Genomic DNA, 43252 nt, shown 5'->3' with positions numbered 1-43252 from the left:
AAGGTTGGCACTATCAAATGAAACAATACCGTCATTCTCTTAAGAATTGTGGCATAACTCAAAGTATGTCTCGCAAAGGAAACTGTTATGACAATGCCGTTATTGAAAATTTCTTCGGTATCATGAAATCGGAATTTCTGTATCGAAAAGAATTTGAAAGTATAACACATTTCAAACAAGAATTAGCAAAGTATATAGAATACTATAATCATAAAAGAATTAAGGCAAAATTAAAGGGTATGAGCCCAGTACAATACCGGGCTCATACCCTAGAGCCTGCCTAATGAAACGACCTGTCTAACTTTCGGGGTTCACTTCACCCTGAACGGCTTTTCTAATTAAGTTAAATCGCGTTTTAAAAACACAGTATATGAAATACATAAAAATACGAACAAATAAAGTAGTAACATACATGATGCAAATGGGAATGTTACTCCATCAATAAAACTTCCATTCTTTGAAATACTATATAAATCTGTGTTTGCTGGCAATAAATATTTCGCCCAGTTATATCTAGTGGCTGCTAATAAAGCAATATTGCCTGATAAAGCAAGGAATAGCGAAATACCAATTGCACCTCCACTAGATCTCGTTAACACAGAAATCATAAATGCAAACGATGCGTACACAACCGTTGGTAACCACGATAAAACATAATATTTACTTGCTTCTACAAAAATATTTTGTTTTATAATATTTCCATCTTGGAAAATAAACTCACTCCATGCAGGCTGTTGGAATTTATAAATAACAAGTCCACATAAAGCGGAGAAAATCATATTAAATATAAATAATAAAGCTGCAAATATAACGATTGCTAAAAACTTTGCTGTTAAAATTTTAAATCGACTCGCCGGACGGATTGTTAAAAATTTATATGTTCCCCAGCTATATTCATTCGCAAAAATTGTACTTGCATACACGAGGATAAATGGGAGCAAAATTGGAAATACGATAAAACCTGTATCTCTCATGAAAGAAAATGGAGAACTGCTTGCCGGTGCTGTATCCGTATCTAAATGCTTCATTTTAAGCTGGTATTCTTTTACAAGCTCATCCCCTGATTTTTCTGCTAAAATAGCTTCTTTTTTCATGCCAAGCTTTTTCTCAATTTCTACAGTACGTTCTGTATAATCTACTTTCCATCCTTTTGTTTCCGGTTCAAAATACTTTACCGTAACCCATCCTAATCCGATTATTAATACTGCAATAACTGCAAATGGAATAATCGTTCGCTTCCGCTTAAATATTTTATACAGTTCGTTATATACTAAATTAAACAATATCTTTTCCCCCTGTTAATTCTAAAAATTGCTCTTCTAACGTTTTTCTTTCTTCATATACACGATACACTTGAATGTTTTTCTCAAGCAATGTACGAATAACATTTGGGATTTCTTCATCTTTTACGTGAATAATTAATTCATTATCTTTTACTAAAACATCATGCCCTAACATTTCCGCTGCTTTATTCGCATCATCTACACGTATACGGATTGTCTCCATCTCTTCACTTTGACTATGCTGAATGTTTTGCGTAGCCACATATTCCCCGTGCTGAATAATGATAACTCTGTCACACATTAATTCAACTTCTGAAAGTAAGTGACTCGATACAAGTACAGCTTTTCCTTGTTCATGTGCAATTTTTTTTATGTACATTCTCATTTCATGTATTCCACTAGGGTCTAATCCATTCGTCGGTTCATCTAGTACCAACACATCCGGATCGTGAATAAGCGCCTGAGCGATTCCTAAACGTTGTCTCATGCCAAGTGAATATGCTTTTACTTTACGATTAATTACTTGTCCCATTCCTAACAATTTCACTACTTCATCGATACGTTCTTCGGTCACATTACCATTCATTCGTCCGAAATATGTTAAATTTTCATACCCGCTCAAAAAAGGATAAAATTCGGGTGTCTCAATTACCGCCCCAATTTTCGCAGCGGTTTTTTCAAATTGCTGTTTCACAGATTGACCATCAATCCATACTTCACCTTCTGTCATACGGATCATACCAACCATCATTCTCATTAAAGTCGTTTTTCCAGCACCGTTTGGTCCGAGTAAACCGACAACCTCGCCTTTTTTCACTTCAAAACTAATATTTTGTACAAGTGTCTTTGAGCCAATTCGCTTCGTTAACCGATCGACTTTTACAATTGATTGTTCATTTGTCATTCTATACAACCTTTCCTTCCCATTCTTTGTCAGGTCTTTTCACTGTAACATGATTATTTTTATGTGTAAAATAGAAAAAAGCATGATTTCTCATGCCCTTTCTTTTAATCGCAACGAATTTTCATCTTTTAAACTTCGAACAAATCGATAACATTGCATCATCGTTATTAAAACGACAGTCATCATAATTATACTAATAATTACAACTGCATATATTGTAATTGGCGCACTATTTACTCCTTGTATCCCTGCGATTTTCATAAAGATAACCGTGAATAATTTCAAAAATAGCATCCCATTAATTAATCCGAAAACAAATGCTGCTCCATAAATGAATAATTGCTCCTGACATAATAAACATAGTACTTCTTTTCTTTTCATATTTTCTGCTACATAAGATGTAAACTCCTCTCTCCTCACTAGCAAAAGGGAGGACATCATTTTATATGTAGTAAAAATACATATGAAAATTAGTACAATAAACAGTGTGTAAAAATACATTTGAAATACAAATGTATCCCCTACTTTCCAAATGGCTCCTTCATTAAATTGTAACGATATCATAAAAAACAAAATCATAGTACTCATAGCAATCCAAATAAATTGCTTCATCCTTTTGGTAGCAAATGTTCTAATATTTTTTCTCGCTAACCGACATAAAGACATAAAATTCTTCCCCTACCTTATTACATACGCATTCTATACTACTAGTGTATAAAAATATGACATTTTAAACATCGCACTACAATCGGAATTTCTTCTAAGTCTTTAGTCCTAGAAAACGAAATGATAAAAAAATCACATTTAGAATATAATTGTAAAAAGGAGGAGATTGCATGCGTATAAAATTACTATCAATCTTGTCTTTATTATTACTCACAAGTTGTAGCCAACTAAAAAACAATGAAGTTGCCATTGTTGAGCCATACAAATTAACAAAAGAGCAAGCTTCTATTTTACAAATGACTCCTTTTCAAGAAGGAAATAGCATGTTTTATAACATTACGCTTAAAAATGATAAAGATGAAATAAATGCTACAATTGATTATTATAACAATGGTAAAAAAACAAAAGAAATTGCTTACATTGCTACCTCACATTTTCTAGACAAGAAAATAAAACTCTCTTTCATATCGCCATACCCCCACTCTAATGAAGATGTACAAGAAAAAGGGCAATGGTATATTAATATTAATGGTGGTTCAACACTTGTTCCTGAAGAAGCGCCACCAAGCGTAAATAGCTCTGCAACTACTACAATCCAATTCATAAAAAATTTAAAATACAATCAAAAAACAGTTTTAGCTGCTGTAATCCAAACCAGTAAAGAAACTGTAAGCATTCCTACCATTGATGAAGAAACAGGTATTGATCTACTCTTAAAAGAAAATGAACACGTTTATCTATTTAGTATCGAGCTAAAAAAAGAACAATAAAGCGGAGATGCAACTTAAGTTGCATTTCCGCTTTATTGTTTAATAAGGTGTACTTTTATGGATCTGAATTAAATCCATTTTCTGTTACTACTATTACTCGTCTTCTACTTCTATTCTTTTCTTCTCTCTTGCAATTTTTAAAAACTCTAGCAGCTCTGGATTACTATTCATTTTTTTGTAAGCCACTGACATTTCTGCAACAAAATTAGAATCATATAACTCTTTATATACAACTTCTGTTTTATATAACTTATTTGCCGACACCGGTATTACTGTAATTCCAATTCCTGCTGCTACAAGCCCCATAACTGTTTGATACTCTGTTGCTTCTTGTACAATACGCGGACTAAATCCAACTTCTCTGCAAAGAGATAAAATTGTATCATACAAAGCTGGCCATACTGGTCTCGTAATAAATACAAACGGCTCATCTCGTAAATCTTCTATATGTATTTCATCTTTCTCTGCAAGTGGATGTGCCTTTGGTAAACATAAGGTGCATGATAACCTTTGAATTGGCTCTAATTCTAATAATTGCGTTGGAATTGGTGGACGTAAAAAGCCAATATCGATACGGTTATCATGAAGTGCATGAACTTGATCTGGTGTTGACAATTCATGTAATGCAACAGACACTCTCGGAAATTTCTTTCTATATTCCCTAACAATTGATGGTAAAATATCATATATCGCCGCACCTACAAAACCAATTGAAAGTGATCCTACTTCTCCCCTTTGCGCACTTTGTGCAACTTCTACTGCTTTTTCAATTTGTTCAAACGCCTTTTTTACTTCTTTTAAAAACATTTCTCCTGCTTCTGTTAGTTCAACCTTTCTTTTCGTTCTTGAAAATAATGTAACTCCCATTTCTTTTTCTAATTGCTGTATTTGTTGACTAAGTGGTGGTTGTGTCATTTGTAAACGAGCAGCCGCCCGTCCAAAGTGTAACTCTTCTGCCACAACAACAAAATATTGCAAATGCCGTAATTCCATTTTTGGACACCCTTTTCACTTTCGATTAATATGTCTAATATATTAATAACATATAATTTATATATTAGACAAATATTTTGAATGAACGTATAGTAGAAATTGTTAATTCTTTTTTACAATTTTTATGTAAAAAAAGAAAGAGGTGGTTACTGTATGAAATGGTGGAAGTTAAGCGGACAAATTTTATTACTATTTTGTTTCGCTTGGACAGGTGAATGGATTGTAAAACAGGCACACCTCCCAGTTCCAGGAAGTATAATCGGTATTTTTTTATTATTAATTTCATTAAAATTTAACCTAGTTAAAAAAGAATGGATACAGGACGGAGCAGATTTTTTATTAAAAGAACTTATTTTATTTTTCATCCCTTCTGCAGTCGCTGTCATACGTTACAGAGATACACTAACACAATATGGAATCGATCTCATTTTAATTATTATGATTAGCACTCTTTGCGTTACCTTAGTTACAGGACTTTTAACAGAATTGCTACTAAAGCGGAAAGGATCAACGCAATGATCGGATTTCTTTGTTTACTATTAACACTATTCACATATTGGCTATCAAAAAAAATGTATCAACGCTGGAATTGGAGTCTACTTTCTCCTCTTCTCGTCTGTCCCATTATTTTAATTGCTTTATTGCTCGGATTAGATACACCTTATGAAACATATGAATCTGGTGGTCACTGGTTAACTGAATTATTAAAACCCGCAACAGTTGCTTTTGCATGGCCAATCTATAAATACTTTGATTTATTAAAGAAACATGGAATGGCTATCTTACTTAATGTCATTGTCGGTTCGTTTTTATCAGTCATTACTTCAGCACTACTAGCAAATTATTTTCAAATTGATTCATCACTAGAACATAGTTTAGCGCCACATATCGTAACAACACCAATCGCAATGGCTATTTCAGAAATGATTGGTGGTATGTCACAATTAACTGCTGTATTTGTCGTTTTAACTGCCTTAACAGGAGCATTGCTCGGCCCTTCTCTCATACGTATTTGCCGTATTAAAACAGCAATTGCAAAAGGTATTATGTTAGGAACAAGCGCAAACGGAACCGGTACATCAAAAGCATTCGAAATCGGTCCTGTGGAAGGAACAATTGCAAGTTTATCCATGCTTTTAACAGCAGGCGCTAGTTTAGTTATCGTTCCGCTTTTCTTGTCTTGGATACATTAAAGAAGCAAGTATTTACATGCTTGCTTCTTTATTTATATATTGGCACAGCAATTCATAATCCTCTGGAAAAGCTAAACACAATTGTTCAACTTCATATATCCCTTTCCAAGCAATTTCATGTATTAACTCATCAGGATCTTGGATTTTCATATTACCGCCTATTTGTTTAACAAAATAATAATGGACATACACTGGAATTCCGTATGTAATACCCTCTTTTTCATATATTTTATTTACAACTTCCACATTGTAACCTGTTTCTTCCCAAACTTCCCTGATACAACATTCTTCTAGTGTCTCTCCCTTTTCAAGTCCTCCACTTGGGACAGACCACCTTTTTTCTTCTCCCTCTTTGCCCTGCAATACCATTAAAACTTCATTTTTTTCATTTACACATACCGCTGCACTACCTATCCATCTCTCCATAAACATCCCTCCCCTACTAAAATTCGCCTTCTTTATTATTTTCCCCTGGAAAAAAAGAGGAAAATAATAAAACAATGACGAAAAGTTACATCAACTTCATAGACAATCCCTTCTTAGAAATTAAAACTGGAAGGATGAAAATATGATTTCTAATTATGTTGTGGAATGTGTCTTTTGTGAAGAAAATCGAAAACCTCGCCAAGCTATTGTCACAGTTCCCGCCACTACTCAGCTACTAGCCCTTGAAAAAGTGCGCGCGGAATGCAAACGTCGCTTCGGAAAAACTGTATTATTGCAAACAGAGATTAAAGAAGAAATAATTTTCGAACAAAAAGAAAGCTGACCATAAATTGGTCAGCTTTCATATCCGATCATATTTTCACATGAAGATTAGGGGCATCCTCTTTAAGGATCGGGATTTTCCCATTATGTACGTTCCATAATGGTCATCGAACAATATATTTCTATGCAATTAACTATTGAATAGAATAGGGCAAAACTTGTTCGCATTTTTAGAAAAGGGATAGGGATATAATTCAAGTAGTACTTCGAATACTCGAACTTTACACTCATAATATTAAAACAAATCCTTTTATATGGGAAATATGAATTACCTATATAATTCATTCGTAAAATATATTAATAGTTTGCTATATTAATTTTATCCCGCTATTTATAGGTAGTAACCCCCTACTGATTATAATTTCACTTTATTCCATCAATAGCATACATCCAGCTAAAACCGGTGTCATAATCATCGAAAACCTCAAAAGCGTTCGCGGTGCATAATTTGTAAACTTCGCGCCAATGTATGCCCCTAACATGGTCCCAATCAATACTTGCAATAACAATATATAATCTAAATATCCTTCCGAACTATATCCTAGCCCGCCTCCAATTGCAATCGGTAATATAACAAGCATTGTTGTCCCTACAGATTGCTGAATCGTAAGTCCCAATAGAACCATTAATCCAAGTTGAATAAACGGTGCAGAACCAATCCCAAATGAACCAGCCATCATTCCAGTAACTAATCCAAGGCATACACATTTCAACAAGTAGTTCACGGAAAACTCTTTATGTTTATATAAAGACGACTGTTCTTTGTTTTGGAACATAATTAATTTAATAAACATAAAAATTGCCGATAAAAATAACATCCCAGCTGTAAACCAATGAAGAAGATGTGCTGGTATAAGTGAACCAAATTTAGAACCAATATAAGAGCCAATTGCGCCAAATCCCCCAACAATCCCGCCTATAATAAGTGCAACATTGCCTTCACGGTAATGACTTACAACACCTGATAATGTCGTAAATGCCATTGCAGTTAAAGATGTTGCAAGAGCAACATGAATAGGAATTTGGAATACTAAAGTGAGTATCGCAATAATAAACCCAGCTCCTCCAGCTCCAACAAATCCTAATAAAATACCCATTACTAACATTGTTATAATAATTGCCACAGACTTTCCCTCCAGTAACACAATTATCCATCATATTTATCCTTACATACAAATAAAAAGCATCCTAGACGGATGCTTTTTATTTCAATGATATGTACTTAATCTTGATTGATCAAAATAACTGCTGGACCAGCGACCACCACTCCAGCTACTTCTATCTTTTCAAATTCCTTTACTGTAATAGAGATAACTCCTTCTCTTTCCATCAATTCTTTACTCAGGACATCAGTCGGGATTGCTTTCACCGTCTTACCTCCTTTTCATTTATACAATATGATAAAGTGAAACTTTAATCAGTGGGGTTTTTGTCCGTACTTATTGATTATTAACCCTCACCAATCGGGCGAATAATCACCCAATGCATCTATATATATGCATCACCTCCGCTTTCATTCCTTATTCCATTCAAAAACCTTCTCCACCTTCCGTGACATATTGAAAAATAAAAAAGAAGCTATAACATATAGCTTCCCTCTACGTTTCTTTAATCTTTATGCACCGTATATTCCATGACTTTACCATCTCTATCAAATTGTAAAACAAGCTGTTCGCTATCTATTGGAATAAAGCCACGTTCAGTCCCAAGATAATACAAAGTGATAACCCCTTCTTCCCCACTTCTCGTTTCCGTTGGAGCTCCTAACAATTGTGTAATTTTTTCATTTGATTTCCCTATTAATTTATATTTTTGTAATAGATCATCTACCATATGTACCCGCTTATCTGCATGATTTAACCATCTATTTTGATTAAACTTTGATGTATATTCATTTACACTTAGTTGTACAGTGCACACTATTAATGGTATGAGTGCTACTATTAAAACCCCCAACATTTGCTTCTTTTCTTCATTACGATTTTTAGAAACATATAAAATAGCCCTTTGAATCATGACTAATAAAACAAATGGTATAAATACTCCAAAAATGCTCCTTACACTTAAGCGTATATGGACCATATCAATGACGAATATAAATACAATGTACATTACTATATACAAACAAAAATAGACATACAAAATGCCACGTAGCATAGCGTTCAGAAAGATCTCTCCTTTTAACTCACTATATAATTCATCCGGCTAATCATTTCTCGAATCTGTTCTAATTCTTGCACTGTATATACTACTTTCCCTGCTAAGATTTCATTTCTGAAGAACGTTACAATTTGCTCCCGATCTTTTAATCTAGGTGTTTCCTCACTAGAAAGGTCTACTATTGCTTTTCCATTTTTATTATAAAAATATACAACTGGTTTTACCTTTTCTTTTATACTATTAGCCTGCATTTCTTTCAAACAACTGTATAAAATTTGAGATAGTTTCTTCGCCTTATATACTGGATTCCCTTCATTTTTCACTTGTATAGTTGACGAATCTTTACCTACTATATATTCAAATGTCTCTTCTTTTTCAACTTCTTGTTGATACTTACCCATTTCATCAATCATAAATGAATATATACCAGCATTTTCTTTCGTTAAACCATGAATTAATTTCTCTCCCCATTCTTTCGTCTCAAGTAGATAAATACCAGTTTTGCACAAGATGAGATGATGGATTCGATTATCATTTATTTCACTATTATTTTTAATAAAAACATTCGGCATGATTTGAAATTCAGCATCTAATATGATGCCTTGCTCTATAAATCCCCGTTTCATATAATGTAATGTCTCGTACGTATTCATTTCAGCGCCGTTTTTAGTATATTCTCGTAAATTTGCAATTAATTTTTGAAACATATGTATTTCATTATTATGTTTATTTTGCATTTCACTACGTTCTTTACTATGCTGCATAGCTAATTGATTTTTCATCATACGCATATTTTCAATTTCTCTATTTGCACTTACTTGTAAATCATTGTATTTTTTCTGTTCCATATTTTTTAAATTATTTTGTTGTTCTGTATGCTCTATCACCGTAGCTGCAATTTCATTTTTATACGTTTCAATAGCTTGTTTCTTTTCAAATTCTACTTGCTGACTCTCTGATTCTAACTGTTTATTTTTATAAAACAGCACAAATACTACAGCTAATAATATTAAAACCGCACCTATTAGCACATAATTCATATTTTTACCCCTTTATTTCATTTTCGATTATTTTTTATAAATATATCTACTATAGTATACTATGGTTTCGATATAGACTTTGTAAAAGTTGTATATTTTTAATAAAAGGCACCTCTGACGGGGCACCTTTTATTTTCACTCTATTGTACACCATACTGAATATAACTTGGATCGTAGTATACCCATTGATTTGTCCCTAAGCAAAGCCATCCATCTTGCTTACTCCATACTCGATACGATTCACCATGATGTAACTGTCTTATAACATTTCCTTTTAATGATGGAGCATCACGCAAATTTACATTATCACCAGTAATAGTCGCCACATAATGTTTATACTGAATATAACTCGGATCATTATATACCCACTGATTTGTCCCTAAACAAAGCCATCCATCTTGTTCTCCCCAAACTTCATATGTTTCGCCACGATTCAATTGGCGAATTACACTAGACTGCAAAGATGGTCCACTTCTCAAATTCACATTATCTCCATTAATTATAGCAACTCCGTACACTGGAGTTGCATTATTAGGCGAAGAAACATTACCTCCACCACTTGATCCATTCCCTTGTAAAGCTTCTAATGAAACTGCAGCTGATACATCACAATTTCCTACACCTGAAATTTGTCCAGAATCTGTGTACTGCCATGCTGTCCACGCTGTCCATCCACCAGCATCAGCAGGAGGTGTACTCGAGTATCTAGCAATCCAAAGCGGAATATCGCTTAATCCGCTAATTCCGAACTCGTTAATATACCAAACTCCTGTATATAACATTACATCTTTTCCAGTAGCCTGTTTCACATAATTTATGAAGCTCCTTGCCCAATTGGATATAGCGCTACCAGTTAAATTACTATCACTCGGATCTTTTGGTGATTCTAAATCCAGAACTGGCATTAAGTCTGTCTGGTTATTTTGTAATATACTCACAAAATATTTCGCCTCTGAAATTGCATCATTTTGTTCTGGGCGTGCAAAATGGTATGCACCAATTAATACATTCGCATTTCGGGCTGCTTGTACATTTTTAGTAAAAGTAGGATCAATGTAATTTACACCTTCTGTCGCTTTTGCATACGCTGCTGGAATTCCAGATGCCTTCACTGCATTCCAATCAATATTCCCTTCCCAATGAGACACATCAATAAACGTAACATTTGAACTTGATCTGTTTTGCATATAAAATCTCCTATCAATTTTTTTACTTCGTATACATACAATATGTACAAGTTTCATAAGAGGACACGACATTTATGCTACAGAAACAAAGAGTAAATATATTTTGTATACAAAATATAAAAGACCTTGTATTTACAAGGCCTTTTGCAAACTCCCTTTATTTTGTAACAAGTACATATTATAATACAAACCTTGCTCACTCAGTAATTCTTGATGTGTTCCTCTTTCTACTATCTCTCCATCATGCATCACAAAAATTTGATCTGCATCTTGAATTGTAGATAACCTATGCGCAATAGCTATCGTCGTTCTACCTTTTCGCATTTGTTGCAACGCTGTTTGAATAGCCTCTTCTGTTTCTGTATCGATATTAGCTGTTGCTTCATCTAATACTAATACTTTCGGATTCGTTGCAATCGTTCTAGCAAAAGCAATTAATTGCCGTTGACCGCTTGAAAATGCTGCTCCTCTTTCTACTACTTCTGTTTCATACTGATTTGGTAACTTTTCAATAAACGTATTCGCTTGAACAAATCGAGCAGCTTCTTTTACTTCTTCATCCGTAATTTCTTCATTATACATACGAATATTTTGCTTTACATTTCCAGCAAATAAAAATGCATCTTGCAATACGAGTCCTATTTTCTTTCTAATTTCTCGTTCTTCAAATTTTTCTAAACCTACACCGTCTATTACAATATTTCCAGACTTAATATTATAAAATCGCATTAACAAATTCATAATCGTACTTTTTCCGCTACCAGTATGCCCAACAAAAGCAACCGTTTGCCCTTGTTTCACGTGAAATGATACATTTTTTAAAACGTCACGCTTTCCATCATACGAAAAAGTAACATTTTTAAATTCAATCTCTCCATCCACTACTTGAGGATTCTCATTTCCTTTTTGAACTGGTGCTAAATCTTTTTCATCCATTAAATGAAATACACGTGATGATGAAACAAGTGCCTGTTGGAAAAAGGACAATTTCATCATCATCTCATTTACAGGTTGGAAGAAACGATGTATATAGTTAACAAAAGCATATAAAACTCCTACTTCAACAGGGCTCTTTAAAGCATCAATCCCAAATAAACCTAGTACTAACGCAATAGCTACAATATGTACTAAATCTGTAGCTGGTCGTAAAAGTAATGCGTCTAACTTCAACGTACGTCGTCCTGCACTATAATGTTTATTATTCACTTCTTCAAACTCTTTTCTCATACGTTTTTCTTGTCTGAACACTTGAACAATATTCATTCCTTGTATGGACTCGTTCAACTTTGCATTTAACACGCTTAGTTGATTACGTACTTCTAAATAAAAAGCTGCACTTTTCCGGCGATATAATACCATAATCGCAAACATTATCGGAATTAATACGAGAGAAAATAACGCTAATTTTACATCTAATAAAAACATCGCTATTAAAATACCTACTAAAAAGACTACATTTTTCACAAATGTTGATAATACACTCACATAAAAATCTTTAATCGCTTCCGTATCATTCGTTATGCGCGATACGAGCGTACCAATTGGCGTACGGTCAAAGAAACTTAATGACAGTTTTTGAACATGTTCATATACTTCAACTCGCATATCTTGAACAATCTTAAAAGCAATGTTCTGAAAGTACAATAGATTTAAATACGTAAATAATACTTTTAATAAATGAGCAACTATGTAAATTACAAATAAAGTAACGAGCGCTGATCGTTCAAAATCCCGCGGTACTAGGTGTTCATCGAGGAATTGTTTAATTAAAAAAGGCCCCATCATTTCCGTTACTGTCGCACCAACTAAAAAGATAAATGCTAAAGATAGCAACCCTTTATATGGCTTCATATAAGAAAGCAATCTACTTAAATCACTTCGCTTCTTCTCTACCATCATACGCCTCCTTTCTCGACTAAAGCTTCTAATTGCTGGCTTTCATACATTTCCTTATACCAGCCGTTTTCCTTCATTAATTCCTCATGTGTACCTCTTTGTACAATTCTACCTTCATCAACAACAAGAATAAGATTGGCATGCTGAATTGCACTTAATCGGTGTGCAGTAATAATCGTCGTTTTCCCTGCTCTTTCCCTCTTTAAGGCACTTAAAATTGTCTCTTCTGTTTTTGCATCTACCGCTGATAAACAATCATCCAAAATTAAAATTTCAGCATTTGTTAATAAAGCACGAGCAATAGAGATTCGCTGTTTTTGACCACCAGATAACGAAACGCCTCTTTCCCCTACTACTGTTTCATATCCTTCTGAAAATTGGAGGATATCATTATGAATACAAGCAATATCTGCAGCTTGGGTAATTTCATTATATGTAGCATCCGCCTTTCCAAAAGCAATATTCTCACCAATACTTGCTGAAAATAAAAAATGATCTTGTGGCACATATGAAATAGCAGAACGGACACCATGAAGTGTTAAATCTCGAATATCTCGCCCCCCAACTTTTAATTCACCATTAAAATGATCATACTCACGGATTAAACATTTTAATAAAGTCGTTTTCCCTGCACCTGTACGTCCTACAACTCCTAGCGTTTCGCCCTTCTTCAAATCAAAGTGAATATCGTTTAAATGTAACAGTTCATTTTTCTTATACGAAAATGAATCAACGGCAAACGAAACATTACCGCTCGCTATCGTATGTACAGCATCTTCTCTATTTACTACATCTGATTTTTGTGAAAGAATTTTTTCTACACGGTCATATGAAGCACGCCCACGCTCCATAATATTGAACAACCATCCAAACGCTAACATTGGCCAAACGAGGGTACCTAAATATGTCGTAAATGTAACGAGATCACCTACTGTTAATTCACCTCTTACAACTAATACCGATCCGTAACATACTGCAATTAAAAAAGAAAATCCAACGATAAGAGCGATTGTCGGATCAAATAACGAATCAATACGTGCAACTAACACATTTTTATGCACAACATCTTCTGATTTTTTTCGAAACGCCTGCAAATCTTCTTTCTCTTGTCCAAGCGATCGAATCACTTTCATTCCACTCATACTCTCTTGCACTTTATCATTAATTTCCGAAAACGATTGCTGTGCTTTATGAAACCTTTTATGTAATAACGTTCCATAATAATTTGTCGAAATGGCTACAATCGGCATCGGAATTAAACTTAACAATGTTAACTTCCAACTAATTGTAAAACCCATCGCTACGAGTACACATCCCCCAACAGCTAATGAATCAACAAGCGTTAAAACACCCGCTCCAGCAGTTTGCTGGATCGCTTGAATATCATTGGTCGCATGTGCCATTAAATCACCTGTTCGATTTGAATGATAGAAAGATGGACTCATCTTTGTAAAATGTTCATATAAATTTTTTCGTAATTGGCGAGCTAATTTTAACGAAGACCCGAAAATCATAATACGCCATATGTAACGTAATATGTACATCGTAATACCTACAATTACTAATAGTACAACCCAATTTAGTAACTTATTGGTCGTCAATGTTCCATCATTAATTTCATCTACAACGATTCCAATTACTTTTGGTGCTACAAGTTCTAAAAGTGCAACGCCAAATAATAAAATAATTCCGGTTATGTACGCTCGTTTTTCTTGTTTGAAAAACCACGCTAAATTCATAAACACTTTCATTTTTTTCCTCCTCCCTTAAAATGAGCGATGTTTTCAGTTTACCAAAAATACAGAATTTTTAAAAGTTTCAAAAACTGTAACTAACAAAAAGAAAGACACTCTTAGTGAGTGTCTTTTAGCGCTTATTTCATTTGTTGCTTGTTCATCGCGCTCATCATTTGATTGATTTTCTTTTGGGAAGGTTTTTGTCCCATTTGCATCATCATCATTTTTAACATTTGTTCGTTAATTGGTGGATTTTTTTGTAAGTAATTCATCATGTATTTGCGGGCAATGAAAAATCCTAACGCCACGCCTGCTACTAGTGCTACTACGCCCACTAGAATACCTAACCAAATTGGCATATATTTTCCTCCTTCATGTTGTCTACCTTACAGTGTACTAAAACCTTTTCAATAAGACAAGATACAATTCGACATTTTTTACACATATGTTCGTACTTGTTTTAGAGGATTCAGCCATCCGTACTTTGTATTTTCATAATCCATAGCTAAAAATGTTAATTCACACTTTCTTAACACCTCAAAGAAAGTCGTTTCCATAGAGACATTTCCAGAGGTATTCATACGAATATAGTGCGGTTTCACCATTATTTCACCGTACTCCGCTCCCGTATAAAGTGTATGTGTATGATGTGTTCTATCATATTTACCAAGAACGCGCAAAGCTTGTTCTAATTTATGATGAATTTTCATTACTTGCAATGGTTTCGTTATATACATCATTTGTTTATATAACACTTTTTTCTCCGAAAGGGACCCAGATTCTGAAAATCGAGCAAATAAATCAAAAAACAAATATTCACGACCAAAATAAGATTTCGCAATATCCTCTTGAATTAAATACAATTCATACGTTTTCATTTTTCCCCTCCCAATCTGGACAACCTTTTCTCTTCATTATATATAAGAAAATTTGCAATGATTGTCTGACTGTGGAGAGATAAAAAACTTTTTCTGTCGAAAAAACTCATTTACATAGAAAAATCTCTCCATGCCGGAGAGATTTTTCTGAAATCATTAAAGCATTTCTTTTACTTTACGAACAACGTTCTCTACAGTAAATCCATACTCTTCCATAATCTTCTCACCAGGAGCAGAAGCACCGAATGTATCGATACCTAACACATCTCCTTCAAGACCTACGTAACGGTGCCATCCGAATGTAGCACCCATTTCAATTGCGAAACGTTTTGTTACTGCTTTTGGTAATACAGATTCTTTGTACTCTGCAGTTTGAGCTTCAAAACGATCCATAGATGGCATGCTGACAACAGCTGCGTCAACGCCGTCTGTTGCTAATGCTTTTTGAGCTTCAACAGCTAGGCTTACTTCAGATCCAGTTGCAAGTAAGATAACATCAGCCGTTTCTTTCTTGCTTGCAGAAACTACATATGCACCTTTTGCTACTTTTTCATAGGTATCATCTTTTGCACCTTCTAATGTTGGAAGGTCTTGACGAGTTAATACTAAAGCAGTTGGTTTGTTTGTAGATTCTAAAGCCAGTCTCCAAGCTGCAACAGATTCGTTACCATCAGCTGGACGGATAACAGAAACGTTCGGCATTGCACGAAGCGCTGCTAATTGCTCGACTGGTTCATGTGTTGGACCATCTTCACCAACAGCGATACTGTCATGTGTGAATACATACGTTACTGGCAATTGCATTAATGCTGCAAGGCGAATTGCTGGACGTAAGTAATCAGAGAATACGAAGAACGTACCACCGTAAGTTTTTAAACCGCCATGTAGTGCAATACCGTTCATTGCTGCACCCATTGCGAACTCACGTACACCGTACCAAATGTTTTTACCGCTGTAATCGTCTCTTGTAAAGTCTTTTTCGTTATTCATGTATGTTTTGTTAGAACCAGCAAGGTCAGCAGATCCACCGAAGAATGATGGTACAGATTCTGCAATTGCATTAATTACAGCACCAGAAGAATTACGAGTTGCTGCTTTTGATCCTAATTCATAAGTTGGTAAGTTTTGCTCCCAACCTTCTGGAAGTTGACCGTTCATTGCTGCTTGGAATTCGTTTGCTAATTCTGGGTATGCTTGTGCATATTCACCTAGCATAGTGTTCCACTCTGCTTGCGTAGTTTCACCAACATCTTGTACTGCTTTACGGAAGTTGTCGTACACCTCTTCTGCTACGTGGAAATCTTGCGCAGCAGTCCAAGCATATGCTTCTTTCGTTAATTTTGTTTCTTCTACACCAAGTGGAGAACCATGTGAAGCTGATTTTCCTGATTTGTTTGGAGAACCGAAACCAATTGTCGTTCTTACTTCAATTAGCGTTGGGCGTTTTTCGTCAGCTTTCGCTTCTTCAATTGCTTTCGCAATTGCTTCAATATCGTTTCCATCCTCAACACGGATTACTTGCCATCCGTATGCTTTGTAACGATCTTCTACACTTTCAGAGAATGAACGATTTAAATCGCCATCTAATGAAATATCGTTTGAATCATAAAGCACAACAAGGCGACCTAATTGTAAATGAGCAGCTAATGAAGATGCTTCAGCAGAAACGCCTTCCATTAAATCTCCATCACCACAAATAGCGTATGTATAATGATCTACTACATTATACGCATCACGGTTATATTTAGCAGCTAAATGCCTTTCAGCCATTGCCATACCTACAGCAGTTGCAATACCTTGTCCAAGTGGACCAGTCGTTGCATCTACACCAGCTGTATGACCGTACTCAGGATGTCCTGGAGTTTTGCTTCCCCATTGACGGAAGTTCTTTAAGTCATCCATTGTTACATCATAACCAGATAGGTGAAGTAGGCTGTATAATAACATTGAACCATGACCTGCAGATAATACGAAACGATCACGGTTAAACCACGTTGGGTTATTTGGATTGTGTTTCATAAATTGAGTCCATAATGTATAAGCCATTGGTGCTGCACCCATTGGCATTCCTGGGTGACCAGAGTTTGCTTTTTCAATCGCATCGATGGATAATGTGCGAATCGTGTTGATAGAAAGTTGTTCGATTGAATGTGACATGCTATTCTTCCCTTCGCTTATATTAGTAAACGTTTTATACATTTATATGATAGCTTCCCACGCAAGATTATACAACATGTATCGACAAATATGTTGATATTTTTTTGATTTTTTATAAAAAAATCAATGTTTCCGGGAATGTATGGGTATTCAATATGACATACTTTTTCATTATTTTTATTTTAAAAAGAAAGGGAATTATCTGTATATTTATACAAATTTCTTTTCTATACTTACTTTTTTCATTATGTTTTTAAAAACATAAAAAAGCATCTAACTTCGATGCTTTTCAAATAAGTTAAACAATCCGTTTCCGAATCGAACTTGAAATCAAATCAATTATAATTACCATTAAAATGATACCTAATAAAATAATCCCAACACGAGACCAATTCCGTGAACTCAGCGCAAAAATTAACGGTGTACCAATCCCCCCTGCTCCAATAACACCTAATATCGCAGCGGACCTTACATTAATTTCAAATCTGTATAACGTATACGATAGAAAATCCGGTAACACTTGTGGTAACACTGCATACCAAAGTATTTGAAATCGATTTGCCCCTGTTGCTAGTAACGCTTCCGTCGGTCCTTTATCTATGTTTTCAATTCCTTCTGAATATAGTTTCCCTAACATTCCAATAGAATGTAATCCTAGAGCTAATACTCCTGCAAAAGAGCCTGGTCCAACAGCTTTTATAAATAAAAGAGCCATAACTAATTCAGGAAACGTACGAACAAAACTAAGTACAAATTTCCCAGATCCTGAAGTTAATTTTCCACTACTCATATTCGTTGCCGCCCAAAAGGCAAACGGAACAGATAAAAATGCAGAAATAAATGTACCTAATATTGCAATTGCCAACGTATCAATTAATCCATGTAATAAATCTTCACCATCTGGCAAAGATACATACGACCAGTCTGGATTCAATATCCCTGTCATAATTGCTTTCGTGATTTCTCCCGCCGTTTCCTTTATTCCCTCTAGTGGTACTCCTGAAAAGGCCCAAACATAAACAAATGTAATTGCTATAAAAATAACCCAGCGATATATACTCGGTTTCTTCGGTTTTGGTACGATTATAGTCGTTTTACTCATTATAATTTCTCCCGCAACAATGTACTTACATAATCAATTACCAATACAACAACAAGAGTATAGATGATAATAGATGCAGTTTGTTGATATTGTAAAAATCCAAGTGTACGATCATAATATAGTCCAATACCACCTGCTCCTACTAAACCTAGGACAGCCGCTGCACGTACATTCACCTCAAATGTATATAGTACATAGGAAACAAAGTGTGCTTTTACTTGTGGAATGACTCCATAAACAATCCATTGCACCTTAGTAGCCCCTACAGCTGTCATCGCTTCTAATGGGCCAGGGTCAATTGATTCAATTGATTCATACAACAATTTCGCTACAAGTCCAATTGAAAAAAAAGTAAGAGCCAAAATACCTGGAAGTGGCCCAATTCCAAAAATCGCTACGAAAATAGCCGCCAATAATAAATCTGGTATCGTTCGTATAAAATTTAAAATCATTCGAGCTAGACTGTATAAAAATGTGTTAGTAAACACATTACTTGCTGCAAACAATGCAAGTGGAATAGCTAAAATCGCTCCTAAGGTCGTCCCAATAATCGCCATACGTATTGTATCTAACATCGCTGTTGTAATAACTTGAAAATAACTCCAATCAGGTGGCACCATTTCTTTCAATAGATCTACCATATTAGGAAAACCGTCTACCAGTTTTGAAAATGATGCATCTACTTGTACACTACTACTCCACAGCATTAAAATAACTAAAATAAACGTTAACATATGTTTCAATTTACTCGGCGGCTTCGGTATTTCATTTGAATATATCGTCACGTCATTCATTTTACTGCCACCTCTAATAATTCGCTTTTCTGAGCAACGTCCCCATAAATTTCAGCAAATTTTTCATCCGTTGCTTCTTCTACTAAACCGTCAAAAACAATTTCTCCTGCATGTAATCCGATAATGCGTGTCGCATATTGTCTAGCCAAATCAATAGAATGTAAATTTACAATTGTCGTGATTCCAAAATCTTCATTAATTTTTTTCAAATCATCTAGCACTTGCTTTGTCGTAAGTGGATCTAACGATGCAACAGGCTCATCTGCCAATATGATTTTTGCTTCTTGTGCCAATGCTCTAGCTATCGATACACGTTGCTGTTGTCCTCCTGATAATTCATCAGCACGTGCATATGCTTTTTCTAAAATATTCACTCTTTTTAACGCTTGAAATGCGAGCTCCACATCTTCTTTCGGAAACAAACCTAACGTTGTACGTAATGTGGAATGATATCCAACACGACCAGCTAATACATTTTTTAATACTGTTGATCGCTTTACAAGGTTAAAACTTTGGAAGATCATACCGATATCCCGGCGCATACGCCTTAATCCTTTTCCTTTCGCAGCAGTAATAGACTCACCTTCAATAATGATTTCTCCTTCGGTAATCTCATGAAGACGATTTACGGATCTGAGAAGTGTAGATTTTCCAGCTCCGGATAATCCGACCATTACAATAAACTCACCTTTTTGAATCTTTAAATTTATATTATTCAATCCCTTTGTTCCATTCGGATACATTTTGGAAACATTTCGAAACTCTATCACACATCTTACCTACTTTCAATGTATTATCAATAACTAAAAAACGGCAAACTAACTGAAATCTCACACCTTCCAGCTAGCCGCCACTTCACTATGTATTATTGCGTCTTCACTGTCTTTCCATATTCACGAACAATATCAAATTTACTATCATCAGATTTAATATATCCTTCATGAGAATATACTTCTTTAATGATTTTACGGCCTTCCTCATTTTTTCCAATTTCAATGAAAGCATCTTGTAATTTCTTGCTCCACTCTGCATCTAAATCAGAACGTACAGAAATTGTATCGTTCGGAATTTTCTCAGTAAATTTCACTATTTTCGTTTGATCAAATATATTCGGATAATCTTTTTTTACAATATTACGAGCATCTTGGAATACAACAGCTGCATCTACATCACCATTTAAAAGTGCAATAAGTGACTGATCATGGCCTTTTAATGTAACAGGTTTCACATCCTTTAGCGGATCAATTCCCTCTTTTAATAGAACAGCTGCAGGCCATACATATCCTGCTGATGATGTTACATCTTGATAACCAATTTTTTTACCTTTTAAATCTTTTACACTATTTATATTAGAGTCTTTTTTAACAACAAACTCAGATTTATAATAGTCTACTAAATCTTTTGTAGGAGCTCCTGTTTCATCCTCTACTCCAAAACGTTGTGCTTGCAAAATTACATTTGCAGCCTTCTTTTCATGTGCTAATACGTACGCTGTTGGCGGTAAAAATCCTACATCTACTTGTTTAGATGCCATCGCTTCTACAATTGTATTGTAGTTAGTTGAAATACTAACTTTTACCGGAATATTTAATTTATCGCTTAATAGCTTTTCCAATGGTTTTGCCTTTGCCTCTAACGTATCCGCATTTTGAGAAGGAACAAATTGAACATTTAAGGTCTTTGGTACATAACCTTTTTTCGTATCTTCATTTTTACTTGCACTTGACTCTTTCGTCCCGCAGCCACTTAATAATCCCGCCGCTAGTACAACTGTTGTACTCATTGCAAAAACTTTTTTCAACATATTAATGCCTCCATTTTTCTTGTTATAAAATAACCTTCCGTAAACATGAAGAAATATATCACATATTTTGATACACAATTGGTTATTTACAGAATCTTTACACATTCTATACATTCACATCAAAATTCACTTCACATATTTGATATGATTAATTGGAAGATAACAATAGAAAAGGTGAGTCATATTGGAACAAAATCAAACTGTAACTTTAAACATCTTATTAACAAGCGATATACATGGCACTGTTTATCCCATTCACTACCAAGATAACTCCCCAGCAGAACTTGGTTTAGCTAAAATTTCTACTCTTATAAAAAAAGAACGTTCCCAAAATACAAACGTTCTTTTAATTGATAATGGCGACTTTATTCAAGGAACACCATTTACTTATCATTACGTTACATACGAAAAAAACAAAAAAAATCCAATGTCCTTATTAGCGAATTACTTACAGTATGACGCTGCAATTATCGGCAATCATGAATTTAATTACGGGATGGATATATTAAATAATGCTGTGACTACTGCGAACTTCCCGTACCTATCAGCAAACATTTTAGATAAAAACATAAAAAAACCCTATTTCGGAAAACCTTATTTAATCAAACAGATTGAATCCAATATAAAAATTGCTATTTTAGGGGTAACAACACATTACATCCCAAATTGGGAACAGGCCCATCACATTAAAGATTTACTATTTGAAGATGCATTAAAGACTACAAAAAAATGGGTTTCTTATATTCGCGAACATGAGAAACCCGATTTATTAGTCGTAGCCTATCACGGTGGATTTGAAAGAGATTTACAAACCGGGGAACCGACTGAAGTGTTAACAGGTGAAAACCAAGGATATGCAATGTGCCATGAAATTGAAGGCATAGATCTTTTACTAACAGGTCATCAACACCGAGAAATTTCTCACACAATGGCTAACGGTGTAACAATTTTACAGACCGGATGCAATGGACACTCAGTCGGAAAAGTAAAAGTAACATTCGAAAAAACGAAACATAAATGGGTGAAAAAAGAGAGTTGTTCTGAATTATTATCTGTACAAGGAGTTGAGGCGGACCAAGATGTACTTTCATTGGTAGCCGATTACGAAGAGAAAACACAAAGGTGGCTTGATCAACCTATTGGAATCATTCAGGGGGACATGCAAATTTCTGATGCTATGCAAACTCGTTTGCATGATCATCCTTTTATCGAATTCATAAATAAAATACAGATGGATATAGCTAATGTATCAATTTCTTGTACAAGTTTGTTCCATAATACATCTCCAGGTTTCCCTGAACATGTAACAATGCGTGATATCGTTTCTAATTATATTTATCCAAACACATTAAAAGTAATTAGAATAACTGGAGCAGATATAAAAAATGCTCTTGAACTCTCTGCTTCTTATTTCACATTAAAAACAGATGGATCCATCACCGTAAGTCCTACCTACATAGAACCAAAGCCACAACATTATAATTATGATATGTGGGAAGGGATTTCATACGTATTAAACATTTCAAAACCAATTGGTGAAAGAGTAGAATCTTTACAGCATAACAGTGCTCCTCTTAATATGAATGAAGAATATGACGTTGTAATGAATAATTATCGTGCAAGTGGCGGGGGAAATTTCTTTATGTTTCAAAGCAAACCGATAGTAAAAGATATACCCACAGATATGTCTGAACTTATCGCTAATTATATATTGGAACATAGAACGATAGAAGCAACAGTTAATAACAACTGGAAAGTTATTAAATGACGATTTTTACAAATAAAAAAGATGGGCTTCGCCCATCTTTTAATTTAATTTTGCATTATCTTGCTTTTTTAAAGCTTTTAATTTCGTCGGTGTAACATCTGTACCTTCTTCGTTAACAACTTTAATACCTTTAAGTTCGTTTAACATATTTTGACGAAATCCTTTTAAATATTGTTCACGTAGCGATTGACGCTCACGTTGCTCTTCTTCAGTTAAACCTTCAGCTTTTGCTTTTTTCGCTAAGAAGTTAATGCGTTCAACGAGTTCGTGATTAATCATCTCGAATCCCCCTTCTAATCAAAACTGATTATTATCATACAATAGTTACTCTTCTTTATCAAGCAATTGCTTCGTATACTCTACATATCTACGATGTACAGTCGCCTTTGAAACATTATGACCAAATCCACGTAATGTTGCTGCAATTTCTTCAAACGTGAGTTCACTTTTTCGCAAACGTACAATTTCCTCAATTGGCACTTCTTTTTTCTCTCTTCCTACACTTAAATGACGATTTTTTAAATTATTTTCTGGACGATAACCTTTTTCTACTGCACGTTGCATACCTCGTTTAATTTTCAAATTATGAATCTTTCTTTGATATTCTTCAACAATACCAATAATATCTAATACCATCGAATCAGAATCCGACAATTGTAATTCACCATTATGTGTATGCGTATATACTTTTATGCCTTCTTTATGTAAACAATGCATTAATGCAATCTTCGCATTTCCTCTACCAAGGCGCGTTTCATCTTGTATAAGTAACACATCGATTTGTTCGTCTCGAATTGTATCCAACACCTCTAATATACCGTCACGTTCAATTGTATATCCACTAGCCTGCTCTTCAATCACCTTAGTAACATTCATTTGATAGCGCTCAGCTAAATGCAATAATTCATCTTTTTGACGTAATAATGATGTTTCTTGCGCTTCTTTCGTTGTACTTACACGTGCATAAATAATTGCATTCATTTTGAACCCCTCTTTCTCCCTATTATTTCCCTATAGTGTAACATAAATCCGCCATTTGTTCGAACTTATGTTTGTAGAATGTTTTTTCACATGTTATACTTATTAATAAGAAAAATGAAAGAAAACGAGGTGTTAGAAAACATGGAAAAGTTAACGAAACGCCAGCAAGACATTCTCGACTTTATTAAGCTAAAAGTACAAGAAAAAGGATATCCACCTTCCGTACGTGAAATTGGTCAAGCAGTCGGCCTCGCTTCTAGTTCTACAGTGCACGGACATTTATCACGATTAGAAGAAAAAGGATACATTCGACGCGATCCAACAAAACCACGTGCCATTGAAATTTTAGGTGAAGACCGAATGGATACGGAAACACAATCTGTTATTCAAGTTCCAATTGTCGGAAAAGTTACTGCTGGTTTACCAATTACAGCGGTCGAAAGCGTAGAGGAACATTTCCCACTTCCAGCTAGTATTGTTGCTGGAGCAGACCAAGTGTTCATGTTACGTATTTCTGGAGATAGTATGATTGAAGCTGGTATTTTCGATGGAGATTTAGTTGTTGTTCGCCAACAACAGTCTGCATATAATGGTGAAATTGTAGTCGCTTTAACAGAAGATAACGAAGCAACTGTTAAACGTTTCTATAAAGAAAAAGACCATTTCCGTCTACAACCAGAAAATTCTTCATTAGAACCTATCATTTTAAAACAAGTGTCAGTTATCGGGAAAGTAATTGGCGTATATCGTGATTTACATTAAAAATAATAAAAAGAAGATAATTACCTTATTTATATACGGTAATTATCTTCTTTTTATGTATTTTGATAGATTTCCATGCATTCTATTTCTTATTAACGAGTTTCAATCGTCACATCTCCAGCAGCCGTTTTACCGCTAATCTTTTTACTACCATTTCCAATTGTTACATTTTTATTTTCTTCATTAAAAATTGTTACATCTCCGGCAGCACTTTGCCCAGTAATTACCGCATCTTGTGGTTTTTCCGATAAAGTAATATCTATATCTCCTGCAGTTGAACTTGCTTCTAGATTATACTGAGAATCATGATCTTGAATATTTATTTCCCCACTTGTTGTTTTTGCGGTCACTTTCCCTAATACCTTCTTAAAGTTCACCTCACCAGCTTTTGTCGATCCCTCCACAGTCTTAGCCGTTATTTGTTTCAACTCTACTTCTCCAGCAAGTGTTCTAACACTTACGCTATCACTTTTCACATCACTCATTTCGATTTGTCCAGCAGATGAATTTACTTTTACATCTTGGTAAGAGCGTTCGGGCACAAGGAGAGTCAATTTAGACGTTTGAAACCTAAAATCGTAAAAAGAAAAATCAAATGAAGCACCTTTTTCTCTTTCCCCAATAACTTTTAATGTGTCACCATCTTCTGCGATACGAATCTCTTGTTTACGTACATCTCCTGATTGCTTGATATAAAAAGAAGAGTCAGGAGATTTTTGGACAATAATATCCCCGGCATCTAACTTAACTTCTATATTTTTTAATGTTTCGTTTTTAATTACATTTTCTTTATCGCCTTTTTCAGCAGTTTGTACTGCTTTTTCATATGTTTGGGAAATTCCTATTACTCCAATAATGATACAAGCGATAGCGATTAAAAATAGTTTTTTCATCATTTATTCTCCTTTTATCATTTTGAAGTTCCATATTACATATCGTACACACAATCTCTTAAACCACTTTGTACTATAAAAAGCGATAATACATACCAATAAACCTACTCCAACAAACGTTATACTAACGAAAAGATCCAACCATATAAAAGTACCCATAAATACTTTTCCAATAACGAAAAATGGTGTTACTACACTTGCAATACCACCGATCCAAAAAGAAAATATAAAAGCAATAATTGCGACTAACGGGCCTAACACAATAATAAAATTAAACAAACTAAGTCCAATCGCTGCCATAACAGCTCTTGTCACATTTGAAGTCGATGGATTTTTTTTCATTTCATCGAAGCGATACATCGCAAGTAACTCTTTTGCGATTACTTTCGGAGAACCAAGGCCCTGAATTATTTCTGATTCAGTTTTCCCCTCTTCTAGTCCAAACTGAAAGTGCTCTTCATAATCCAATAAAATATCTTGCCTCTCTTCCTCTGGTAACTTTCTAAGATAACTTGATAATTCTTTAAGAAACCCTTCTTTACTCATCCCATTCCACCCCTTCAATAATTTCTTGTACCCCTTTCGCAAAATCACGCCATTCTGTTACTAACAAATGAAATTGCGTCTCCCCTTGCTCTGTTAATTGATAATATTTACGAGGTGGCCCTTCCGTAGATTCCTTTAAATACGTTTGAAAATACCCTTCTTTCGTCAAACGACGTAACAAAGGATATACTGACCCTTCCGATATTAAAAATTTATTAGAAATTTGCTGAACAAGTTCATAACCGTAACTATCTTTACGTTTTACAAGTGCTAATACACAAAGTTCAAGCACACCTTTTTTAAACTGAACGTTCAAGTGCCATCCTCCTTCCCTATCTTAGTACTGTTCAATACACGGTACCTGTTTTATCCATAATATACCACCTAGTATTATTTATTGCAAGGTACTAAACTATATTTATTCCCTAAATTTAGAAAATGAACTAACGAACCCCTGAATAAGACTGCGCTATAAACTAAGTATCATTCAAGGTTTCATTTCATTTACATTAACATTAGACTTCATTCACTCTTTCCTCTTGAAGAATCCACCACAGCCTTATTCACTATAGCTAATGAGAAAAAGCCCCAATACTTATCGGTATTAGGGCTTTTTCTCATTATTATATATTAATCGAATTCCTATTTGAGAACCTGCATACGTGAAAAATACTTTAATATCATATTTTATTTCTCATCCCCGTTTCCCAATATTTTCCGCTTAACATCTGATAAATCCTTCGACAACGAACTAAATGCTTTTGCTTGTTCTTCAATGACCTGTTGATTTTTTTCAATAACTTTTTGATATTGTTCTTCGCGCTGTTCATTCTTTTTTTGCGTAGTAAACAGCATCCACACAAATAAAGCTGCGAATGCTCCTTGTTGAATCATTGAATTGAAGATTTGTTCTTCCATCGTTCTCATCTCCTTTTCAAAAATCAAAGAGAATCATACGAGTGATCCTACTCTCATATCCTTATCTCACATTAAAATGTTCTTCTTTTACCCATGTGTTTTGCCCAATATCAATGTAACCATCTTTTCTCGCGAAAACGCCATATGGATAAGATCCATCCACATTTCCTTTATAATTTCCATTTGGACCATCATATGTGTTAATGCCATAACCTGCGGGATATTTTGAGTAAGCATGGAACCACTCTACTTCAAAGTGTTCTTCTTTCGCCCACGCTTCCCAACCTAGACACAACATATTTTCATTCCCACCATACCAAGCAGCATCTATAATTAAATATGGCATTTTCGTATTAATGACATGACCTGTGAACCAAGCATCTTTTCCAGGACCACTATATAAATTGATACCCCATCCTTCTGGGTATTTAGATGTTGCAATTCCCAGTCCTTTTGGTTGTAGTGGTTTATTATTACCTTCATTAAATGCTTTGTTTATCTTCTCAATGAATTGATCCACTCTTCCTTCATCGAGCATTCGGTGTGGGCAATGCTTTCCACTCCACGATTTATGTGTACGTACATTACTAATCGGTATATTGAATTGTTTCATTAACTGAGCAATAACAATTGCTGCATTATCTTCCGCCTTGTAATATCTATCCCCACCGCTTAGAGAATAGCAAATTTCCACTCCGATAGATTTACGATTACCATTTCCGTTACCATCACCTGCATGCCAAGCATTACGATCAAACGGAATACCTTGTACTGCTTCTTTGTCATCTACTGCAACATGAAACGACACTGAATTATTATTCCCAATCATATACGATATCTCATTTTCTGCTGATGCATCATTGTACGTATTATGTACTGTGATGAATTCTGGTGTCATTGTATTGGGACACTTTATACCATATTTACTTGGATCCACTAATTTTTTTCTAATTTCCATTACTGATTATCTCCTTTTTTTATTTTTTATCATTTAAAATTCCACTGAATTATTAAGTACATCTAGAAACTAAATACTCAGACAGGCCATATTCTATATAATGGGTTATGGTCCTCACATTCAAAAAAAGAAAAAGAGCAACTTTTTACATCAGTTGCTCTTTCAAAAATCGCACCCTATATTCCACCCAGCATTTTACAGATACTATTCTCATCTCAAGAGGTATGATAACAAGTTTTTTCATCCTACTTAATACATGCTGATTTAAAGATATTATCTTACATTAAAATGCTCTTCTTTTACCCATGTGTTTTGTCCAATATCAATGTAACCATCTTTTCTCGCGAAAACGCCATATGGATAAGATCCATCCACATTTCCTTTATAATTTCCATTTGGACCATCATATGTGTTAATGCCATAACCTGCTGGATATTTTGAGTAAGCATGGAACCACTGTACTTCAAAGTGTTCTTCTTTTGCCCAGGCTTCCCAACCTAAGCAAAGCATATTTTCATTCCCGCCATACCAAGCAGCATCTATAATTAAATATGGCATTTTTGTATTAATGACATGACCTGTAAACCAAGCATCTTTTCCAGGACCACTATATAAATTGATGCCCCATCCTTCTGGGTATTTAGACATTGCAATTCCCAGCCCTTTTGGTTGTAGTGGTTTATCAGAAGGGTCAGTTGTACCACCACCGTCTCCTTTTCCTAAGTAGTCTAATGGATTCACAGCATTACTCTTATTGATGTTCCAAGACCCTTTATGCAATTCAAAATGTAGATGTTGACCAGTAACTTCTCCTGTGCTACCCATAACTCCAATAGTTTGTCCTTGCGTAACATAATCACCTTCTTTCACCGTTCGAGAACCGCTACGCATATGGGCATATACTGTTTCCCATGTAACCCCATCAATAGTGTGCACAATCATAATACATTCACCATAACTGGATGAAATATAAGAACGACTAACTCGTCCGCTAGCTGCTGCATAAATTGGATGATAGCCCGATTCAGCAAGATCTATCCCATGATGATCTGGTCTGCTCCCCCGAAAGCCACTTGTTACTCTCGTTGTATCTGTTGGATAAATAAATTTTGCCATAATAATCTTCCTTTCTATTCATACGTAATATAAAAAGGCACTTAAAAAAGCACCCTTTTATATTTTTTCTATATATTAAAATTTATAATTTAAAATCAAATAATAAAAAACCTTTGTTATTACCTTACATTAAAATGTTCTTCTTTTACCCATGTGTTTTGTCCAATATCAATGTAACCATCTTTTCTCGCAAAAACACCATATGGATAAGATCCATCCACATTTCCTTTATAATTTCCATTTGGACCATCATATGTGTTAATACCATAACCTGCTGGATATTTTGAGTAAGCATGGAACCACTGCACTTCAAAGTGTTCTTCTTTCGCCCAGGCTTCCCAACCTAAGCAAAGCATATTTTCATTCCCGCCATACCAAGCAGCATCTATAATTAAATATGGCATTTTTGTATTAATGACATGACCTGTGAACCAAGCATCTTTTCCAGGGCCACTATATAAATTGATGCCCCATCCTTCTGGGTATTTAGACGTTGCAATTCCCAGTCCTTTTGGTTGTAACGGCTTATTGTCACCACCACCAGTTCCTCCATCAAAATCTACATATTGTTTAACAATTTCAGAGTAGAAGAAATTCCCCCCGTTTTTATATCGATAACCTCCATTGTAGGCAACAGCGATAGGGTGACTATATTTCACCATAGCACCAGTTGTATTTCCGAGTGATGGCGCAACAACTGTTTTAGAATACAAATCTGCTACCGGTAATGAATGCTGTTTATTGTTAGAAGCTAACCAGCGAAGGTAAGCTCGTCCAAAATTATACGATTGAACAATGGCACTTAAATCTGTAATACCATTTTTCTTTGCATCATCAAAAGCTCCCTTTAAATGCTTTACTCCGTAATAAATTGAATCCTTAGGATTTTTAATTGTATTCATTGGCCAACCTTGTGATTCACTGGACTGCATAATATCGGGTGTTGTTTCAGAGTTCCCTCCACTTTCCACCATAATAATTCCAAGTACGTAAGGAACTAACTCAGGTACTCCTTGTGCGGAACATTCACTTTCTACCATTGATTGCCAACGTAACACTTGTTGTGGCAAATTCTTTGTTTTGACTGAAGCAGCTAATAAATTCATCATTAAACATCTCCTTATTTGCTATTATTTTCGCCTGTAAACCTACTACTTTACTAAATATAACCGGAAGCCAAATGCCCATTTATCTATAAAATCACTTCACGTTACTCACCTTCTTTCACAACAAAAAGAGCAACCATAAAAATAGTTGCCCTTTCGTCGAAATCTTATATTACTACTATAAATCACTTTTTCAATACTTTCTGTACACTGCATGTATCCTACAAAAAGGTAACATTAAAACCCATCTAAAAACTTGACAATCTTTCTTATTTCAGCATGTTTTCGGCGAATATAGCCTGTACTATAATGTAATTCAAACGCTATTTGTTCTAAAGTCATTCCATCAACATATTTCATTTTAAGTATTTGATGATCCAGTCCTGTAAATTTATTAATTAAAAGCTTTAAATCATACTCTTCATTCATCTTATAAGCTAATTCATATTCAATTACTTCAATTCGTCCTTCTACCTTAGCCCCTTCCGATTCAGCGGTTAATCGTACATTTTGCAAATCACCACTAATCCAACGCTTCAATTCGGCTTTTGATTTATCTAAGTTGTATTCTAAATAAGTAATTTCTTCTTCTAACTTCTTATAATCTTTGAGCCATTCGAACACTTACCGATTCACCCACTTCCGTTCTTTTTACAAAGTCTCTTAATACTAATTTAATAGAATGAATATGCTTATTAACTTTTTCAATCTTTATTACTTGTAAATTATCTTTCATTTTATAAACACAACCCTTTCCTAACATTTTTTACCCTCTATTGATAAGTTCCTTACATCTTTAGAATTCAGATATTGTAATTAATTCCTGAATCCTTTTGAAAAAACTTCTAACAGTTCCCATAGAACTTTAAGAAATAAACTGAAATTACAAATGGTTCATACTTGATCCAAACATTCACTAATATCTTTATAATACTGTTCACTATGCATCGGGAATCTTTAAAGAATATAAATGTATTATTTTTTATTAAGGTAATATATTTCAAAATAACAAAATCATCTAACGTTTTTTCTTATGACCTATATTTATTTAACACTTCTTGTAATCTCTCACGCTCTTCATCAATAGACTGCACATTTTTTCTTTCCTCTTCTAGATTTGTTGATTCATCATCTTTATATAACCAATCGGGTACAATCTCTTTTCTATTTGAATACTTCCTACCTGTCCCGTTATATTTCTTTTTCTTGCTCATTTCAAAACGTCTATCTAGTATGGCCACATCAACTAATGTTTTAACTTCTTGCTCCTTCCAATTCCTCAATATAGCCTTAATGTAGTTCCATCTTGGCGCATTCTCATCAACGGCTTTATTAATTGCATGCTGAATTAACTCATCACTAAACAAATTACAAAAACTCCCCAACTCTGCAATTGCAATTTCACTTAACGGAATGCCCCTCCCCTTAATAAAGTTACAACTTACTTTAACCCTCTCATTGATGAATACACGAGATTCTAATTTATCCATATCATCATAATCATTAGTATTTCGTTTATTAGTAGTTAGTCTATTAGTATTTAGTAGTTTCTGATTTTCCTCATATGGCTTTACCACATCTTGGTTTTCCACTTGTGGCATGTTCCTTTGTGGCGTTTCGTAAATTTCCGTATCCCACCTTGTAATTTTTTTCGTATTCCCATCACGAACAGGATAACGTTTTACATAACCTAATTCTTTTAATTCCTTAAAACCTGTACGGAGCGAATCTTCTCCATCCTTAGCATGTCGAGCTAATTCGCTAATATGAAAAGTCCAATCGTCTGGTAATGTAAGCGCATAGGCTAAGATTCCTTTCGCTTTCCATGACAACCTTTCATCTTTTAAACCAGTATTATTTATAACGGAATAATTACTATCTTTTTTCACTCGAATAATCCCCATACTAGCCACCTCATAAATTCTCAAAAACGCTATTCAATGTTATACTTATCTAGAGATATTTTTTCTTATAGAATCCGCTGCAACGGATTCTTTTCTTATGCATTCATTCAAAACAATCATGCTATCCATATCTATTTTCTTCTAAACCTCTCTTATTCCTCAAATTCAACATCCACTTGAATTTCGATATTCATTGGAATTTCTTGTGTTATACGAATCACATTTTGACTCATTCCTTTTTGAATAAGCTTTCTAACCTGCTCTTTTGCATCTTCTTTTGTTTTAAATTCACTGACAGTTGGTAACCCTGCTAAACTGCTAGTAATTACTAAAATCTTTCTTTGCATGTTCTTTCCTCCTACTGAATGTCTGCCATATTTATTTGTAAGTTTTTAACTGTAATTTCTTCATTTAAAACAGTTGGAATTGAATATTCTTCATTAATAATTTGTATTGCTCTATCCAAATGATAACGTTTAATAGCTTTATAACTATTCACACCAAATTCCCGATGTAACTGACTATAAATATCTCTATATAACTTCCTTCTAAGGCCGATATCCTGATAAGAATTTGAATTTTTACCTCCCAATAACATAACACCTAACCTTTTTACAGCCCTTGTTATCTCTTCACACTCGATAGCATAAAGCGGCGTATTTTCTCGCAAACCTTTCACCTCAGACTTTATCTCTTGTATCTCCTGAGTATGTCCTTCTAACGCAGCAAATGTTAACTTTAAAACCCCCATTGGATCCTTTGGCACATTTTGCTGATTTTGTATATATTGCTTCATTCGTTTGAACTCTTTCATAAATTTAATTTTCATTCCAACCGCTTCTCTACTGGTATATCCCATAACAAGTAACGTGAATGCTTCTTCTGTTAAATCATATTTAGGGATTCGCCTGTTCTTTGAATTAAAATAAGTGGACTCGTGAAAATTTTCTCCTCCAAACTCTTCACCTACATATACAATTTGTTTTCGAACTTCCTTCAAAACGTCGAAGTGATTTTTTTTGAATATCTTCGCAATTACCAAACTATCCGTTACTACTTTGCCATTAACTTCAAATACTAATGAACTATGTACTGATGAGTCAGTTAATTGCCCCATCCTCATCTCCTCCTCACTACTAATTTTGGACTATCTTTATTGCATTGAGATAATTTCGCACTACGCATAATTCGTTACTTTCTTTTTACAAATTAACTAGTTATCGGAATTTAAATTAAATACTTTGATATGAACCCTCTTATTAAATCATCATTCAATAATTCGATTATAGGGTTACATTTTAAGTAAATCTCCTCCGATTTCAATTCGCTTCATTTTCTTCAAATTCAAAAAGATATTCCAAACTATGTTCTGGAAAAAAAGTTTTCTTAATTTCAAAAGCTTCATCATAATAAAAACGAAATTTACCATTTATTTTGTCGCTCACTGTTGCGTGGCGAAGTTTCAGATACGAAGAAATTTGTGTAATCATAATTCTTTTTCTCGCCATCTCTGCACGCAAATTCGGATACATTGACTCACCACCTGTTTTTTTGTACGATATTGCGTTCATTTCCATTTAAATATAAACTCAATTTCGTATTTAGTCAACAAAAAAACGCATTTTAATACTCATTTTCGTATACTTTTCTATTTACTAACAATTTTAGTTAGGTTATGATATATACAGAAATACGCAATATCGTATACATTTTAATAAGAAAGATGGTGAAAGTAATGAAAAAAGCAGAGGTTGTAACACGCTTAATAAAAGAAGCTGGCTATAGCAAAAGAGCCTTCGCCGAAAAAATAGGTCTCCCCCCCACAACACTGCAATCCATGTTATCAAGAGGGATTGGTAAAGCGTCTGTTGATAATGTCATAAAAGTTTGTAAGGGATTAGGAATCACTACTGATGATTTAGAAAGACTCGCAACTCAAGAGGACAATACTGTTAAAGAAGAAGTTTCTATTTATGAAACCATCCAAAAAGATCAATCAAACATTATTCATATTCCTATCATTGGTTCTGTAGCAGCTGGTACACCAATATTCGCTGAAGAAAATATCGAAGGCTATTTACCCATGCTGAGTACATTTTTAAACAAGCGTAAAAAGTATTTTTATCTTACTGTAAAAGGCACTAGCATGAATCTCGAATTCCCTGATGGTTCTTATGTTTTAGTAGAGGAAACTCCTTATGTTGAAAACGGACAAATTGCTGTTGTAAAAGTCAATGGTTATGATGCTACCGTGAAAAAGATTTCAAAATCCGGAAGCATCATTACTTTAATACCATTGAGTAACGACCCTATCCACGAACCAAAAACTTACGACCTTTCAGCTGAAGATGTAAAAATAATTGGTCGCGTTGTACAGGCAGTAAAGAATTATTAAGTTATAGCACAAGTGATTAAAAAAAAGATAAAATCAATTCTTTTGAAAAGATTTTCTTAGTAACATGATTCAAAATAACCAAAAACAATCCATTATCTAGTAGTTAATATATCCAATAACTTCACTAAAAAAGCCCTGATACCGTAGTATCAAGGCTTTTTTATTTCACAAATTATATAAAACTTACGTTTATCTGATAATGTTTTTCTATGATATCACTACTTGTTATTAATTCGTGGCTTTTATGTGGCTTTTTTCATTTTGCAACCACATAAAAGTGTAAAAATTAGAAATTAAAAAACCCTTGATACGAGTTGTATCAAGGGTTCAACCCTCTTAGTATAGAGACATATATTGATCGCGTTCCCATTGGTGAACTTGTGTTCTAAAGATATCCCACTCAATCTCTTTCGCTTCGATGAAGTGCTCAAGTAAGTGTTCTCCTAGTGCACCGCATACTACTTCATTAGATTGTAATGTAACTAATGCTTGCGCTAATGTTGCTGGTAAATCAACGATACCTGCTTCTTCGCGCTCTTCTTTTGTCATTACATAGATGTTACGATCTACTGCTGCTGGTGGAGTTAATTTGTTTTTAATTCCATCAAGACCTGCAGCTAATAATGTAGCCATTACTAAATATGGGTTTGCAGCTGGGTCAACACTACGTACTTCTACGCGTGTACTAATACCACGAGATGCAGGGATACGTACTAACGGACTACGGTTTTGTGCAGACCATGCTACGTAACAAGGCGCTTCATATCCAGGTACTAGACGTTTGTATGAGTTTACAGTTGGGTTTGCTATCGCTGTAAATGCTGGTGCATGTTTCAAAATACCTGCGATGAAGTGACGAGCATCATCGCTTAATTGTAAGTCACCGTTTGCATCAAAGAATACATTCTCACCATTTTTAAATAATGATAAGTTACAGTGCATACCTGAACCATTCACACCGTATAGTGGTTTTGGCATAAATGTTGCGTGTAAACCATGTTTACGAGCAATTGTTTTTACAACAAGTTTGAATGTTTGAATGTCATCACATGAGCGAATTGCATTTGCATATTTAAAGTCAATTTCGTGCTGCCCTGGAGCAACCTCATGGTGAGATGCTTCAATTTCAAATCCCATTTCTTCAAGTTCAAGAACGATATCACGACGACAGTTTTCCCCTAGATCCATCGGCGCAAGGTCGAAGTATCCACCGTTATCGTTTAGTTCTAATGTTGGATTTCCTTTTTCATCAACCTTAAATAGGAAGAATTCTGGCTCTGGTCCAAGATTGAAGTCTGAAAACCCTAAAGCTTCCATTTCTTTTAACACACGTTTTAAGTTGTTACGTGGGTCTCCATCAAATGGAGTGCCATCTGCATTGTAAATATCACAGATTAGTCGAGCTACTTTACCTTTTTCAGCTGTCCAAGGGAAAATTACCCAAGTGTCTAAATCAGGATATAAATACATATCAGATTCTTCAATACGTACGAAACCTTCAATCGAAGATCCATCAAACATCATTTTGTTATCAAGAGCTTTCGTTAATTGTCTCACTGGAATCTCTACGTTTTTAATTACCCCTAAAAGGTCCGTAAATTGTAAACGGATATACTTTACATTCTCTTCTTTCGCCAAACGGAAAATATCTTCTTTTGTGTATCTAGACATTATAAATTCCTCCTTAGTCCCTCTAATCGCCTTCAGAATCAGTTATCTTTAGTGAAAAAATCTTGAAATGTCACCTTGTCGCAATGAAGTTCGATTGAATCTACCTGTATGCTGTAGTTCATCTCGAAGTATTTTGCGAAGCTCAGTTTTTGAAATTTCTTTCGTTTCTTCTTTTACTTTCACTGCTTCTGTTTGATTTTCTTTCATTAGTAATACTTGCTTAATACCAGCCATATTCAAGCCTTGATCTAACAAATCTTTAATCTCTAACAACTTATCTACATCGTTAAATGAAAATAATCTACGATTCCCCTTTGTACGGGTTGGAGAAACAAGATTATGCTCTTCATAGTAGCGAATTTGACGTGCAGACAATTGTGTTAAATCCATAACAATACCAATAGGAAACAGCGGGGCAGAACGTCTATCTTCTTTCATTTTTCAGTTCCTCCTTCGCCTTAACTGCTTCTCATTTTATACCATGTTATGTTTAGTGTCAATAGATGTTAGCTTTTCTTACATGATTTTTTATAATTTTTTTCATTCTTTTTTTAAATCGTACAAATCATTACTTTCATACGAAAAAAAGCTGCCGAAATCGACAGCTTCCCTTTAAGAAATTGTTAATAAATTCTTTTCAATTAATTCGTCAATCGCAGAACAAATCGCAATTTTAACATGCGAATACGTTAAGCCACCTTGCACATACGCAACATATGGCGGTCTAATTGGACCATCAGCAGACAATTCAATACTTGCACCTTGAATAAACGTTCCCGCCGCCATGATCACATCATCTTCATAACCTGGCATATAGTTTGCATACGGAGTAAAATGCGAATTAATTGGAGATGCATATTGAATCGCTTGGCAGAAGGCGATCATACGGTCTTTATCATCAAATTGAACAGATTGAATTAAGTCTGTTCTCGGTACATTCCACGCTGGTGACGTATTCATTCCTAACTTTTCTAAAAACGCAGCTGTAAAAATCGCACCTTTCAGCGCTTGTCCCGCAACATGTGGCGCTAAAAAGAACCCTTGATACATTTCTTGCAGACTGTATAAAGACGCTCCAGCTTCCGCACCAATTCCCGGAGATGTTAAACGATATGCACACGCTTCAACATATTGTTCTTTACCGACAATATAACCACCAGTTTTAACAATTCCGCCCCCCGGGTTTTTAATAAGCGAACCCGCCATTAAATCTGCACCAACATGACATGGCTCTTGCTCTTCAATAAACTCGCCATAACAGTTATCTACAAACACAACAACATCAGGTTTAATTTCTTTAACAAACGCGATCATCTCTTTAATTTGAGAAATAGTAAACGATGGACGAGTAGCATAACCTTTCGAGCGCTGAATACCGATCATTTTCGTATTATTATGAATCGCTGCTGCAACAGACTCAAAATCAACAAGCCCAGCTTCAGTTAGCGGAACTGCATTGTAACCGATATTGTATTCTTTAAATGAACCTACACCTTTCCCGCGTACACCAACAATTTCCTCTAACGTATCATACGGTTTCCCAGTGATATACAATAACTCATCTCCCGGGCGTAAAATACCAAATAACGCTGTAGAGATAGCGTGAGTACCTGAAATAATTTGCGGACGAACAAGTCCAGCTTCCGCCCCAAATACATCAGCATACACTTTTTCTAACGTATCACGGCCAATATCATCATAACCATAACCTGTTGTCGGGATAAAATGCGAGTCACTAATTTTATGTTTACGAAAACTTTCTAATACACGAAACTGATTGCTTTCAATTACTTCATCCACACGTTTATGTACTTCTGTAATCTGACTCTCTACTTCTTTTACGATTGGAGCAATTTTTTCTCCATTTTTCAAACGATCAAACATTTTTATTTTCTCCTTCTTCCACTAAAAATCTCTTTAATTGCACATTAAGCGATGAATGAGCAAAAATATACCCTGCACAATCATATACAAATTTATCTTCTAGAAACTCCATCTTTGCTAATAGCGTTTCCGTCTTTAAAAGCGTTAACAACTTACCTTCACTCGGAGGGATTTCCACTCGATAACGATCCATTTCTTTCTTCATCTGCGTTTCTATCGCTTCTTTTATACGCAATAAATCACTTTCTTCAAAAGCACTAGTCATTAAGAAATCACTTTTCGGAAACGGAATAAAGTTTTGATATAATTCATCTTTTTTATTATATAACGTAATAATAGGAATATGGTTAATTTCAAGTTCTGATAATAATCGTTTTACTGTTTTTTCATACCCTATGTAGTTAGGATCCGAGGAATCAACTACATGTAAAATGACATCTGCTTCCCCCGCCTCTTCCAGTGTTGAACGAAAAGCAGCGATTAATGAAGTGGGTAAATCTTGTATAAAACCAACAGTATCAGTTAGTAATACTGTATAACCAGAAGGTAACGGCATCTTCCTCGTCGTTGGGTCTAATGTTGCAAACAGAAGGTTTTCTTCAAATGTATCAGCTTCCGTTAATCTATTAAACAGTGTCGATTTCCCTGCATTTGTATACCCTATTAATGAAACTTGAAATACTTTATTATCTTTTCTTCTCTCACGATATCTTTTTCGATGTTCTACAACAACTGCAAGTTGTTTCTTTATTTCATCAATACGCGATCGAATATGACGACGATCCGTCTCTAATTTCGTCTCACCCGGTCCTCTTGTTCCAATACCACCACCAAGACGCGATAAGGACAATCCTTGCCCCATAAGACGCGGCATTGTATATTGCAACTGAGCTAATTCTACCTGAAGCTTACCTTCCCTCGACTTCGCACGTTGCGCAAAAATATCCAGTATTAGTTGCGTTCGATCAATTACTCTCGCATCTAATACTGAGGATAAATTCCGAATTTGACTCGGCGTTAATTCATTATTAAATACAATAACATCCGGCTCTAATTCTTCAGTTAACATTGTAAGCTCTTCTAATTTCCCTTTACCTATGTAAGTTGCCGGATGAAACTTTGGTCGTTTTTGCGTTGTTGACACTAACAATTTTGCTCGTGCAGTCTTCGCTAGTGATGCAAGCTCTTTCATGGAATGCATAAATTTTTCATCATCATCTTGTGGCAATTGACAGCCTACTAATATGACTTTTTCTTTTTCTTCCATCAAATATGTTCACTCATCCTTTTCGAAATTTAAACCTTCTAATATAATAGCAGAGGAAGCACATTTCATCTAGTTAGCGGGGGAGAAAATTCATGGCATGGGAGATTTTTAGCATCATAGGCACAATTGCTTTCGCACTAAGCGGAGCCATTGTTGCAATGGAAGAGGATTATGATATTTTCGGGGTGTATATTTTAGGAATGGCAACCGCATTTGGGGGAGGTGCCCTTCGTAATCTATTAATCGGTTATCCGATTGTCGCGTTTTGGCAACAAGACATGTTATTCCAAATCGCACTTTTATCAATGACTATTATTTTTCTTTTTCCAAATAAGTTAATTAGACATTGGAAAAAGTGGGAAAATATCACTGACGCTATCGGCTTATCAGCATTTGCTGTACAAGGAGCATTATATGCCCAAAAATTAAATTTACCAATTAGCGCCACAATTGTAGCAGCTGTTTTAACTGGTATCGGCGGCGGTATCATTCGCGATCTTTTAGCCCGCAGAAAACCTCTCGTTCTTCGTGCTGAAGTATATGCCTTTTGGACAATTTTAGCAGGTTTCTTAATTGGCGCTCAAATTATTGTTAGCGATTGGGCTCTTTACATTTTATTCATTTTAATTGTTTGCTTCCGCATGGTTTCTATTCATTACAAATGGCATTTACCGCACAGACGTATCGAAACGAAAGAACGTTCAATGCATAAATAGCAATCTAACCTCTTTACTTATCGTAAAGAGGTTTTTCTTTTCTAACGATTTTTTCTTTATATAATGTTTATACTAATTTTTAAAGTGAGGTGAATACAAATGACAAACCACGTTAATAAAGGAGCTCAAAAAAGCTCAGTAAATCAATTTGGACACGATCCTAATTCAGCACACGAAAAGAGCGCTAAAATGGAACGCTTCCATAAAGCACACAAAGAAAAAGCAAAAAAAGAGTAAACGAACTTATACACAAAAATCGACGCACAGTTTATGTACTGTGCGTCTCCTCTTCGAGCATCAAATCCATACTCGATATTCCAATTAAATCATTTTTATCATACGCATCTTCTTGCAACAACCGCATCGCCTGTGTACGAATTGATTTTTCAACAATATTCCGTACATACCGTCCATTACTAAACGATGTAATTTGCGACGAATACTTCACCGCATGTAAATGATCCCTAAATTTCCATTCAGCTTCTTTTGATAACTGATATTCACGATCTTCATACATTCTCTTCCCAATTTCCAATAGCTGATTTACCGAGTAATCCGCAAATTCAATAATAAATGGAAAACGAGATTGCAGCCCTGGATTTAATGAAAGAAAGTGATTCATCTCTCTTGAATATCCAGCTAAAATCAATACAAAACCATGTTGTTTATCTTCCATATGTTTTACAAGCGTATCAATTGCTTCTTTTCCAAAGTCCTTCTCTCCTCCTCGAGCTAAAGAATACGCCTCATCAATAAACAAAATACCTCCCATTGCTTTTTTTATTAAGTCTCTTGTTTTTTGAGCTGTATGACCGATGTACTCTCCTACAAGATCAGCACGTTCAGCTTCAACCAAGTGGCCTTTCGATAGAATATTCATCTCAAACAGCAATTTCCCTATCATTCTAGCAACAGTTGTCTTCCCTGTACCTGGATTCCCTTTAAACAGCATATGAAGTACTTGCTTCTCTGACTTCAATCCCTTCTCTTGTCTTTTTTTATTCACATAAATCCAAGCATATATTTCTTTTATTATCTTTTTTATATCATCCATCCCAACAAGCTTCCCCATCTCTTCTTCAATTCTCTGCAGCATTTCATGTTTAATTGCAGTTTCATTTGAAATTACCGTTTTATTTTCTGTGGCTGGCAAAGAAATTTTCTTTCGATGGTTTAACACAATATTAATTTGATTGTTGTTTTTCTTTCGCATCGATTGTTCCATACAATCACCTCATTTTATCCACTCACCAAATATTATTATTCCTGTCCCCCTTGTAAATGCCTATTTTCAGAAAAGTTTGCTATAATATAAGAAATAATTAAGGTGGTGGGACTATGGAGACAACGGAATTCCATGATACAATACAAGCCTTTTCTATTTTTTTATTGAATAAAGGCCGAAAACCCTCAACTATTAAACGTTATGTTTATGACGTTGAAGACTTCGGACATTGGTTAGAAAAAAACAAAAAGCTTCCTTCCAGTAATATATGGGCTACACTTTGTACAAAAGACTACGAAGATTACTTTTCCGATTTAAAAACGAATCGACATTACTCAGAAAAAACGATGCATCGTGTATTTATTGTACTAAATAGAATGCATCATTTTCTAAACATTCCTAATCCATTGAAGAATATGGAAATATCTATCCAACCAGACCGTACACTTCGTAACGAAGATTTCATTTCACCTGATGAAGAAAAAAGGTTAAAGTATATAGTCACTTCATTAGAAGGACTTTCAGAAAAACAACTTCCCGTGCGCCCCTTATTAATGGATCGCAATATTGCTATTTTAAATCTATTGATTGACTACGGTTTATCCTTACAGGAACTTACAGCATTAACAATGCATCACGTTCACTTTGAAACTAACACATTGTCAATCCCAGCAACCGCAGGTGTAGAAAGAACAATTACATTAGCAAAAGAAGACAAAAAACAACTATATAATTATTACAAAAGCATCCCAGAACCAGTTCGCCCTAAATACCATAGTGATGACCCATTGTTTGTCGCATTCGATTTTAACCGTGGAACATACAGGTGGGTATATGAAAATGATGCACCAAAGGCATTAACGGAAATTGCTATACAAAAAATGATTCGCCTCGAAGTGGCTAGAGCCAATTTACGTAAAGGAATTTCAGGACAACATTTTCGTAACACCTATATTTTAAACTTAATAAAAAAAGAAACTCCTGAATCAGAAATTATAAAACTCGCTGGATTCAAATCAAAAATTTCATTAAAGCGATATTATCAATACGCAGAAAATAGAAAAAACGCCTTATTGTAAGGCGTTTTTTCTATTTTTTCTTTAAACAAACGATTTTATTATGACCATTTAACTAATTTCTGCATCTACTATGATGAGTTTCGTTCACATTTTCATGAGAAAGGAGAGATTTAATGTCTCGTTATAACGACAATCAAAACAAATTCTCCAAACCATGCTTTCCAAGTAGCGCCGGACGAATTCCAAATACTCCATCAATCCCAATTACTAAAGCTCAACTTAGAACATTTCGTGCGATTATTATTGATTTAACAAAAATAATCCCAAAACTTTTCGCAAATCCATCTCCCCAAAATATTGAAGATCTAATCGATACATTGAACCTACTAAGTAAATTCATTTGTTCACTAGACGCTACTTCCTCCCTGAAAGCACAAGGGTTAGCTATTATTAAAAACTTAATAACTATATTAAGAAATCCAACCTTTGTAGCAAGCGCTGTATTTATTGAGCTTCAAAATCTCATTAACTATTTACTATACATTACAAAATTATTCCGAATTGACCCTTGCACACTTCAAGAGCTCCTTAAATTAATAGCAGCATTACAAACTGCTCTAGTTAATTCTGCTTCGTTCATTCAAGGACCTACCGGACCTACTGGACCAGCAGGCGCTACTGGTGCCACTGGGCCTCGAGGTAACACGGGCGCTACTGGCGCTACCGGTGCCACTGGGCCTCGAGGTAATACGGGCGCTACTGGCGCTACCGGGCCTCAAGGTAACACGGGTG

Annotated in this window: 51 protein-coding genes; 12 read left to right on the top strand and 39 right to left on the bottom strand. The window is 34.9% G+C overall.

The features are described from left to right. Positions 1–284, top strand: a 284-nt coding sequence (locus tag C4S65_RS30415; protein ID WP_142391537.1) for an IS3 family transposase, incomplete at its 5' end; no start/stop codon positions are given. Positions 285–338: 54 nt separating this feature from the next. Here C4S65_RS30415 and C4S65_RS30410 read toward each other — a convergent pair. The 3 genes from C4S65_RS30410 to C4S65_RS30400 all read right to left on the bottom strand — a co-directional run bounded on the left by C4S65_RS30410 (position 339) and on the right by C4S65_RS30400 (position 2853). Then, positions 339–1283 carry an ABC transporter permease subunit gene (locus tag C4S65_RS30410; protein ID WP_000482756.1) on the bottom strand — a complete coding sequence of 315 codons (945 nt, stop codon included), beginning with the start codon at positions 1281–1283 and terminating at the stop codon, positions 339–341. After that, positions 1276–2187 (bottom strand): ABC transporter ATP-binding protein, encoded by a 912-nt coding sequence (locus C4S65_RS30405; RefSeq protein WP_000180625.1) that lies wholly within the window; start codon positions 2185–2187, stop codon positions 1276–1278. The genes C4S65_RS30410 and C4S65_RS30405 overlap by 8 nt, the downstream gene beginning before the upstream one ends. A gap of 90 nt (positions 2188–2277) precedes the next feature. After that, positions 2278–2853, bottom strand: a complete 576-nt coding sequence (locus C4S65_RS30400) for an FtsX-like permease family protein (protein WP_000050613.1) — start codon at positions 2851–2853, stop codon at positions 2278–2280. Positions 2854–3023: 170 nt separating this feature from the next. Between C4S65_RS30400 and C4S65_RS30395 the strand changes: the two genes are divergently transcribed. Further along, positions 3024–3623, top strand: a complete 600-nt coding sequence (locus C4S65_RS30395) for a histidine kinase (RefSeq protein WP_086407559.1) — start codon at positions 3024–3026, stop codon at positions 3621–3623. A gap of 93 nt (positions 3624–3716) precedes the next feature. Here the strand turns inward: C4S65_RS30395 and alsR are convergent, their stop codons facing one another. Next, positions 3717–4616: an acetoin biosynthesis transcriptional regulator AlsR gene (gene alsR, locus C4S65_RS30390; protein ID WP_000423234.1), complete on the bottom strand. Its 900-nt coding sequence runs from the start codon at positions 4614–4616 to the stop codon at positions 3717–3719. Positions 4617–4769: 153 nt separating this feature from the next. Between alsR and C4S65_RS30385 the strand changes: the two genes are divergently transcribed. Together C4S65_RS30385 and C4S65_RS30380 are read left to right on the top strand one after the other, a co-directional pair. Further along, complete coding sequence (locus tag C4S65_RS30385) at positions 4770–5135, top strand: CidA/LrgA family holin-like protein (protein ID WP_000872375.1); 366 nt, start codon at positions 4770–4772, stop codon at positions 5133–5135. After that, complete coding sequence (locus C4S65_RS30380; RefSeq protein ID WP_000578965.1) at positions 5132–5809, top strand: LrgB family protein; 678 nt, start codon at positions 5132–5134, stop codon at positions 5807–5809. Before C4S65_RS30385 ends, C4S65_RS30380 begins: the two co-directional genes overlap by 4 nt. 12 nt (positions 5810–5821) lie before the next feature. Here the strand turns inward: C4S65_RS30380 and C4S65_RS30375 are convergent, their stop codons facing one another. Continuing rightward, entirely contained in the window at positions 5822–6235 is a 414-nt protein-coding gene (locus C4S65_RS30375) for an NUDIX hydrolase (protein ID WP_000442974.1), read from the bottom strand. A gap of 142 nt (positions 6236–6377) precedes the next feature. Between C4S65_RS30375 and C4S65_RS30370 the strand changes: the two genes are divergently transcribed. Continuing rightward, the gene (locus C4S65_RS30370) at positions 6378–6578 is read left to right on the top strand and encodes a DUF3903 domain-containing protein (RefSeq protein WP_000625226.1); all 201 of its coding nucleotides are present in this window, start codon (positions 6378–6380) and stop codon (positions 6576–6578) included. 367 nt (positions 6579–6945) lie between these two features. Here C4S65_RS30370 and C4S65_RS30365 read toward each other — a convergent pair whose 3' ends face one another. From C4S65_RS30365 to C4S65_RS30300, 14 genes are all read right to left on the bottom strand, one after another. After that, positions 6946–7701 carry a TSUP family transporter gene (locus C4S65_RS30365; protein WP_000974668.1) on the bottom strand — a complete coding sequence of 252 codons (756 nt, stop codon included), beginning with the start codon at positions 7699–7701 and terminating at the stop codon, positions 6946–6948. A gap of 98 nt (positions 7702–7799) precedes the next feature. Continuing rightward, a complete protein-coding gene (locus C4S65_RS30360) occupies positions 7800–7946 on the bottom strand; it encodes a BC1881 family protein (RefSeq protein WP_000644411.1) in 147 nt (48 codons plus the stop codon). 239 nt (positions 7947–8185) lie between these two features. Then, complete coding sequence (locus C4S65_RS30355; RefSeq protein ID WP_103945767.1) at positions 8186–8734, bottom strand: hypothetical protein; 549 nt, start codon at positions 8732–8734, stop codon at positions 8186–8188. A gap of 23 nt (positions 8735–8757) precedes the next feature. Continuing rightward, on the bottom strand, positions 8758–9777 hold the full coding sequence (locus tag C4S65_RS30350; protein ID WP_001110281.1) for an NERD domain-containing protein: 1020 nt from the start codon (positions 9775–9777) through the stop codon (positions 8758–8760). A 140-nt stretch (positions 9778–9917) separates the two neighbouring features. Next, the gene (locus C4S65_RS30345; RefSeq protein ID WP_001181395.1) at positions 9918–10964 is read right to left on the bottom strand and encodes a GH25 family lysozyme; all 1047 of its coding nucleotides are present in this window, start codon (positions 10962–10964) and stop codon (positions 9918–9920) included. A gap of 132 nt (positions 10965–11096) precedes the next feature. Beyond that, on the bottom strand, positions 11097–12860 hold the full coding sequence (locus C4S65_RS30340) for an ABC transporter ATP-binding protein (RefSeq protein WP_097821042.1): 1764 nt from the start codon (positions 12858–12860) through the stop codon (positions 11097–11099). Further along, positions 12860–14611, bottom strand: a complete 1752-nt coding sequence (locus C4S65_RS30335) for an ABC transporter transmembrane domain-containing protein (protein ID WP_097821043.1) — start codon at positions 14609–14611, stop codon at positions 12860–12862. Before C4S65_RS30335 ends, C4S65_RS30340 begins: the two co-directional genes overlap by 1 nt. Before the next feature lie 122 nt (positions 14612–14733). Beyond that, on the bottom strand, positions 14734–14955 hold the full coding sequence (locus tag C4S65_RS30330) for a YneF family protein (RefSeq protein ID WP_001123317.1): 222 nt from the start codon (positions 14953–14955) through the stop codon (positions 14734–14736). Between the two features lie 78 nt (positions 14956–15033). Then, positions 15034–15474 (bottom strand): sporulation inhibitor of replication protein SirA, encoded by a 441-nt coding sequence (gene sirA, locus C4S65_RS30325; protein ID WP_000860652.1) that lies wholly within the window; start codon positions 15472–15474, stop codon positions 15034–15036. A gap of 156 nt (positions 15475–15630) precedes the next feature. Continuing rightward, positions 15631–17631, bottom strand: coding sequence for a transketolase (gene tkt / locus C4S65_RS30320; protein ID WP_000019765.1), 2001 nt, complete (start codon positions 17629–17631; stop codon positions 15631–15633). A 298-nt stretch (positions 17632–17929) separates the two neighbouring features. Then, on the bottom strand, positions 17930–18733 hold the full coding sequence (gene phnE, locus C4S65_RS30315) for a phosphonate ABC transporter, permease protein PhnE (protein ID WP_000047883.1): 804 nt from the start codon (positions 18731–18733) through the stop codon (positions 17930–17932). Beyond that, on the bottom strand, positions 18733–19527 hold the full coding sequence (gene phnE, locus C4S65_RS30310) for a phosphonate ABC transporter, permease protein PhnE (RefSeq protein WP_001000775.1): 795 nt from the start codon (positions 19525–19527) through the stop codon (positions 18733–18735). Before phnE (C4S65_RS30310) ends, phnE (C4S65_RS30315) begins: the two co-directional genes overlap by 1 nt. Beyond that, complete coding sequence (phnC, locus tag C4S65_RS30305) at positions 19524–20297, bottom strand: phosphonate ABC transporter ATP-binding protein (protein ID WP_097821044.1); 774 nt, start codon at positions 20295–20297, stop codon at positions 19524–19526. The genes phnE (C4S65_RS30310) and phnC overlap by 4 nt, the downstream gene beginning before the upstream one ends. A gap of 95 nt (positions 20298–20392) precedes the next feature. Beyond that, entirely contained in the window at positions 20393–21331 is a 939-nt protein-coding gene (locus C4S65_RS30300; RefSeq protein ID WP_000915063.1) for a phosphate/phosphite/phosphonate ABC transporter substrate-binding protein, read from the bottom strand. Positions 21332–21515: 184 nt separating this feature from the next. On the opposite strand from C4S65_RS30300, the gene C4S65_RS30295 reads away from it, so the two are divergent. Continuing rightward, a complete protein-coding gene (locus C4S65_RS30295) occupies positions 21516–23099 on the top strand; it encodes a bifunctional metallophosphatase/5'-nucleotidase (RefSeq protein WP_103945766.1) in 1584 nt (527 codons plus the stop codon). Between the two features lie 39 nt (positions 23100–23138). Here C4S65_RS30295 and C4S65_RS30290 read toward each other — a convergent pair whose 3' ends face one another. Together C4S65_RS30290 and C4S65_RS30285 are read right to left on the bottom strand one after the other, a co-directional pair. Then, positions 23139–23378 carry a DUF896 domain-containing protein gene (locus C4S65_RS30290; protein WP_000607015.1) on the bottom strand — a complete coding sequence of 80 codons (240 nt, stop codon included), beginning with the start codon at positions 23376–23378 and terminating at the stop codon, positions 23139–23141. A 45-nt stretch (positions 23379–23423) separates the two neighbouring features. Continuing rightward, the gene (locus C4S65_RS30285) at positions 23424–24080 is read right to left on the bottom strand and encodes a recombinase family protein (RefSeq protein ID WP_000991471.1); all 657 of its coding nucleotides are present in this window, start codon (positions 24078–24080) and stop codon (positions 23424–23426) included. Positions 24081–24221: 141 nt separating this feature from the next. Here C4S65_RS30285 and lexA point away from each other — a divergent pair, with 141 nt between their 5' ends. Next, on the top strand, positions 24222–24842 hold the full coding sequence (gene lexA, locus C4S65_RS30280) for a transcriptional repressor LexA (protein WP_000413738.1): 621 nt from the start codon (positions 24222–24224) through the stop codon (positions 24840–24842). A 92-nt stretch (positions 24843–24934) separates the two neighbouring features. Here the strand turns inward: lexA and C4S65_RS30275 are convergent, their stop codons facing one another. The 13 genes from C4S65_RS30275 to C4S65_RS30220 form a co-directional block, all read right to left on the bottom strand. Then, positions 24935–25738, bottom strand: a complete 804-nt coding sequence (locus C4S65_RS30275) for a DUF4097 family beta strand repeat-containing protein (protein WP_003307568.1) — start codon at positions 25736–25738, stop codon at positions 24935–24937. Further along, positions 25739–26281 carry a DUF1700 domain-containing protein gene (locus tag C4S65_RS30270; protein WP_103945765.1) on the bottom strand — a complete coding sequence of 181 codons (543 nt, stop codon included), beginning with the start codon at positions 26279–26281 and terminating at the stop codon, positions 25739–25741. It lies immediately after the preceding gene. Beyond that, on the bottom strand, positions 26274–26597 hold the full coding sequence (locus C4S65_RS30265; RefSeq protein ID WP_001102628.1) for a PadR family transcriptional regulator: 324 nt from the start codon (positions 26595–26597) through the stop codon (positions 26274–26276). Before C4S65_RS30265 ends, C4S65_RS30270 begins: the two co-directional genes overlap by 8 nt. Positions 26598–26968: 371 nt before the next feature. Beyond that, the gene (locus C4S65_RS30260; protein WP_000392445.1) at positions 26969–27199 is read right to left on the bottom strand and encodes a BhlA/UviB family holin-like peptide; all 231 of its coding nucleotides are present in this window, start codon (positions 27197–27199) and stop codon (positions 26969–26971) included. A gap of 61 nt (positions 27200–27260) precedes the next feature. Next, positions 27261–28157: an N-acetylmuramoyl-L-alanine amidase gene (locus tag C4S65_RS30255; protein ID WP_061667546.1), complete on the bottom strand. Its 897-nt coding sequence runs from the start codon at positions 28155–28157 to the stop codon at positions 27261–27263. Between the two features lie 273 nt (positions 28158–28430). Next, the gene (locus C4S65_RS30250; protein WP_086407567.1) at positions 28431–29273 is read right to left on the bottom strand and encodes a M23 family metallopeptidase; all 843 of its coding nucleotides are present in this window, start codon (positions 29271–29273) and stop codon (positions 28431–28433) included. A 119-nt stretch (positions 29274–29392) separates the two neighbouring features. Then, positions 29393–30379: a lysozyme family protein gene (locus C4S65_RS30245; protein WP_176520058.1), complete on the bottom strand. Its 987-nt coding sequence runs from the start codon at positions 30377–30379 to the stop codon at positions 29393–29395. A 237-nt stretch (positions 30380–30616) separates the two neighbouring features. Next, the gene (locus C4S65_RS30240) at positions 30617–31003 is read right to left on the bottom strand and encodes a hypothetical protein (RefSeq protein ID WP_000464433.1); all 387 of its coding nucleotides are present in this window, start codon (positions 31001–31003) and stop codon (positions 30617–30619) included. After that, on the bottom strand, positions 30978–31142 hold the full coding sequence (locus C4S65_RS34735; RefSeq protein WP_000900737.1) for a hypothetical protein: 165 nt from the start codon (positions 31140–31142) through the stop codon (positions 30978–30980). Before C4S65_RS34735 ends, C4S65_RS30240 begins: the two co-directional genes overlap by 26 nt. A 268-nt stretch (positions 31143–31410) precedes the next feature. Beyond that, complete coding sequence (locus C4S65_RS30235) at positions 31411–32283, bottom strand: DnaD domain protein (protein ID WP_097821046.1); 873 nt, start codon at positions 32281–32283, stop codon at positions 31411–31413. Positions 32284–32435: 152 nt separating this feature from the next. Next, positions 32436–32630, bottom strand: a complete 195-nt coding sequence (locus C4S65_RS30230) for a hypothetical protein (protein ID WP_001189064.1) — start codon at positions 32628–32630, stop codon at positions 32436–32438. A gap of 11 nt (positions 32631–32641) precedes the next feature. After that, positions 32642–33400 (bottom strand): ORF6C domain-containing protein, encoded by a 759-nt coding sequence (locus tag C4S65_RS30225; RefSeq protein WP_097821047.1) that lies wholly within the window; start codon positions 33398–33400, stop codon positions 32642–32644. A 202-nt stretch (positions 33401–33602) separates the two neighbouring features. Further along, positions 33603–33815: a hypothetical protein gene (locus C4S65_RS30220; protein ID WP_097821048.1), complete on the bottom strand. Its 213-nt coding sequence runs from the start codon at positions 33813–33815 to the stop codon at positions 33603–33605. A gap of 203 nt (positions 33816–34018) precedes the next feature. On the opposite strand from C4S65_RS30220, the gene C4S65_RS30215 reads away from it, so the two are divergent. Beyond that, positions 34019–34678: an XRE family transcriptional regulator gene (locus C4S65_RS30215; RefSeq protein ID WP_042972619.1), complete on the top strand. Its 660-nt coding sequence runs from the start codon at positions 34019–34021 to the stop codon at positions 34676–34678. 336 nt (positions 34679–35014) lie between these two features. On the opposite strand, the gene glnA is transcribed toward C4S65_RS30215, so the two are convergent. From glnA to hflX, 4 genes are all read right to left on the bottom strand, one after another. Further along, entirely contained in the window at positions 35015–36349 is a 1335-nt protein-coding gene (glnA, locus tag C4S65_RS30210; protein WP_000092763.1) for a type I glutamate--ammonia ligase, read from the bottom strand. 48 nt (positions 36350–36397) lie between these two features. Further along, positions 36398–36787, bottom strand: coding sequence for a transcriptional repressor GlnR (gene glnR, locus C4S65_RS30205; protein WP_000656783.1), 390 nt, complete (start codon positions 36785–36787; stop codon positions 36398–36400). A 174-nt stretch (positions 36788–36961) separates the two neighbouring features. Beyond that, positions 36962–38233 (bottom strand): methionine gamma-lyase family protein, encoded by a 1272-nt coding sequence (locus tag C4S65_RS30200; protein WP_000460311.1) that lies wholly within the window; start codon positions 38231–38233, stop codon positions 36962–36964. Further along, the gene (gene hflX, locus C4S65_RS30195; protein WP_116366071.1) at positions 38226–39500 is read right to left on the bottom strand and encodes a GTPase HflX; all 1275 of its coding nucleotides are present in this window, start codon (positions 39498–39500) and stop codon (positions 38226–38228) included. Before hflX ends, C4S65_RS30200 begins: the two co-directional genes overlap by 8 nt. 92 nt (positions 39501–39592) lie before the next feature. Here hflX and C4S65_RS30190 point away from each other — a divergent pair, with 92 nt between their 5' ends. Together C4S65_RS30190 and C4S65_RS34730 are read left to right on the top strand one after the other, a co-directional pair. Next, positions 39593–40216 (top strand): trimeric intracellular cation channel family protein, encoded by a 624-nt coding sequence (locus C4S65_RS30190; RefSeq protein WP_000312267.1) that lies wholly within the window; start codon positions 39593–39595, stop codon positions 40214–40216. A gap of 99 nt (positions 40217–40315) precedes the next feature. After that, positions 40316–40453, top strand: coding sequence for a hypothetical protein (locus tag C4S65_RS34730; protein WP_000181504.1), 138 nt, complete (start codon positions 40316–40318; stop codon positions 40451–40453). A 31-nt stretch (positions 40454–40484) separates the two neighbouring features. Here C4S65_RS34730 and spoVK read toward each other — a convergent pair whose 3' ends face one another. Continuing rightward, positions 40485–41441: a stage V sporulation protein K gene (gene spoVK, locus C4S65_RS30185; protein WP_000438195.1), complete on the bottom strand. Its 957-nt coding sequence runs from the start codon at positions 41439–41441 to the stop codon at positions 40485–40487. A gap of 113 nt (positions 41442–41554) precedes the next feature. Between spoVK and C4S65_RS30180 the strand changes: the two genes are divergently transcribed. Then, the gene (locus C4S65_RS30180) at positions 41555–42520 is read left to right on the top strand and encodes a site-specific integrase (RefSeq protein WP_000450326.1); all 966 of its coding nucleotides are present in this window, start codon (positions 41555–41557) and stop codon (positions 42518–42520) included. 113 nt (positions 42521–42633) lie between these two features. After that, positions 42634–43252, top strand: a 619-nt coding sequence (locus tag C4S65_RS30175; RefSeq protein WP_142391601.1) for a collagen-like repeat preface domain-containing protein, incomplete at its 3' end; no start/stop codon positions are given.

The sequence above is a fragment of the Bacillus sp. ok061 genome (assembly GCF_900108285.1).
Classification (GTDB): domain Bacteria; phylum Bacillota; class Bacilli; order Bacillales; family Bacillaceae_G; genus Bacillus_A; species Bacillus_A thuringiensis_S.
This window is presented reverse-complemented; position numbering and strand designations above follow the sequence as displayed.

Coding starts and splice junctions, on each gene's coding strand:
- C4S65_RS30380 (WP_000578965.1), top strand. CDS start 5,132: ATGATCGGATTTCTTTGTTTACTATTAACACTATTCACATATTGGCTA.
- C4S65_RS30250 (WP_086407567.1), bottom strand. CDS start 29,273: ATGGCAAAATTTATTTATCCAACAGATACAACGAGAGTAACAAGTGGC.
- C4S65_RS30225 (WP_097821047.1), bottom strand. CDS start 33,400: ATGGGGCAATTAACTGACTCATCAGTACATAGTTCATTAGTATTTGAA.
- C4S65_RS30220 (WP_097821048.1), bottom strand. CDS start 33,815: ATGTATCCGAATTTGCGTGCAGAGATGGCGAGAAAAAGAATTATGATT.
- alsR (WP_000423234.1), bottom strand. CDS start 4,616: ATGGAATTACGGCATTTGCAATATTTTGTTGTTGTGGCAGAAGAGTTA.
- tkt (WP_000019765.1), bottom strand. CDS start 17,631: ATGTCACATTCAATCGAACAACTTTCTATCAACACGATTCGCACATTA.
- sirA (WP_000860652.1), bottom strand. CDS start 15,474: ATGAAAACGTATGAATTGTATTTAATTCAAGAGGATATTGCGAAATCT.
- C4S65_RS34730 (WP_000181504.1), top strand. CDS start 40,316: ATGACAAACCACGTTAATAAAGGAGCTCAAAAAAGCTCAGTAAATCAA.
- glnA (WP_000092763.1), bottom strand. CDS start 36,349: ATGTCTAGATACACAAAAGAAGATATTTTCCGTTTGGCGAAAGAAGAG.
- C4S65_RS30190 (WP_000312267.1), top strand. CDS start 39,593: ATGGCATGGGAGATTTTTAGCATCATAGGCACAATTGCTTTCGCACTA.
- C4S65_RS30215 (WP_042972619.1), top strand. CDS start 34,019: ATGAAAAAAGCAGAGGTTGTAACACGCTTAATAAAAGAAGCTGGCTAT.
- glnR (WP_000656783.1), bottom strand. CDS start 36,787: ATGAAAGAAGATAGACGTTCTGCCCCGCTGTTTCCTATTGGTATTGTT.
- C4S65_RS30255 (WP_061667546.1), bottom strand. CDS start 28,157: ATGGAAATTAGAAAAAAATTAGTGGATCCAAGTAAATATGGTATAAAG.
- C4S65_RS30260 (WP_000392445.1), bottom strand. CDS start 27,199: ATGGAAGAACAAATCTTCAATTCAATGATTCAACAAGGAGCATTCGCA.
- C4S65_RS30355 (WP_103945767.1), bottom strand. CDS start 8,734: ATGCTACGTGGCATTTTGTATGTCTATTTTTGTTTGTATATAGTAATG.
- C4S65_RS30275 (WP_003307568.1), bottom strand. CDS start 25,738: ATGATGAAAAAACTATTTTTAATCGCTATCGCTTGTATCATTATTGGA.
- C4S65_RS30245 (WP_176520058.1), bottom strand. CDS start 30,379: ATGAATTTATTAGCTGCTTCAGTCAAAACAAAGAATTTGCCACAACAA.
- C4S65_RS30300 (WP_000915063.1), bottom strand. CDS start 21,331: ATGTTGAAAAAAGTTTTTGCAATGAGTACAACAGTTGTACTAGCGGCG.
- C4S65_RS30340 (WP_097821042.1), bottom strand. CDS start 12,860: ATGGTAGAGAAGAAGCGAAGTGATTTAAGTAGATTGCTTTCTTATATG.
- C4S65_RS30385 (WP_000872375.1), top strand. CDS start 4,770: ATGAAATGGTGGAAGTTAAGCGGACAAATTTTATTACTATTTTGTTTC.
- C4S65_RS30395 (WP_086407559.1), top strand. CDS start 3,024: ATGCGTATAAAATTACTATCAATCTTGTCTTTATTATTACTCACAAGT.
- C4S65_RS30290 (WP_000607015.1), bottom strand. CDS start 23,378: ATGATTAATCACGAACTCGTTGAACGCATTAACTTCTTAGCGAAAAAA.
- C4S65_RS30345 (WP_001181395.1), bottom strand. CDS start 10,964: ATGCAAAACAGATCAAGTTCAAATGTTACGTTTATTGATGTGTCTCAT.
- C4S65_RS30370 (WP_000625226.1), top strand. CDS start 6,378: ATGATTTCTAATTATGTTGTGGAATGTGTCTTTTGTGAAGAAAATCGA.
- C4S65_RS30285 (WP_000991471.1), bottom strand. CDS start 24,080: ATGAATGCAATTATTTATGCACGTGTAAGTACAACGAAAGAAGCGCAA.
- hflX (WP_116366071.1), bottom strand. CDS start 39,500: ATGGAAGAAAAAGAAAAAGTCATATTAGTAGGCTGTCAATTGCCACAA.
- lexA (WP_000413738.1), top strand. CDS start 24,222: ATGGAAAAGTTAACGAAACGCCAGCAAGACATTCTCGACTTTATTAAG.
- spoVK (WP_000438195.1), bottom strand. CDS start 41,441: ATGGAACAATCGATGCGAAAGAAAAACAACAATCAAATTAATATTGTG.
- C4S65_RS30400 (WP_000050613.1), bottom strand. CDS start 2,853: ATGTCTTTATGTCGGTTAGCGAGAAAAAATATTAGAACATTTGCTACC.
- C4S65_RS30405 (WP_000180625.1), bottom strand. CDS start 2,187: ATGACAAATGAACAATCAATTGTAAAAGTCGATCGGTTAACGAAGCGA.
- phnE (WP_000047883.1), bottom strand. CDS start 18,733: ATGAGTAAAACGACTATAATCGTACCAAAACCGAAGAAACCGAGTATA.
- C4S65_RS30335 (WP_097821043.1), bottom strand. CDS start 14,611: ATGAAAGTGTTTATGAATTTAGCGTGGTTTTTCAAACAAGAAAAACGA.
- C4S65_RS30375 (WP_000442974.1), bottom strand. CDS start 6,235: ATGGAGAGATGGATAGGTAGTGCAGCGGTATGTGTAAATGAAAAAAAT.
- C4S65_RS34735 (WP_000900737.1), bottom strand. CDS start 31,142: ATGTTAGGAAAGGGTTGTGTTTATAAAATGAAAGATAATTTACAAGTA.
- C4S65_RS30270 (WP_103945765.1), bottom strand. CDS start 26,281: ATGAGTAAAGAAGGGTTTCTTAAAGAATTATCAAGTTATCTTAGAAAG.
- C4S65_RS30350 (WP_001110281.1), bottom strand. CDS start 9,777: ATGAATTATGTGCTAATAGGTGCGGTTTTAATATTATTAGCTGTAGTA.
- C4S65_RS30180 (WP_000450326.1), top strand. CDS start 41,555: ATGGAGACAACGGAATTCCATGATACAATACAAGCCTTTTCTATTTTT.
- C4S65_RS30230 (WP_001189064.1), bottom strand. CDS start 32,630: ATGCAAAGAAAGATTTTAGTAATTACTAGCAGTTTAGCAGGGTTACCA.
- C4S65_RS30235 (WP_097821046.1), bottom strand. CDS start 32,283: ATGGGGATTATTCGAGTGAAAAAAGATAGTAATTATTCCGTTATAAAT.
- C4S65_RS30200 (WP_000460311.1), bottom strand. CDS start 38,233: ATGTTTGATCGTTTGAAAAATGGAGAAAAAATTGCTCCAATCGTAAAA.
- C4S65_RS30330 (WP_001123317.1), bottom strand. CDS start 14,955: ATGCCAATTTGGTTAGGTATTCTAGTGGGCGTAGTAGCACTAGTAGCA.
- phnE (WP_001000775.1), bottom strand. CDS start 19,527: ATGAATGACGTGACGATATATTCAAATGAAATACCGAAGCCGCCGAGT.